The 55,321-nt window shown below is 61.6% G+C and carries 59 protein-coding genes and 1 tRNA gene (2 of these 60 running past the window's edge); 21 read left to right on the top strand and 39 right to left on the bottom strand.

Annotated elements, in window-relative coordinates; all coding sequences use genetic code 11:
• Positions 1–364, top strand: partial view of a PaaI family thioesterase gene (locus tag JQ558_RS04120; protein ID WP_212292969.1) — the end only. Its footprint begins 551 nt before the window's first position; 364 of the gene's 915 nt are visible here — the last part of the coding sequence; its start codon lies beyond the left edge, outside the window; it ends in the stop codon at positions 362–364.
• Between the two features lie 188 nt (positions 365–552).
• On the top strand, positions 553–1,035 hold the full coding sequence (locus tag JQ558_RS04115) for a dCMP deaminase family protein (protein ID WP_283813793.1): 483 nt from the start codon (positions 553–555) through the stop codon (positions 1,033–1,035).
• Positions 1,036–1,086: 51 nt separating this feature from the next.
• On the opposite strand, the gene JQ558_RS04110 is transcribed toward JQ558_RS04115, so the two are convergent.
• Together JQ558_RS04110 and JQ558_RS04105 are read right to left on the bottom strand one after the other, a co-directional pair.
• Positions 1,087–1,863 carry a potassium channel family protein gene (locus JQ558_RS04110; RefSeq protein WP_212209626.1) on the bottom strand — a complete coding sequence of 259 codons (777 nt, stop codon included), beginning with the start codon at positions 1,861–1,863 and terminating at the stop codon, positions 1,087–1,089.
• Between the two features lie 58 nt (positions 1,864–1,921).
• Entirely contained in the window at positions 1,922–3,205 is a 1,284-nt protein-coding gene (locus JQ558_RS04105) for an MFS transporter (protein ID WP_212274997.1), read from the bottom strand.
• A gap of 376 nt (positions 3,206–3,581) precedes the next feature.
• Between JQ558_RS04105 and JQ558_RS04100 the strand changes: the two genes are divergently transcribed.
• Positions 3,582–4,589 carry a tripartite tricarboxylate transporter substrate binding protein gene (locus JQ558_RS04100; protein ID WP_212292968.1) on the top strand — a complete coding sequence of 336 codons (1,008 nt, stop codon included), beginning with the start codon at positions 3,582–3,584 and terminating at the stop codon, positions 4,587–4,589.
• A 209-nt stretch (positions 4,590–4,798) separates the two neighbouring features.
• Here JQ558_RS04100 and JQ558_RS04095 read toward each other — a convergent pair whose 3' ends face one another.
• Positions 4,799–5,794, bottom strand: a complete 996-nt coding sequence (locus JQ558_RS04095; RefSeq protein WP_212292967.1) for an MBL fold metallo-hydrolase — start codon at positions 5,792–5,794, stop codon at positions 4,799–4,801.
• Positions 5,795–6,057: 263 nt separating this feature from the next.
• Between JQ558_RS04095 and JQ558_RS04090 the strand changes: the two genes are divergently transcribed.
• A complete protein-coding gene (locus JQ558_RS04090; protein ID WP_212292966.1) occupies positions 6,058–6,213 on the top strand; it encodes a hypothetical protein in 156 nt (51 codons plus the stop codon).
• 91 nt (positions 6,214–6,304) lie between these two features.
• Here JQ558_RS04090 and JQ558_RS04085 read toward each other — a convergent pair whose 3' ends face one another.
• Positions 6,305–7,381: a tartrate dehydrogenase gene (locus tag JQ558_RS04085; protein ID WP_212292965.1), complete on the bottom strand. Its 1,077-nt coding sequence runs from the start codon at positions 7,379–7,381 to the stop codon at positions 6,305–6,307.
• Between the two features lie 28 nt (positions 7,382–7,409).
• Complete coding sequence (locus tag JQ558_RS04080; protein ID WP_212292964.1) at positions 7,410–8,399, bottom strand: tripartite tricarboxylate transporter substrate-binding protein; 990 nt, start codon at positions 8,397–8,399, stop codon at positions 7,410–7,412.
• Positions 8,400–8,532: 133 nt separating this feature from the next.
• Between JQ558_RS04080 and JQ558_RS04075 the strand changes: the two genes are divergently transcribed.
• The gene (locus tag JQ558_RS04075) at positions 8,533–9,438 is read left to right on the top strand and encodes a LysR family transcriptional regulator (protein ID WP_212292963.1); all 906 of its coding nucleotides are present in this window, start codon (positions 8,533–8,535) and stop codon (positions 9,436–9,438) included.
• A 111-nt stretch (positions 9,439–9,549) separates the two neighbouring features.
• Positions 9,550–9,726 (top strand): hypothetical protein, encoded by a 177-nt coding sequence (locus tag JQ558_RS04070; protein ID WP_212209618.1) that lies wholly within the window; start codon positions 9,550–9,552, stop codon positions 9,724–9,726.
• 30 nt (positions 9,727–9,756) lie between these two features.
• Here JQ558_RS04070 and JQ558_RS04065 read toward each other — a convergent pair whose 3' ends face one another.
• The 9 genes from JQ558_RS04065 to JQ558_RS04025 form a co-directional block, all read right to left on the bottom strand.
• The gene (locus JQ558_RS04065; protein WP_212209617.1) at positions 9,757–10,173 is read right to left on the bottom strand and encodes an META domain-containing protein; all 417 of its coding nucleotides are present in this window, start codon (positions 10,171–10,173) and stop codon (positions 9,757–9,759) included.
• A 200-nt stretch (positions 10,174–10,373) separates the two neighbouring features.
• Positions 10,374–10,739 carry a hypothetical protein gene (locus tag JQ558_RS04060; RefSeq protein ID WP_312014958.1) on the bottom strand — a complete coding sequence of 122 codons (366 nt, stop codon included), beginning with the start codon at positions 10,737–10,739 and terminating at the stop codon, positions 10,374–10,376.
• 22 nt (positions 10,740–10,761) lie between these two features.
• The gene (locus JQ558_RS04055) at positions 10,762–13,896 is read right to left on the bottom strand and encodes an efflux RND transporter permease subunit (RefSeq protein WP_212292962.1); all 3,135 of its coding nucleotides are present in this window, start codon (positions 13,894–13,896) and stop codon (positions 10,762–10,764) included.
• Positions 13,897–13,908: 12 nt separating this feature from the next.
• Entirely contained in the window at positions 13,909–15,594 is a 1,686-nt protein-coding gene (locus JQ558_RS04050) for an efflux RND transporter periplasmic adaptor subunit (protein WP_212292961.1), read from the bottom strand.
• Positions 15,595–15,668: 74 nt separating this feature from the next.
• The gene (locus tag JQ558_RS04045; RefSeq protein WP_212292960.1) at positions 15,669–16,172 is read right to left on the bottom strand and encodes a hypothetical protein; all 504 of its coding nucleotides are present in this window, start codon (positions 16,170–16,172) and stop codon (positions 15,669–15,671) included.
• A 210-nt stretch (positions 16,173–16,382) separates the two neighbouring features.
• On the bottom strand, positions 16,383–16,745 hold the full coding sequence (locus JQ558_RS04040; protein WP_312014957.1) for a hypothetical protein: 363 nt from the start codon (positions 16,743–16,745) through the stop codon (positions 16,383–16,385).
• Positions 16,746–16,747: 2 nt separating this feature from the next.
• Positions 16,748–16,984, bottom strand: a complete 237-nt coding sequence (locus tag JQ558_RS04035) for a hypothetical protein (RefSeq protein WP_212292958.1) — start codon at positions 16,982–16,984, stop codon at positions 16,748–16,750.
• 1,148 nt (positions 16,985–18,132) lie between these two features.
• On the bottom strand, positions 18,133–18,339 hold the full coding sequence (locus JQ558_RS04030; protein ID WP_212292957.1) for a hypothetical protein: 207 nt from the start codon (positions 18,337–18,339) through the stop codon (positions 18,133–18,135).
• Complete coding sequence (locus JQ558_RS04025) at positions 18,329–18,709, bottom strand: hypothetical protein (RefSeq protein WP_212292956.1); 381 nt, start codon at positions 18,707–18,709, stop codon at positions 18,329–18,331. The genes JQ558_RS04030 and JQ558_RS04025 overlap by 11 nt, the downstream gene beginning before the upstream one ends.
• Before the next feature lie 158 nt (positions 18,710–18,867).
• On the opposite strand from JQ558_RS04025, the gene JQ558_RS04020 reads away from it, so the two are divergent.
• Both JQ558_RS04020 and JQ558_RS04015 read left to right on the top strand, forming a co-directional pair.
• A complete protein-coding gene (locus JQ558_RS04020) occupies positions 18,868–19,254 on the top strand; it encodes a hypothetical protein (protein ID WP_249142338.1) in 387 nt (128 codons plus the stop codon).
• 53 nt (positions 19,255–19,307) lie between these two features.
• Entirely contained in the window at positions 19,308–20,066 is a 759-nt protein-coding gene (locus JQ558_RS04015; RefSeq protein ID WP_212292954.1) for a DUF5131 family protein, read from the top strand.
• Here JQ558_RS04015 and tcmP read toward each other — a convergent pair.
• From tcmP to JQ558_RS04000, 3 genes are all read right to left on the bottom strand, one after another.
• A complete protein-coding gene (gene tcmP, locus JQ558_RS04010; protein WP_212292953.1) occupies positions 20,017–20,955 on the bottom strand; it encodes a three-Cys-motif partner protein TcmP in 939 nt (312 codons plus the stop codon). The genes JQ558_RS04015 and tcmP overlap by 50 nt on opposite strands.
• 228 nt (positions 20,956–21,183) lie before the next feature.
• Positions 21,184–21,260 (bottom strand) — tRNA-His (locus JQ558_RS04005).
• Between the two features lie 905 nt (positions 21,261–22,165).
• Positions 22,166–23,830 carry an L-lactate permease gene (locus JQ558_RS04000; protein WP_212292952.1) on the bottom strand — a complete coding sequence of 555 codons (1,665 nt, stop codon included), beginning with the start codon at positions 23,828–23,830 and terminating at the stop codon, positions 22,166–22,168.
• A 297-nt stretch (positions 23,831–24,127) separates the two neighbouring features.
• Between JQ558_RS04000 and JQ558_RS03995 the strand changes: the two genes are divergently transcribed.
• Positions 24,128–25,873, top strand: coding sequence for an ABC transporter ATP-binding protein/permease (locus JQ558_RS03995; protein ID WP_212292951.1), 1,746 nt, complete (start codon positions 24,128–24,130; stop codon positions 25,871–25,873).
• A 99-nt stretch (positions 25,874–25,972) separates the two neighbouring features.
• On the opposite strand, the gene JQ558_RS03990 is transcribed toward JQ558_RS03995, so the two are convergent.
• The gene (locus JQ558_RS03990; RefSeq protein ID WP_212209609.1) at positions 25,973–26,986 is read right to left on the bottom strand and encodes a TorF family putative porin; all 1,014 of its coding nucleotides are present in this window, start codon (positions 26,984–26,986) and stop codon (positions 25,973–25,975) included.
• A 424-nt stretch (positions 26,987–27,410) separates the two neighbouring features.
• On the opposite strand from JQ558_RS03990, the gene JQ558_RS03985 reads away from it, so the two are divergent.
• Positions 27,411–27,857, top strand: coding sequence for a hypothetical protein (locus JQ558_RS03985; protein WP_212209608.1), 447 nt, complete (start codon positions 27,411–27,413; stop codon positions 27,855–27,857).
• Here JQ558_RS03985 and glcF read toward each other — a convergent pair.
• Genes glcF through JQ558_RS03970 form a run of 3 tightly spaced genes read right to left on the bottom strand, consistent with a single transcriptional unit; the run spans position 27,854 to position 31,940 of the window.
• Complete coding sequence (gene glcF, locus JQ558_RS03980) at positions 27,854–29,200, bottom strand: glycolate oxidase subunit GlcF (RefSeq protein WP_212292950.1); 1,347 nt, start codon at positions 29,198–29,200, stop codon at positions 27,854–27,856. The two genes, JQ558_RS03985 and glcF, sit on opposite strands and share 4 nt — an antisense overlap.
• Positions 29,197–30,435, bottom strand: a complete 1,239-nt coding sequence (locus JQ558_RS03975; RefSeq protein ID WP_212292949.1) for an FAD-binding protein — start codon at positions 30,433–30,435, stop codon at positions 29,197–29,199. Before JQ558_RS03975 ends, glcF begins: the two co-directional genes overlap by 4 nt.
• An 11-nt stretch (positions 30,436–30,446) precedes the next feature.
• Entirely contained in the window at positions 30,447–31,940 is a 1,494-nt protein-coding gene (locus JQ558_RS03970) for an FAD-linked oxidase C-terminal domain-containing protein (RefSeq protein ID WP_212209605.1), read from the bottom strand.
• A gap of 231 nt (positions 31,941–32,171) precedes the next feature.
• On the opposite strand from JQ558_RS03970, the gene JQ558_RS03965 reads away from it, so the two are divergent.
• Positions 32,172–32,564 (top strand): cytochrome c family protein, encoded by a 393-nt coding sequence (locus JQ558_RS03965; RefSeq protein WP_212209604.1) that lies wholly within the window; start codon positions 32,172–32,174, stop codon positions 32,562–32,564.
• Positions 32,565–32,706: 142 nt separating this feature from the next.
• On the opposite strand, the gene JQ558_RS03960 is transcribed toward JQ558_RS03965, so the two are convergent.
• Positions 32,707–33,669 carry an alpha/beta fold hydrolase gene (locus tag JQ558_RS03960; RefSeq protein ID WP_212292948.1) on the bottom strand — a complete coding sequence of 321 codons (963 nt, stop codon included), beginning with the start codon at positions 33,667–33,669 and terminating at the stop codon, positions 32,707–32,709.
• A gap of 265 nt (positions 33,670–33,934) precedes the next feature.
• Between JQ558_RS03960 and JQ558_RS03955 the strand changes: the two genes are divergently transcribed.
• The gene (locus JQ558_RS03955; RefSeq protein ID WP_211993733.1) at positions 33,935–34,114 is read left to right on the top strand and encodes a hypothetical protein; all 180 of its coding nucleotides are present in this window, start codon (positions 33,935–33,937) and stop codon (positions 34,112–34,114) included.
• Positions 34,115–34,167: 53 nt separating this feature from the next.
• Here the strand turns inward: JQ558_RS03955 and JQ558_RS03950 are convergent, their stop codons facing one another.
• The 3 genes from JQ558_RS03950 to ykgO form a co-directional block, all read right to left on the bottom strand.
• The gene (locus JQ558_RS03950) at positions 34,168–34,443 is read right to left on the bottom strand and encodes a hypothetical protein (protein ID WP_212209602.1); all 276 of its coding nucleotides are present in this window, start codon (positions 34,441–34,443) and stop codon (positions 34,168–34,170) included.
• Positions 34,444–34,552: 109 nt separating this feature from the next.
• Complete coding sequence (locus tag JQ558_RS03945) at positions 34,553–35,212, bottom strand: tetratricopeptide repeat protein (RefSeq protein ID WP_192738964.1); 660 nt, start codon at positions 35,210–35,212, stop codon at positions 34,553–34,555.
• Between the two features lie 93 nt (positions 35,213–35,305).
• Positions 35,306–35,431 (bottom strand): type B 50S ribosomal protein L36, encoded by a 126-nt coding sequence (gene ykgO, locus JQ558_RS03940; protein WP_002718645.1) that lies wholly within the window; start codon positions 35,429–35,431, stop codon positions 35,306–35,308.
• Between the two features lie 333 nt (positions 35,432–35,764).
• On the opposite strand from ykgO, the gene JQ558_RS03935 reads away from it, so the two are divergent.
• Positions 35,765–36,790, top strand: a complete 1,026-nt coding sequence (locus JQ558_RS03935; protein WP_212292947.1) for an acyl-CoA desaturase — start codon at positions 35,765–35,767, stop codon at positions 36,788–36,790.
• 192 nt (positions 36,791–36,982) lie between these two features.
• Here JQ558_RS03935 and JQ558_RS03930 read toward each other — a convergent pair whose 3' ends face one another.
• A complete protein-coding gene (locus JQ558_RS03930) occupies positions 36,983–37,180 on the bottom strand; it encodes a hypothetical protein (protein ID WP_212209599.1) in 198 nt (65 codons plus the stop codon).
• A 669-nt stretch (positions 37,181–37,849) separates the two neighbouring features.
• On the opposite strand from JQ558_RS03930, the gene JQ558_RS03925 reads away from it, so the two are divergent.
• A complete protein-coding gene (locus JQ558_RS03925; RefSeq protein ID WP_212292946.1) occupies positions 37,850–39,970 on the top strand; it encodes an MASE1 domain-containing protein in 2,121 nt (706 codons plus the stop codon).
• Here JQ558_RS03925 and JQ558_RS03920 read toward each other — a convergent pair.
• Positions 39,965–40,627 (bottom strand): response regulator transcription factor, encoded by a 663-nt coding sequence (locus tag JQ558_RS03920; protein WP_212209597.1) that lies wholly within the window; start codon positions 40,625–40,627, stop codon positions 39,965–39,967. The genes JQ558_RS03925 and JQ558_RS03920 overlap by 6 nt on opposite strands.
• 452 nt (positions 40,628–41,079) lie before the next feature.
• Between JQ558_RS03920 and opgC the strand changes: the two genes are divergently transcribed.
• Complete coding sequence (gene opgC / locus JQ558_RS03915) at positions 41,080–42,432, top strand: OpgC domain-containing protein (RefSeq protein ID WP_249142336.1); 1,353 nt, start codon at positions 41,080–41,082, stop codon at positions 42,430–42,432.
• 53 nt (positions 42,433–42,485) lie between these two features.
• The gene (locus tag JQ558_RS03910; protein ID WP_212292945.1) at positions 42,486–42,704 is read left to right on the top strand and encodes a hypothetical protein; all 219 of its coding nucleotides are present in this window, start codon (positions 42,486–42,488) and stop codon (positions 42,702–42,704) included.
• Between the two features lie 295 nt (positions 42,705–42,999).
• Here the strand turns inward: JQ558_RS03910 and JQ558_RS03905 are convergent, their stop codons facing one another.
• From JQ558_RS03905 to JQ558_RS03880, 7 genes are all read right to left on the bottom strand, one after another.
• Entirely contained in the window at positions 43,000–43,221 is a 222-nt protein-coding gene (locus tag JQ558_RS03905) for a MaoC family dehydratase (RefSeq protein WP_249142335.1), read from the bottom strand.
• Between the two features lie 498 nt (positions 43,222–43,719).
• Positions 43,720–45,129 carry an alginate export family protein gene (locus tag JQ558_RS03900; protein WP_212292944.1) on the bottom strand — a complete coding sequence of 470 codons (1,410 nt, stop codon included), beginning with the start codon at positions 45,127–45,129 and terminating at the stop codon, positions 43,720–43,722.
• A 151-nt stretch (positions 45,130–45,280) separates the two neighbouring features.
• Positions 45,281–45,577: a putative quinol monooxygenase gene (locus JQ558_RS03895; protein WP_212209592.1), complete on the bottom strand. Its 297-nt coding sequence runs from the start codon at positions 45,575–45,577 to the stop codon at positions 45,281–45,283.
• An 84-nt stretch (positions 45,578–45,661) separates the two neighbouring features.
• Positions 45,662–46,303: a hydrolase gene (locus tag JQ558_RS03890; RefSeq protein ID WP_212209591.1), complete on the bottom strand. Its 642-nt coding sequence runs from the start codon at positions 46,301–46,303 to the stop codon at positions 45,662–45,664.
• Positions 46,304–46,436: 133 nt separating this feature from the next.
• Entirely contained in the window at positions 46,437–46,646 is a 210-nt protein-coding gene (locus tag JQ558_RS37090; protein ID WP_249142334.1) for a hypothetical protein, read from the bottom strand.
• On the bottom strand, positions 46,646–47,128 hold the full coding sequence (locus tag JQ558_RS03885) for an isochorismatase family protein (RefSeq protein WP_249142333.1): 483 nt from the start codon (positions 47,126–47,128) through the stop codon (positions 46,646–46,648). The genes JQ558_RS37090 and JQ558_RS03885 overlap by 1 nt, the downstream gene beginning before the upstream one ends.
• Before the next feature lie 102 nt (positions 47,129–47,230).
• Positions 47,231–48,103, bottom strand: coding sequence for a pirin family protein (locus JQ558_RS03880; protein WP_212292943.1), 873 nt, complete (start codon positions 48,101–48,103; stop codon positions 47,231–47,233).
• 124 nt (positions 48,104–48,227) lie between these two features.
• Between JQ558_RS03880 and JQ558_RS03875 the strand changes: the two genes are divergently transcribed.
• Complete coding sequence (locus JQ558_RS03875; protein WP_212209589.1) at positions 48,228–49,163, top strand: LysR family transcriptional regulator; 936 nt, start codon at positions 48,228–48,230, stop codon at positions 49,161–49,163.
• 288 nt (positions 49,164–49,451) lie between these two features.
• Here the strand turns inward: JQ558_RS03875 and JQ558_RS03870 are convergent, their stop codons facing one another.
• Together JQ558_RS03870 and JQ558_RS03865 are read right to left on the bottom strand one after the other, a co-directional pair.
• Positions 49,452–49,886 carry a MaoC family dehydratase gene (locus JQ558_RS03870; RefSeq protein WP_212292942.1) on the bottom strand — a complete coding sequence of 145 codons (435 nt, stop codon included), beginning with the start codon at positions 49,884–49,886 and terminating at the stop codon, positions 49,452–49,454.
• A gap of 12 nt (positions 49,887–49,898) precedes the next feature.
• A complete protein-coding gene (locus JQ558_RS03865; protein WP_212292941.1) occupies positions 49,899–50,375 on the bottom strand; it encodes a MaoC family dehydratase in 477 nt (158 codons plus the stop codon).
• 107 nt (positions 50,376–50,482) lie between these two features.
• Between JQ558_RS03865 and JQ558_RS03860 the strand changes: the two genes are divergently transcribed.
• From JQ558_RS03860 to JQ558_RS03845, 4 genes are read left to right on the top strand one after another with little or no spacing between them, the layout of a single operon-like run.
• A complete protein-coding gene (locus JQ558_RS03860) occupies positions 50,483–51,367 on the top strand; it encodes an amidohydrolase family protein (protein ID WP_212036908.1) in 885 nt (294 codons plus the stop codon).
• 46 nt (positions 51,368–51,413) lie between these two features.
• On the top strand, positions 51,414–52,238 hold the full coding sequence (locus JQ558_RS03855) for a dienelactone hydrolase family protein (RefSeq protein ID WP_212292940.1): 825 nt from the start codon (positions 51,414–51,416) through the stop codon (positions 52,236–52,238).
• Positions 52,239–52,243: 5 nt separating this feature from the next.
• Complete coding sequence (locus tag JQ558_RS03850) at positions 52,244–52,990, top strand: haloacid dehalogenase type II (RefSeq protein WP_212292939.1); 747 nt, start codon at positions 52,244–52,246, stop codon at positions 52,988–52,990.
• 1 nt (position 52,991) lies between these two features.
• A complete protein-coding gene (locus tag JQ558_RS03845) occupies positions 52,992–53,477 on the top strand; it encodes a YbaK/EbsC family protein (protein WP_212209584.1) in 486 nt (161 codons plus the stop codon).
• On the opposite strand, the gene JQ558_RS03840 is transcribed toward JQ558_RS03845, so the two are convergent.
• The 3 genes from JQ558_RS03840 to JQ558_RS03830 all read right to left on the bottom strand — a co-directional run.
• The gene (locus JQ558_RS03840; protein WP_212292938.1) at positions 53,474–53,863 is read right to left on the bottom strand and encodes a hypothetical protein; all 390 of its coding nucleotides are present in this window, start codon (positions 53,861–53,863) and stop codon (positions 53,474–53,476) included. The genes JQ558_RS03845 and JQ558_RS03840 overlap by 4 nt on opposite strands.
• Before the next feature lie 121 nt (positions 53,864–53,984).
• Complete coding sequence (locus JQ558_RS03835) at positions 53,985–54,974, bottom strand: tripartite tricarboxylate transporter substrate binding protein (protein ID WP_212292937.1); 990 nt, start codon at positions 54,972–54,974, stop codon at positions 53,985–53,987.
• Between the two features lie 92 nt (positions 54,975–55,066).
• Positions 55,067–55,321, bottom strand: the final stretch of a protein-coding gene (locus JQ558_RS03830) for a LysR family transcriptional regulator (protein WP_212209581.1). It continues 660 nt past the right edge of the window; the window shows 255 of its 915 coding nt (coding positions 661–915); the start codon falls outside the window, past its right edge; its stop codon occupies positions 55,067–55,069.

Raw genomic sequence — 55,321 nt, 5'->3', positions numbered from 1 at the left:
CGCCCTCGGCATCCGCGTCAGTGAGGACGGCACGCTGGTGATGCCGTTCTCACCAACGATCATCGGCAACCCGATCCTGCCCGCGATCCATGGCGGCATGACCGGCGCCTTTCTCGAAACCACCGCGATCGTCGGCGTGACGCGCGAACTCGGCGTGTCGCTGCCGAAGCCGATCGGGCTGACGATCAACTATTTGCGGTCCGGCCGCGCATTGGACAGCTACGCCAACGTCTCGATCGTCAAGCAGGGCCGGCGCGTCGTCGCCTTCGAGGCGCAGGCCTGGCAGGACGACCGGACCAAACCGATCGCCTCGGCGTTCGGGCATTTCATGCTGAGGCAGGCGCCGGGCGCGGACGAGGAATAGGCGTATCCTAACCGTTAAGCTTACGATCCGAGCGGTCATCGACAAGCGGCTACCGCCGGGCTTAAATCTGTCAGGCTGACCGCGGCCACACGGGCATTAACGGGATGTTGATGCTCTCGCTGTTGTCTCGCCATGGCTGATGGTGGAACATCGGCGCATAGAGCGCACTGATTTTTGAGGGAACGGTATTGCTGGATCCAAAATGGGATGAGCGATTTATGCTCCTGGCGCATCATCTGGCGAGCTGGAGTATCGAGAAAGGGCGGCGCGTCGGCGCCGTGATCGTGGGACCCGATCATGAAATCCGCTCGACCGGCTTCAACGGGCTGCCGCGCGGCGTTCGCGATGACCTCGAGGAGCGCCATTCCCGCATCACCGGCGCCAAATATATCTGGAGCTGCCATGCCGAACAGAATGCGATCTTCAATGCGGCCCGCATTGGCGTCGCGCTCAAGGGCTGCACCATCTACGTTCCCTGGTTTCCCTGCGTGGAGTGTACCAAGGCCATCATCCAGTGCGGCATCACAGCGCTCGTCGCCTACGCACCCGACCGGCCGAACTCGAACTGGGCCGAGGATTTCTCCATCTCCGGTCAGATGCTGAACGAAGCCAATATCGAGGTTCGGCTGATTCCCCGGCTCGCCGAACTACCCGACGCCACCGAAGAGTGAGGCGTAAGAGGCTACACCAAAGCAAAACCATCGCGGTTCCGAGCGGCTCGGCTACGTCGCCCCTTCGTCAGGAATATTCAGCACCACACCACACGCCTTGCAGTGCACGGCATCGCTGTCATGGCGCTGCAGGCCGCAGGACGGACAGGGAAAACGCACTTTACTCGGGGACAGCAGCGCGCGGGCAAGATTGAAGAACAGCGTCACGCCAAAGATCATGATCACGACCGTGATCATGCGGCCGGCCGTTCCGCGCAGGGTGATGTCGCCAAAGCCGGTCGTCGTCAGCGCCGTGACGGTGAAATACAGCGCGTCGGCGTAATTCGTGATCTGCTCGTTACGAAATTTCTGGGTCTCGTAGACGATGGCGGTCATCACGAAAATGAAGACCGCAAGGTTGGTGACGGCAAAGATCACTTCCTCGTTGCGCCGGAAAAACGTGCTGTCGCCGCGCAGCCGGGTCAGCATCTGAACCTCGCGGAGCAGCCGCAGGGTGCGCAGGATGCGCAAGAAGCCGCCCGCCTCTCCCGCCAGCGGGGCCAGGAACGAGGCGATCGCGATCAGGTCGGTCCAGGTCGAAAGGCGGGTAAACGCCCGCAAGCGGCGCCGGTTGATGAACAGCCGCGCGGCGAAATCGGCCAGGATCACCGCGCCGAACAGAACGTCGAGCGTTTCGACGAGTTCGGTTGGGGGCAGGAACGACGTCACGACGATGAACAGCACCGTGACGATGTCGAACGCCAGCAGCGCGTAGCGAAAACGGACGCCGGCTGACGTGGCGCCTTCGTAAAGCTGCCGGATATTGCTTTTCAAGGCGTCGAGCGTCATGGCGGCATGTTCACAGGTTTACCCGCATCATGGCAAGCCATGACGCCGCGCCGAGGCGTCACGCGGTGGCCGCCCGGGCGCGCATCTCCTCGCTGGGCTTGACGTCCCGCGAGCGGCTGTAGATCGCAACGGCCAGGATCAGCACCACGGTGAGCACGCCGAACAAGGCGCGGTAGGCGGTCTCGGAGCGGGCGCCATCGGCGAGAGGCTCGAACCCGCCGACGATGATGCCCGACAAGGTCTGCATGCAGGCGACGCCCAGCATCACGGCGGTGTTGATGGTCGCAATGCCGCGGCCGATCAGCCGGTCCGGGAAAATGCCGCGGCCATGCGTCATCACCATGGTGCTGGAGGCGCTGAAGAAACCGATGGCGACGATGGCGCCGACGGGCACCCAGACGGGCGGGCGAGAAGCGAGCGCCAGCGTCGCAAGCATGGATATGGTCACCATGGTGCCGCCGATGGCGATCCATTTGCGCGTGTCGAGCACGCGGTCCAGGGGGCCGAAGGCGACGATCCCAAGCTGGTAGGTGATCACGGCTGATAGCAGCACGTTGCCGGCCTCGATCGGGCTCATGCCATACACCTCGCGCAGGAACGAGCCGCCCCACAGGCCCTGAACGGTGAAGGTGCAGGCATAGTTGCAGAAATTCATCGCCAGGATCGGCCTCAGGCGCGGGTTGCCCAGCACCTCGATCAGGCCTTGCAGCATCTGGCGTGGCGGCTCCGGGGTGCGGTCGAGAAACGGATGGCCGGGCGGCGCGTCGCGCACCACCAGCCACACGGCGATGGTGGCAAGTGCGATGAAGACGACGACGGCGCCGAACACCGCGCGCCAGCCGACGGCCTCCGAGGCCCATGCCAGCGGCGTGGTGGCGAACAGATTGCCGAGCAGTCCGATCGACAGCACCATGGCGGTGAGCGTGGAAAAACGATCCGGTGGAAACCAGCGCGAGATCACCACCATGCTGCCGATCAGCATGACGCCGAAGCCGGCGCCCATCAGCACGCGGCCGGTGAGCAGAACCGGCCACGTCGGCGCCAGCGTGAAGATCGCAGCGCCTGTCGTGGCGAGGATCAGCATGCAGGCCACGGTGCGCCGCGGTCCGAAATGGTCGAACAGAAGGCCACAGGGGATCTGCATCGCGGCGAAGCCGAAGAAGAACGCGCCGGTCAGCGCGCCCAACGCTTCCGGTCCGATGGCGAGGTCGCGCATCAGGTCGAGGCCGATGGTGACGTTGGCGGCGCGGAAAAAATGACTGGCGACATAGGCCGTGGCCAAGGTCGCGACGATGATCAGGCCCCGGCGGTGGGCAAAAGGGCGCCGCAACGCGGAGCTCATCGACTGGGGGGTATCCCTCTTGTTGTTTGATGCCTGGCAGGCGTTTCCAATCACCGAGCCTATGCGGCCTTGGCAGGCAGTTCAAGGTTCGGGCTATGATTGGCTGTTATCTCTGCTGCAGTGCATGATTCCAAGTCGTTGTCATTCCCCGATGCGCGATTGCGCATCTGAGGGCGATGCGCAGCATCGAACCCGGAATCCATCGGGCAACGGTGCACGCGGTTGAATGGATTCCGGGCTCGCGCTTCGCGCGCCCTCAGATGCGCAATCGCGCATCGGGGAATGACGGGGGAGAGTGTTTGCGCGCGCCGGGCTTGCGGTGAAATGAGGCCACCCATAAGAACGTGGATCGACATCGCTGGAGGGAGGCAATCTGGTGCTTAGGCTCTCACATCGTCGCAACATCATGAATGCCGTGATCAACTTTGCATCAACCATCGCCTTCGCATGCCCGCTGGTGGCAAGCGCGGCCGTGCATGCCGCCGAGTTTCCAGCGCGCAGCATCACGCTGGTCGTCCCCTACCCGGCCGGCGGCGGCGTCGACGCCATGGCGCGTGTGGTCGCGCAAAAACTGTCGGACGCATTCCGCCAGACCGTGACCGTCGATAACCGCGGCGGCGGCGGAGGAACCATCGGCACCCGCGCCGTGGCGCGCGCCGCGCCTGATGGCTACACGCTGCTGCTGGGCCACACCGGCACCCTCTCCATCAACCCCAGCCTCTACACCAAGCTCGGCATGGACCCGCGCAAGGATTTTGCGCCGATCGGTCTCGTCGCGTCGATGCCGGTGGCCCTGCTCGCGCACCCGTCGTTCTCAGCCAAGACGGTCGCTGAGGTGATCGCGTTCGCCAAAAAGGAGCCGGGCAAACTCAATATCGGCACGTCGCCGGTCGGCACCGGCGGGTACATGTGCGCGGAACTGTTCAAGGCCGAATCCGGTATCGATGCCGCTATTATTCCCTACAAGGGTACGGCGCCTGTCATGAACGACCTGCTCGGCGGCCATGTGCCTGTCGCGTTCGGCGTGCTGCCGCCGGCGCTCGGCAATATCGCGGCCGGCCAGTTGCGCGCCATCGCCGTCACCAGCAAGCAGCGCTTCTCGCTACTGCCTGACGTGCCGACATTCGACGAATCAGGGATGCCCGGCTTCGAAGCCGTGCTGCATTACGGGCTGCTGGCGCCGTCAGGCACGCCGCCTGACATCGTCGAACTCCTCAGCGCCGAGCTGCGCAAACTTGTCAGCGATCCGGAGGTGCAGAAACGCATCCGTCTCGAAGGCGGCGATCCCCTGGCCTCGACGCCGGCCGAATACGCAGACGATATCGACAAGGAAGAGAAGAAGTGGAGCAAGCTCGTTCATCAGCTCGGGCTGAAGGTGGAGTAGCGGCGGGACTCTTCTCCCTCTCCCCGCCCTTCGCGGGGTCGAGACGAGCGGAGCTCGCTCTTAGAGGGTCGGGGTGAGGGGCTCTCTCCGCCATTGCAGTCTATCGATAGACCTGTACCCCCTCACCCGAAATTCGCTATTGCGAATTTCGACCTCTCCCCGCAAGCGGCCGCAAGCGGGGAGAGGTGACCAGACCGCCGTCCCGCACATCAAATATTCGGCTTCCACATCACCGGGATCTCCCGGTAGCCGCTGCCGTGTTTCTCGACATGCGCGAGCGAAGGGAACGGGTAATGGAAACCCTGCACCCGCATCCGGTCGGCCACCAGCATGTCGTAGACCTTGCGGCGGGTCGCTTCCGCCATGGCGCCGTCCTGATCGTAAAAGGCGTGCCAGTCGGGATGGCGGACGAACAGGAACGGCACGTGGGTGACGTCGGATTGCACGTAGACGGAGTCCGGGCCGGAAGCGATCACGAACGAGCTGTGGCCGGGCGTGTGCCCGGGCGTGCCCTGCGCAGTGACCCCGGGAATCAGCTCCTTGCCCCATTCATAGGTTTTTACGCGCTTCAAAACCTCCGGCGTGAAGACGCGCCGCACATTCTTGAAGTTGCCTTCCATCCGGCCCTTGGGCGCGCGGCTCATCTCGCCGTCATCCATCCAGAACTGGTGCTCTTTCGCCGGCACGGCGATCTCGGCGTTCGGATAGGTCAGTGAGTTGTCGTCCATCAGGAGGCCGTTCATGTGGTCGCCGTGATAGTGCGAGATGATCACGACGTCGACGGCGTTGCGGTCGATTCCCGCGGCCGCGAGGTTGGTCACGAACTGGCGGGCGGTGCCGTTGCTCTTCTTGTAATTGCTCTCGCCGGTGCCGGTATCGATGATCGCCAGCTTCGATCCGGTATTGATGGCGATCGGGTTGTACGGCGTGGTCATCATGTCCTTTTCCATGAAGACCTCGGCGAGCGCGGCGTTCACCACATCCTTCTTGATGTTGGTGACGTGATCCTCCGCCATCTTGAACCGGTTGACGCCATCGGTGGCCACCGTCACCTCGATGCTGCCGATCTTGTAGCGGTACCAGCCGGCGGTCTGCTTGCCCGCCGGCGGCGTCGCGGCGTGGACGGGCTGATTGAACGGCAGGCTCGCGGCCGCTGCCGCGCCTGCGGCAGCCGACAACAGATCGCGGCGCGTGAAAGCCGTCATAGGCATCTCCCCTCACCCATTTATCCCGGGATTTGGCTCCCGAATTGACGTGAATACTCTCGATTCTTGGGACCTTCCGCAAGCCGGAAGCGAAGGCGACACCTTCCGAGCCTTTGGTTGGGCGCGTCGCGCGGCGACCGCCTAATTGCCACCTCCCCAGCCTGTCACCTCGGGAACAGCGCGCCGGTTCAGTCTCTGGCATTCTCCTAATCACAGGAAACGGACGCGGTGGTCGCGGTCCAACTGCCAAAAGGAGAACTGCCATGAATACCCAGAACGCTCAGAATGCTCAGATCGATGTCCTCTCCGACGAACAGCTCAATGCCGTGTCGGGTGGCAAGGACCGGGTTCAGGTCACCAAGGAGCAGTACGAACAGATCCTCGAAGTCAAGTTCATGTTCGCCAGCCTCAAGAAGTAAGCGGATTAGGAGATCCTCCGCGTTCCAATACGAGTACGGCGGACCAGGCCTATTGGCCGGTCCGCCGCACTTGTTTCTGCCGCCGCGCGCGTCAGTCGTTGGCGCCGTGGATGGAGGCGACGACCGCGGCCGTGACCTCATTCGTCCTGGCCTTGCCGCCGAGGTCCGGCGTGTGAAAGCGGGGGTCGGCGGTGACACGTTCGACCGCCTGCATCAGCCGCGTCGCGGCCGCCGGCTCGCCGAGGTGCTCCAGCATCATCACCGATGACCAGAACGTCCCGACGGGATTGGCGATGCCTTTGCCGATGATGTCGAAGGCCGAGCCGTGTATCGGCTCGAACATCGAGGGATAGGTCCGCTCCGGATTGAGGTTGGCGGTCGGCGCGATGCCGAGCGAGCCGGCGAGCGCGGCCGCGAGATCCGACAGCACGTCGGCATGCAAATTGGTCGCCACCACGGTATCGATGGTCTCCGGCTTCATGACCATGCGCATGGTCATCGCATCGACCAGCATCTTGTCCCAGGTCACGTCCTTGAACTCGGCCGCGATCTCGACTGCGATCTCGTCCCACATCACCATGGCATGGCGCTGCGCGTTGGATTTGGTCACGACGGTAAGCAGCTTGCGCGGCCGCGACTGTGCGAGCTTGAAGGCAAAGCGCATGATGCGCTCGACCCCGGGACGGGTCAGGATCGAGACGTCGGTTGCGACTTCGAGCGGCAAGCCCTTGTGGACGCGGCCACCGACGCCGGCATATTCGCCTTCCGAGTTTTCGCGGACGATCACCCAGTCGAGCTCCTTGCCGTGCACGTTGCGCAGCGGGCTGGTGATGCCGGGCAGGATCCGCGTCGGACGGACGTTGGCGTACTGATCGAACGGCTGGCAGATGGCGAGCCGCAGCCCCCACAGCGTGATGTGATCAGGCACATCAGGCGCGCCGGCCGAGCCGAACAGGATCGCGTCGTGATTCCTGATCTGGTCGCGGCCATCCTCCGGCATCATGATGCCGTGCTTCTTGTAGTATTCAGATCCCCAGTCAAAATGATCGACCTTGAACTTGAAATTGCCGTCGCGCTGGGCCAGCGCGTGCAGCACCTCGACACCTGCAGCAATGACTTCGGTGCCGATCCCGTCGCCCGGGATGGCGGCTATGGCGTACGTCTTCATCGATTGGTCTCCGGATGGCGAATGATTATTAGTTTCCCTTGGCACCCGCTGCCTTGATCACGGCGCCCCAGCGCGGCACTTCGGCCGTCAGATGCGCCTTGAGCGCCGCTGGCGTCGCCTGCTCGGCCTGGACCGGCTCGGTGCCGAGATTGGCAAACCGCTCGATCACCTTGGGGTCCTTCAGCGCGGCCTGAAGAGCTGTGACCAGCTTGTCGGTGGCCTCTTTGGGCAGTCCCTTTGGCGCCCACATCGCATGCCAGGCCGAGACCTCAAATCCCTTGACGGCGCCGCCGTCGAGCGTCGGCAGGTCGGGCAATGACGAGACTTTGGCTTTGGTCGTGACCGCAAAGCCCTTGATCTTGCCTTCCTTGATCTGGTTGGTGGTGTTGGTGGTCTGGTCGCACATCACGTCGAACTGGCCGCTGAGCAGGTCGTTCATGGCCGGCCCGGTGCCGCGATAGGGAATCCCGTTCATCTGCACGCCGAGCTCCTTCATCAGCATCAGCATGCACAGATGCGAGGCGGAGCCGATGCCGGCATGCCCGTAGACGGCCTTTTCGCCGCTGGCGCGAATCCACGCCACGTACTCGGTCACATTGTTGGCAGCAAGCGTCGGCTTCGACACCAGGGTCATCGGCACGTCGGTGATGCGGCCGAGGTGGTCGAAATCGTCGACGACATCATATTTGAGAGAGTCGTAGAGCGCGGGCGCGGTCGCGTGCGCGATGTGCCAGATCGCGAGCGTGTAGCCGTCGGCGGCCGACTTCGACACGCGCGCCATGCCGAGCGTGCCACCGGCGCCGCCGACATTTTCGACCAGGATGGTCTGGCCGAGGCTTCGGCCCATCGATTCCGCGATGAGGCGGGCCACGGTGTCGGTCGGCCCTCCGGCCGCCGCCGGAACGATGATGGTGATCGGTTTTGTCGGAAAAGCGGTCTGCGCGAAGGCGGTGTGTGACGCCCATAGCGACGCGGCCGCGATGGCGCCGGATAGGATCGTGCGACGATTGAACCGCATGGGTCGCTCCCTGAAGAATTCGTTGATTGGCTGATTTCAGCGCTTGCCGACAAGGTAAGGCCAAAGGTCACGCGCCTTCAATCGGCATACGATTATACAAATATTTGATATAATCTGCCGGGGAGGACGAAATATGGAACTGCACCAGCTTCGCTGCTTCGTGGCGGCGGCCGAGGAATTGCATTTCGGGCGTGCGGCGCAGCGGCTGGAAATGCTGCCCTCCGCGCTCGGCCGTTACATCCGGCTGCTCGAAGACGATCTCGGCACAAGGCTGATGACGCGAACGACGCGCAGCGTGACGCTGACCGATGATGGCGTCGTCCTGCTCAAGGAGGCCCGCATTTTGCTGGCGCAGGCGGACAATCTGGCGGTCAAATTCCAGGCGCGGGGCCGCAAGCAGGGCGCGATCATCCGCGTCGGCGCGATCGACAGCGCAGCGGCGGGACTGCTGCCGATGCTGCTTTCCGACTTTCGCGAACAGAGACCTGACGTCACGGTGAAACTGACGGAAGACAAAACGATCCGGCTGTTGCCGGCGCTGATCTCCGGCCGGCTCGACATCGCCCTGGTACGCCCGCCAGAAAAGCCCGACAAGCGGCTGGAATTTCTGTTTCTCCTACACGAGACCGCGGTCGTCGCCGTACCGGATCGTCATCCCCTCGCGTCGAGAAAACGGGTGACCGTCGCCGATCTTGCCGAACAGCCGCTGATCGTCCCCGAGCGTCGCTCGCGCCCGCATAGCCACGATCTGACCATGAAACTGTTTGCACAGGCCGGACTGCAGGCACGCATCATCCAGATTGCCAATGAAAAGCAGACCATCGTGAATCTCGTCGCGGCCGAAATTGGCGTTGCCATCGTGCCACGATGGACATCGCGAATGGCGGCGCGCGGCGTTCGGTTTGTTCCGCTCGCGGGATCAGACACGAACCGCTTGCCGCTCGCAGCCGCCTGGACCCGCGGCGCGCGCGATCTCATCAGGGACGAAATGCTTGGTATCCTCAAAGCGTCCCTCAAACGCTATGCACGGGAGGCCTGACGAGGCGGGCCACCGGCTGACGGTGATCTGGGTCACAAACAGCCGGGGCGGAGCAAGGCAAAATCCCGTTCGTCGCAGCATCGTGCGGCGCCTAACCAAGGGAAAACAGCCATGACCGATTTCACTCCCGTCAAACCCGAAGCATTGACATCAGATGAACTCGACCGCGTTGCCGGTGGCATCATCGTCGTCGGCGGATTGCTGCGCCAGTTTACCTCCAGGCTGGACTGGGTCGCGCTCAATCCGCAGCCGCTGCCGCCAAAGGTCTTCTTTTCATTCCGCTGGTAGCGGCCGCAGCCTCCGGCTCGACTCGCGCGCCTAGTTCGTGTTGAGCCGGAACCGCAGCGTTCTGGTGCCGATGAACGAGATCGCATCGCCCTGCCGCTTCCAGGTCGCGGCATCGGTCAGTGCGGCAATCAGTTCGTCGTCGGCCTGGGCGCGATTGGGCGGACAATTACGGTTCTCCATCGCGCCGGCGACGAAGATCACGGTGTTGCCCGCCACCGAAAACTGGCCCTTGCCGCCTTTGCACCAGAGTTCGAGCACCACTTCGCCGCGGTCGCCGATTTCCAGATTCGGTATTCGCTTGGAGCCGGGCTGGGGCGGGACATCCATGGTCATTTCCATCCCGAACGGAAAGCCGTTGTCGGCCTGGGCATGACCGGCATTGGGAGCGGAAACCAGCAGCACCGAAGCAACGCCTGCGAGCTTCACCATGCGCGCGAATGAAATCATGCAACCTCTCTCGAAAAACCCTCAACCGCGATATCGCGCCGTTCTATTGAACAAGTATGTCATTGGCTAGAGCCGTCCGGTTCAGACCGGTTTCCTGTCTGCCTCAGCCAATGCGCAAAATGCCGCACCGACAAAAAAATCCCCGCGGGCTGCGCCGCGGGGGTTTGGTTGATCGACTTGGCTCTTGCTTCGCAATCCGCTCAGTCGAATTTTGCCTGCGCCGTCTTTCCATCAGGGCCGGTCAGTTGCACGACACCTTTTGGCTGAACCGGCAATGCGACGCTGGCGGTGCCGGAAAGCAGCGCGCTGCCGGCAGGCTGGAGCAGGATCCGTTGCGACTTGCCATCGACAACGAGGATGGCAACCGCCTTGAACCCTGTGGCCGGGATCGATTTCTGGTTCTCGTCGCTGACGAAGAGTTCGAGCTTGTCGGATTTCGAAACCAGTTCGACGTGATACGAACCGGCATGCGCGACCCAGCCGCCATTCGTTCCTCTCTCGTCGTGCGCCGAGGCGCAAGTCGACCAGGCCAGCATGGCCGCAACCATCAAAAATTTCCCATTCACCGTCATTCTCCGGATGTTGATGTCAAAAAGCTTCGGCGGCTGAATTTGCCGCGGCCGTCTCCGCACTGCCGCCAGCGCCTCTTCGCAGCCGCTCCAGCGGCGCTTCGCCATAGCGAAGGAACAGAACGGGCGTCAGCAGCGTGTCGAGCAGGGTCGCGCTGAGGAGACCGCCAAAAATCGTCACGGCCACCGGATGGAGAATTTCCTTGCCGGGCGTTGCCGCATCGATCAGCAGCGGCACCAGCGCGACACCGGCCGACATCGCCGTCATCAGGACCGGCGTCAGCCGCTCGACGCTGCCGCGAACCACGAGATCGTGCCCGAACGGCATTCCCTCCTTCAGCGCCAGGTTGATGTAGTGGCTGATTTTCAGGATGCCGTTGCGAACCGCAATGCCGGTCAGCGTGACAAATCCGACCATCGACGCAACCGAGAGCGGTTGGCCCGCCAGCCAGAGCGCCGCGACCGAGCCGATCAGCGCCAGCGGGACGTTGCCCATGATGATGAAGGCAAGCACGGCCGAGCGGTAGCGGCTGTAGAGAATGGCAAACACCAGCAACAGTGACAGCAGCGAGAGCACGCCGATGGTCCGGCTTGCTTCCTCCTGGGCCTGGAACGTTCCCTCCAGCCGAACGTAGAAGCCTTCGGGAAGCCTGGTCGACGCGGTCACCTTGCGGATCGCCGCGATGATGTCGGTCATGTCGGCCGTCCCGTCGGCGTTCGCCAGCACCACCACACGGCGGCGGCCGTTCTCGCGCAGGATCTGGTTGGGGCCTTCGGTCTCCTTGACGTCGGCGATCTGCCGCGCCGGGATCCATCCGGCCGGCGTTTCGATCAAGAGGTCGCCCAGGGTTTGCGTGGTGCGAAGCCGGTCCGGCAGCCGCATCGTGACGTCGAACCGGCGATAGCCGTCCACCACCCGTGAAATGACGCGGCCGTTCGAGAGCCGGCTGAGCTGCTGGATCACGGCGGCCGGCTGCACGCCATAGAGCGCGGCACGACCATAATCGACGCGGATTTCCAGCTGCGGAATCAGCACCTGCTTTTCGACCTGCAGGTCGGTGAGACCCGGAATCTCCGAAAGCTTGCCGCGCAACATGTCAGCGGTCGCGCGCAGGCTGTTCAGATCGTCGCCGAACACTTTCAGCGCAATTTCGGCCCGAACGCCCGAAAGCAGATGGTCGAGCCGGTGCGAAATCGGCTGGCCGACGTTGATCGCAGCGGGAAGCACGGCGAGCCGCGCCCTTATATCCGCGACGATTTCGGTCTTTGGCCGTTTCGTTGGCTTGAGATTGACCTCGAGGTCCGACGAATGGACGCCTTCGGCATGCTCGTCGAGCTCCGCCCGGCCGGTTCGCCGGCCAACGGTCTTGACCTCGGGCACTTCAAGGATGAGGCGCTCGGCAATCAACCCGACGCGATGGGACTCGGCGAGCGAGATTCCCGGATTGAACAGCATGTTGATGGTGAAGGTGCCCTCGTTGAAGGGCGGCAGGAATGCGCGGGGAAGATAGAATGCGGAAGCCGCCGCCATCACGACCGCCGCGAGCGCGGCAACCATCAGGGCGCGCTGATGGTGGAAAACCCGTTCGAGCAAGGCCGCATTGGCGCGTTTGAGCATCGCGACCAGCGCGCTGTCGCCATGATCGAGGCGCTTGAGATGCGGAAGCATGTGATACGCCATCACCGGGGTCAGGGTGATGGAGACCGCAAGGCTGGCGAGAATGGAGATGATGTAGGCCTGACCAAGCGGCGCAAACAGCCGGCCTTCGATGCCCGACAGTGCAAACAGCGGCACGAACACCAGAACGATGATGGCGGTCGCATAGACGATGCCGGAGCGCACTTCCTGGGATGCCGAGACGACCACATCGAACGCGGAGCGCGGATGCTCCAGGGCGCGATTTTCGCGCAACCGCCGGAAGATGTTTTCGACGTCGACGACGGCGTCATCGACCAGCTCGCCGATGGCGATGGCGATGCCGCCAAGGGTCATCGTGTTGATCGACAGGCCGGCAAAATAGAACACGACCGCGGTGGTCAGGATCGATACCGGGATCGCAGCCAGCGAGATCGCCGTGGTCCGCCAGTTCATCAGGAACAGGAACAGCACGATGGCGACGACCGCGCCGGCCTCGAGCAGGACACGCTCGACATTGCCGATCGAGGTCTCGATGAAATTGGCCTGACGGAAGATGATCTGGTCGGCCTTCATGCCCGTCGGCAGCGACGCCGTGATTTCCTTCAGGGCCTGCTCGATCTCGCGGGTCAGCCGGATGGTATCGACGTTGGGCTGCTTCTCGACCGAGACGACGACGGCCGGCTTGCCCATATAGCCGGCGTCGCCGCGCTTGACCTTGGGCGCAAACTCGACGGTGGCCACCTGCTTCAGATAGACCGGCCCGCCATTGACCTGCGCCACCACCACGTTGCGGAGGTCGTCCAGATTGGTGGTCCGCCCGATATTCCGGATCAGATATTCGCGGGCATGCTGATCGGTAAATCCGCCGCCGGTATTGACGCCGAACTGATTGAGGGCGAGTTCGACCTGCTCGTAGGTGACGCCGAGGCTGCGCAGCGCCGGCGGATTGGGCGCGATCCGGTATTGCCGGACTTCGCCCCCCATCGGAATCACCTGTGCGACGCCGGGGATGGTGAGCAGCCGCGGCCGCACCACGAAGTCGGTTGTCTCGCGAACCTCCATCGCCGAAGCGCGGTCGCTGGTCACCGCGACCAGCAGCACCTGCCCCATGATGGAGTTGATCGGTCCCAGTTGCGGAACGGTATTTGGCGGCAACTGGGTCCGGATCAGATTGAGGCGCTCACCGATCTGCTGCCGGTTACGATAGATATCGGTACCCCAGTCGAATTCGACATAGACGATCGAAAGGCCGATGCCGGAAACCGAGCGGACCCGCGTCACGCCGGGAACACCGTTCATCTGGGTTTCGATCGGAAAGCTGACGAGCTGTTCGACCTCTGGGGGCGCGAGCCCGTCCGACTCGGTCATGATCGTGACCGTCGGCTTGTTCAGGTCGGGAAACACGTCCACCGGCAGCCGGGTAGCGCTGAAGATGCCGAGCAACACCAGGACCAGTGAAGCCGCTATGACCAAGAGGCTGTTGCGCAGCGACTGTGTGACGAGAAAGCGAAACATCTGCCCGGCTCCTCAGCGCACTTGGTTGAGCAGTTCGGCGCCCTGCACGACCAGGCGCTTGCCTCCGGCGAGGCCGGTGGCGATGAGCACGCGGTCGCCGTCGAGCGGCTCCACCCGTACCGGCCGCTGTTCGAAACGCTCCGGCGTGACGTGTTCGTAAACCACCTCCTGGCCGTTGGCGTTGCGCACCAGACTGGCCCGCGGCACCGCAAGGCCGACCTTTTCCTCATTGGTGGTGGCCAGCACCGTGACGAACTGCCCGGCGCGAAGGCCGGAATGGTCGCCCTGAATGGCGAACTGGACCGGGATTGATTGATTGCGGTCCGCAAAGCCGGAGCCCTGATAGACCAGTGTGAAAGTACGATCGGTCCCGAGATTCGCAGTCGCGCTGCGAACGCCGGCCAGCGGATCGAAACTGCGGGCTTCGACCCACAGGCGGGTCGGATCGACGATGTGGAAAATCACCGCATTGGACTGGGCGATCTGTCCGGCCACCGGTGTGCCTTCGGCGACGACGCCGTCGACTGGCGCCAGCAGCGCTTCGGGCTCACGGCGCGCCCGGTCGAGCGATCCGCGGCGGTCTTTCAAGCCCTGCAGCTCCGACCTCGTGTCTTCGAGCTGGGAGCGGGCAATGGCGCCGCTCGGCACCAGCGTTTCATAGCGGGCGAGCCGGCGCTCCACGATGGAAATTTGCTGGTCGAGTTCGCCCTGGCGCTGGCGCATATCCGACACGTCGATGGCCTGCAGCGGCGGGTCGACATAAGCGAGCACATCGCCTTTCTTGACCGGCGTCCCCAGTCTCGGAAAACCGCCGGGCGGGGCTGAGAGGCGGCCGCCCACCGAAGCCTGCACGAAGCCGCTGGCGTTCGGATCGGGAATGATCCGGCCCGGCAGCTCGATGGCGCGCGGGTGCGCACGGGATTCGGTCATCACGGTACGAAGGGCGAGAATGCGTTGCGTGCTCTTGGGCACGAACACGCCGCCATCTGGCAGGCGCTGTGCGAGGTCGCGAACCGACTGCATCGCGGCTGCCGGAGCGGCGCGATCATGGCCGTCATGGGAGCGCGATGAATTGTTGGACAGGACGAACGCGCCGGCGACGACGAGAACCATTGCCGCCGCTCTGCGACGCCGCCGGATCAGCGCCATGACGCCGATCCCGGCAGCAAGCCCGGCCAGGATGGCGATGAACAGCGCCGGGCCGTCGTGATTGAAGTGATAGCCGACCTCTCCCGCAATGGCGGAGGTCGAGAGCCACGATGTCGGTCCGGCCTTCGCCCCTGGAAGATCCGGAATCACCAGCCGGGCGGGCAACACATCGACATTGCCGTCTTTCGCGACCGTGAAGATCAGGTCGTAAGCGCCCGGCTTGCTGGACCAGGGCGCGTCGAGGCGATAGGGCTCGCCCGGCCTGGCTGCGGCCTTCTGCGGCCCGGCGGGCGTTTCGATTTCGATTTCGGCGCCATCCACCGGCTCGTTGGTTGCGAACCGGTCGAGATAGATGACGAGCACGCCTTCGCGCGCAATCGCAACCAGTTCGTGCACATCCGAGTCGGTCTCGGCACGCGGCGCGAGACTGGCGCTCGGCGCCGGAGCGGGCGCGCCATGATCGTGGCCTTCGTGCGCCAGCACCGGGCCTGCCATGAGCAGGAATGACATAGCCGCCACGCACCGCGCGGCACGGAACAAAAAAGACATCTGAATGACTCACCTGAGAAGAAGCGTGTTCTCGCTCGCGCGGCCGGCACATCGTGCCGCCGCGATATCTTTGCTCAGGTGAACGCTCGGGGGGGTTTACGCAGGCTTGCGGGTTCTATGCCCGAAGCAAGCACGGCACCGGTGACATCAAGTCGGTGCGAATGAACTGCAGGAGGCAAACATTGCGAGGCTGCAACCAAAGCGGCGCCGCCGCAGCACCCCATGCCCGCCCCGCAACAACCGTCCACGCATCCGTCCGCGTCGATCGGCGCTGCGCCCGGCGGTCGACCTGCGGTCAGGATAAGCTCGTGCGGGATAGATCCGTTGGCTTTGGTGAAGGCAGCCTCGTTGGTGAAGGCAGCCTCGGCAAAGACGTCCTTGGTGAACGCAGCCTTGGTGAGGTGATGCGCCACCGGCGCATGGGCGCCGTGAGGTACCGCATGAGGATGAACGTGGACATGTCCCTGCAGGCGGTGGGCCTGGTCGGCATGGGCGCGGGCCAAGGCAGGCGCGAATTGAACGGCGATCAGGACGATCACCGTACAAATAAACTGCCAAAGCTTTGGGTTCGCGTTCATCAAGCTCACAATATCACAGGGCTCTCGGCCCTGCATAGGTCAGGTTAAAGATGGCTAACGCGTACTGCGAGCCATTCATATTTCTGTCGCCTTCAGGCCAGCACCGGTTCACGAGACTTTGATGAACGGGGCCGCTGGTCCGGAGAGGGTGTATATTCGCTCGAAACTGAATACTATTACGGTCCGCATCCGTTCAGGACCCCATCAACTTCAGTTGAATTTGGCTTGCACGGTTTTGCCATCGGGTGAGGTCAGTTGCACCACCCCCTTCGGCTGCGCCGTCAGCGCATCGCTGGCGGTTCCGGAAAGCCGCGCGCTTCCGGCAGGTTCCATTGCAACGCGTTGGGCCTTGCCATTCACAACAAAGATGCCGATGGCCTTGAAGCCGGTTGCGGCGATCGGCTTCTGGTTCGCATCGCTGATGTAGAGATCGACCTTTTCGGATTTCGAAACCAGCTCGACATGATAGGAGCCGGCATCCTCGACCCTGCCGCCATTCGTGCCCTGGTGATCGTGCGCCCAGGCGCAAGCGGACGAAGACACGAGCGCAGCAACCATCAGAAACTTCTTCATTGTCATTCTCCAGATGCTCGGCTGCCGACAGGCGTCAGAGGTACGTGAGCAGCGTGGATCAACGGCGATCCAGCCGAGCTGGTAAGCCGGCCGACGGCGTCGGCCGGCTTTTTGTCGTTAGTGGTGGTGGTGACCGTGGTGGTGGTGATGGCCGTGGTGATGATGGTGATGGCCATGATGATGATGATGGCCATGGTGCCAGCGCCAATGCCAGTGATGGCCATGATGGTGATGACCATGATGGTGATGGCCGTGGTGATGATGGCCGTGATGGTGACGCCAATGCCCCGCGCTGCTTGCGGAGACGCCGGCGACCAGGATGACGGTTGCAGCGACCGCGGAGAGGATTGCTTTACGAAACGACATGGTAGCTCCTTGGGTTGTGGTAGCAGGGGATCTGCTCCGTAGTTCGAACCCTATGATCGTCGCCGGCGGCTGAACGTGAGCTGAAACACGCAGGTGCACTCGCCTCTTCTTGAAGCGTGGACCTGCAAGCGAATTCGCAACGCAAATCAGGCACGAACTGCACATTCATCTCGGCATGCGCCACAATGACGCGCGCCGAAATCGCTTCGTCGTCGATCGTGTCAATGTGTCTAGTCGTGTGCATGGCTGTTTGACGCGCACGTCATTCACATTGTTCATGGAAAATTTCTGAACAGTTGTTCAGGTGTCCGCGCGGTGATGAAGGGAAAGACGATCGCCAGAACAAAATGAAGGCCGCAACTAGACAGCACCCCGGTGCAATTCCCTGCTGCTCACTTGCGCCGTCGGCAGCGAGCGAGGTTGAGGTCCCTTCGTGCTGCGACGGCCAGATGCTGACCCCCGCGCCGTGCTCGGGATCACGATCACCCGCGAGAAAGCTGCACCGGCAAAGCCAGCTTCGAACAGTGAGCGTGTGCGAGCCGATGCGCCGGCCGGCGAAAGGCCGATGACGCAGAAGGAGTTGATCGAACATTTTGGCTCGAATGTCCTGCCGGGAGCGGAGGCCGGCAAAAGCTATTGATCCAGCGATCCTCCCGCGTCCGAGCACCAACCAACGGGAGGGGGTGATCCCGGATCAATGCCGTCAACAGCGATCCGGGGGGCGCGCAGTGCGCAGGTCGTGCCCTACGAAATAACAGTGCACCCGGGTATTCATACCGGCGCGATAGGCCAGAGCCTGCCATCGCTGACCTTCCCGGCCGATGGCAGGCCGAGTTTCAGATGCGCGTGGGTGGTCCGGCATCTGGGGAGCCTGCTCCGTCGCTTTATCCTCAGCGGCGGGGCAGGTGCTCCCCTTATCTGGCCGCATTAGCAAGTCGTCAGCGCGCCAATCGCGATGCCGGCCAATCTTGGAGCACCCGGACGAGACATCGAGCTGGACGAGCTTTCTATCCGCCGGAGATTAGAAGGTCTTTTCTCCTTGGTCGGCATGGACAGGACATAATGCGACCCATTTGCCCCGCAATTTTTCAAATTGCCAACCATCCTCTTCGGCTGTGACAAAGGCTAGCCGAGATAGGTCCCAATTTTGAGCTATCTCTTCACTGCGCCGATGATCGCACACGTCGCATGAAAAAATATGATGACCGCCGCGTCTTTCAATTCCCATCGGCTTTCTCCTCCCGCGGAGCGCCGACTAATTCCACTCTTCGGAGCTCAGAAAAGAATTTTATGAGTTCGGGCAACTCGGCATCGCCGTGTGTCAGATAAAAAAGTCTAGCGATCTCTTCTCGGCTCAATTCGAGCTGCACCAAATATGACCCATTCAAATTCAGCTCAGCGTGGCTCGAAATTCGCGCGGTAAAGTGCACACGCCGACGGCCTCGGAAGAGCTGCTGGACGTGGCGGAAGATTTGGAAATAGGTCTCCCCCTTTTCGAAGCTCTCGATTTCTTCGTTAACTTCCTGAGCGGTCAAGTTCGCGAACAGGACCGGCTTTGGTCCATGATCTCGGGACCACCCGCGCGTCGTAACTTGCATAAGAACCTCTCCTCCTTAGTTAACCTAAGACAAAGACATGTATTCTAAGCCAATAGATGTCAAGTTGTCGTTAAATAAGTTTGTTCGGCGACCTTGACTGATCTGTTCTTGATATGTTCTCATTCCGGATGGGCAATCGACGCATGGCGGAATGGCGGATGTTCTCAAGGAAGCAAATCGAGAAGGCGGCCGATCTCGCAGAGCAGCGCCGGCAGGCCGTCCGGCCCGATGCGACACCTGGCCCGGCTCCAGCCGATCCGATCCCGGACGAGCTATGGACGAGTTTGCTGACCGATTCGCGCGCGGCCGGAAAGCCGAGGGCCGCGATCCAGCATTGCCGGCTCGCCGACATTGGCCAGCATGTCCTGCGCGTCGAGTGCCAGCGCTGCGTTCGGATCGTCGAAATCCAGACGGCAGATGCGATCCGGCTCTTTGGGCAGCAAGCGCTCTGGAAAGATGTCGGGCAGCGATTGCTCGACCAGACCTGCACCAACCGCACCGGCCGGCACGAAGAGGATGGCTGCTGGCCTGATTGGAACCGATGAGGCCTTGATTAACCTCCGGGTGTCATGGTTTCTCTGGCGAAAAAGGAGCCTCCATGGCGGAAACATCAATTGAATGGACAGACGCCACTTGGAACCCCGTGGCGGGGTGCACGGTGCTGACTGCGGGCTGCACAAATTGCTATGCCATGCGGATGGCCGCTCGGCTCGATGCAATGGGCCAGCCCAAATACAAAGGGCTCACGCGAAAGAGCGGCGGCAGGTCAGTTTGGACGGGCAAGGTACGGCTCGACCACAAATCGCTCGACGTGCCGAAGTCTTGGTCAAAGCCCCGCAAGGTCTTCGTCAATTCAATGTCCGATTTGTTTCACACGGACGTGCCGCCCGACTTTATCGCGAAGGTTTGGGCGACCATGAAAGCGACCCCGAGGCACACTTATCAAATCCTGACCAAGCGGCCGGATAGAATGGCCTCGATCCTGGCTCAGCCAGAGTTTGAGATCTTGCCAAACGTCTGGCTGGGAACCAGCGTCGAGGATGGACGTGTGCTATCGCGCCTCGATGATATTCGGAAAGTGCCAGCCGCAATCCGGTTTGTTTCCTTAGAGCCTTTAATTGGCTCGGTCGCGGCCGGAGACCTCACAGATATCGATTGGGCAATTGTCGGCGGCGAAAGCGGTCCACGAGCAAGACCGATGAACCCCGAATGGGTCAGCGAGATCGAAGCAATGTGCCGGCGATCAGGCACCGCGTTCTTTTTCAAGCAGTGGGGCGGCAAGAACAAGAAGGCCGCCGGCCGGATGCTCAATGGGCAGACATACGACGAGATGCCTTCGGTCCATAGTTTTTCATGACGTACCGGTGGAATTTCTTGGCGAGATCAATGGCCGGTGCACTCGGATTGGCCACCGCCAAGAACAACGAGAATTTCTGCTGATTGATGTTGGTAAAGAGCGGTAGCGGCTCGGAAACGTATGGGAAGAGAGTTTCCATGCGACCTTTGAACCAAGTTTCGATTTGCGCCTTGGTTGCGTTGCGTCGTTCGTCAGCAGCGAATTCCGGGATCATCGTGTCGAACAATGTCTTCGCGAATAGATCGCTGGTTGGCGGCGGAAGCTCGTAAAGGTCGCGCCATGCTGGACTTAGCACTTGATCCAGTTTTTTCTGCTTTGGGCCGACACCGCTGAGCTTATTCGCAAGCTGGCTTGTGACGTCCTGGAGTGGAAATAGATACCATACATCCACACACTGCGTCTTTGCCAAGAGTTCTAGGGTCGCCCAATCGACCTGCAGTGCATAGGGATCAAGGAACACCGCCGCACGAGCACCACCAGAGGCGCCGCGTCGCCAGACCTGCCGAGAAAAAATTTCCCCAATGGCGGCGTTAGCATCGCGGTCAATGATCTCGATGTCGAGCGACCGGTTAGCGGCCTTAAGAGCGTGCAGAGCCTTGTTGTGCTGATCGTCGCTCTCATTGAAAATGAAGTGCTTGAAAGCTGGCCGAATATTCATCGCTCGTTTGGCGGAACCCGGCAGCGTTTCCGTCACCCATTGCACCGGTTGGCGCTCAAGCAGTCCGCCGGTGAGTTTTTCGTTGGTGCGATCACCGGTGCCCGCGAATACGTCAACGTACCAGAGATCAAAATTCTTCTGGCTCAGAGCCTTGGTGTAGCATTCCAAATAATAGCAGATCGCGTCGAGCTTAAGCTCGGTCCAAGCGCCGCCGAATTGATGCTCTGTCATGGTGGTGTCTCACGGGTCGCGGAAAGCGACTCGCCAACAACATTCAACTGCAGACCGGTAACAAGCACAAGCACAAAGCGAGAACTTTACACCCTTGGCGTCCATCCGGATAAGACGCGCTCGGTGCATTCAACGGCCGGCGCACATTTGCTAGAACATTTGCTAAATCGATTTTTTTGCCCTCGAATTTGAGAGCTTCGCTTCGACAAAATCTTCTTAGATTTCAAGTGGTACAGTTGGGTGGGTTCGAACCACCGACCTCCTGTTCCACAGACAGGCGCTCTAACCAACTGAGCTACAACTGCATCCTTCGCGAAGCTCCTGGAAGGATTGCTTCGACCATCTGTTACTACAGCAGGCACCATCGACTGAATGTGAGCTGGCGCACACAGTGGATCGGCTGACGAAAATGACAATCCAGCTTCGTCATTGCGAGCGAAGCGAAGCAATCCATGGCACCACTTGCGGAGGCATGGATTGCTTCGTCGCTGTCGCTCCCTTGCGCAAACGCTTCGCGTTTGTCGCAGGCAATGACGACGTAGCGAGAGTGGCTGCGACAAATTAACCCGACGGGCAAAATTCCGCTTCCCTCGTCGGGCAAATCAGCGGTTTGAATCGTCGCGTCCCGCCCGACAAGAGGGGCGTGCGCACGTCACGAACGCGCGGCGGGTTGCGGTGGACGCTGGTTCACGTCTGACGACGGCGTGGATTAAGCGTACGGCAAAACCGTGTGGTCCTGGCGCCCGTTGCAGGCGTCAAGCTGTCGGAGAAGCGCAAGCGGAAACGGCGGCGACGGAGTCAACCAGAACTCGTCTCCGGGGAGAGCGCGGCATAAGCCGTAAAGCCATTGCGCAGGGAAGGCCGGGTGTTCTCCGCTGCCCTGTATGCTCGTGTGCAGCCTACTTAGTGCAAACCGCACACGGGACCGCGGGTGCAGCGCGCACCCGGTCTTCCCTGCGCCCTCTCATTGGAGGGCGGGAAGTTTCTGGCAAAGCTCGGGCGCAATGCGTCGCGAGAATGCGAGAGTGCGTTTTGGATAATGGTGCAACAACAAAACACCGCCGTCGTCCCGGCCTTGAGCCGGGACCCATACTCCGCGGCAGAGATTGTTGTGCACGATGGTCGAGGGCTTTTCTCAACAGCAGATGACCGGGGTTATGGGTCCCGGCGTTCGCCGGGACGACATCTTCTCCATATGTTCAGTTGCGCCCTACTGCAGGACCATCAACGTGAACGGATAGACGTAGGCCTGCAATGTCACCAGTCCGCCGACCAGACAGGCCAGCACGATCGAATGCAGGAATACATAGCGAAGGATCGAGCCTTCGTGGCCGTACCAGTTGGTTGCCGTCGAGGCGACAACGATCGATTGCGCGTCGATCATCTTGCCCATCACGCCGCCGGAGGAATTGGCGGCGGCCATCAGGATCGGCGACAGGCCGAGCTGCTCGGACGTGATCTTTTGCAGATTGCCGAACAGCACGTTGGAGGCGGTGTCCGATCCCGTCAGCGCCACGCCAAGCCAGCCGAGCAAGGTGCCGAAGAAGGGATAGAGCACGCCGGTTGCGGCGAAGGCCAGGCCGAGCGTGGCGTCGACGCCCGACAGCCGCGTCAGCGTGCCGATCGCCAGCATCGCCGAGATCGTGATCAGCGAAATCGCGCACAATCTGATGGTGCGGCCGTATTCCGCAATCATCTTCACCGGCGAGAAGCTCATCAGGAATCCGGAAATGATCGCGGCGATCAGCATGCCGGTGCCGGTGAACGACAGATAGGTGAAGTCGAACAGCGCGGCTTCCGGTGTCGGCCTGGCGGCGACCGGGGGCACCTTGTTGATCAGGTTGTGCAGTTCGGGGACCTGATATTTCCAGACGAAGCTGGCGTTCGCCCAGCTCTTGAACCCGCCATTGCCCCAGATCAGCATCACCACGCAGACGATGATCCACGGCAGCAATGCGCTCCACAATTCGCCTTGCGTGAGCGGCGTCCTGTCCATCGGCTTCGGCGTCGCCATGGTCGCGGCCGATTCATCCTTGCCGCGCAAGGCGGGCGACAACCAGAGCTCCCTGGGCTGCCACACTTTCAGGAACAGGATCAGGCATCCCATCGAAATCAGCGAAGCGCCGATGTCGACGATCCAGGGGTTGATGTAGTTCGAGATCACGAATTGCGGGATCGCGAACGAGACGCCGGTGACCAGGATAGCCGGCCACACTTCCTTCATGCCCTTCCAGCCGGCAAAGGCCCACACCACCCAGAACGGCACGATCAGCGAGAACAGCGGCAATTGCCGACCGACCATCGCGCCGAGGACATAGGGATCGAGGCCGGTGACCTGGGCCAGGCCCTGGATCGGCGTGCCCAGCGCGCCATAGGCAACCGGTGCGGTGTTGGCGATCAGCGACAGGCCGGAGGCGGCCAGCGGCGAGAAGCCGAGCCCGATCAGAACCGCGCCTGTGATCGCGACCGGCGTGCCGAAACCGGATGCGCCCTCGAAAAATGCGCCGAAGGCGAACGCGATCAGGAGCAATTGCAGGCGACGGTCGTTGGTGACGCCGCCGATGGCGCGCTTCAACAATTCGAAGCGGCCGGTCTCGACCGTAATGCGGTAGAGGAAAATGACATTGAGGACGATCCAGCCAATCGGGAAGAAGCCGACCACCACACCGAGCAGCGATGCCCGGACCGACATGCCCGCGGGCATATGGTAGATGGCAATGGTGACGATGTTGGCGACGATCAACGCAATGATGGCCGCGATGTGCGCCTTGACCTTGCCGCTGGCGATCAGCACCAGGAGCGTGACCACCGGCACGGCGGCGGCGAGCGTCGACAAGGTCGCGTTGCCGAGCGGATTGTAGACTTGATCCCACATGTTCGGATTCTCCCCGGATTATTATTGGGCACCCGGCCGTGTGGACGGTCTGGTGTGCCTGGCGCCTGCGGAAACGTTGCTCTCATCCGCAAGATCGACTGCTGGTTCGGCAGTTCGCCGAAACCCGCTCACAACCTCGCGAAGTCCAGAGGTCCCCTGCCCCTCGCCGTGACAGCCATGCTAGGGTCTGACCAGCTGCCGCGACAAGTCGCCGCAGGCTGAGAAATCTACGACTTTAGTCCAACGTCAAATTCTTCCATTCTTTCAGGCCTTTAAGGCCCGCTCCCGGAGACCACCGTGAAGAATATCCGCTCGACGCTCGCGACCGTATGGCGGATCGCCGCTCCCTATTTCCGTTCCGAGGACAAATGGGCCGGCCGCGCGCTGCTCGCTGCCGTGATCACGATCCAACTGGCGCTGGTCGCGATCGACGTTCTGGTGAACCAGTGGCAGAATCGCTTCTTCAACGCGCTGCAGGAATACAATTGGGACGTCTTCGTCAGGGAGATCGGCGTCTTTTGCGTGCTGGCGAGTTGCGCCGTCGTGCTTGCCGTCTACCAGCTCTACCTCAATCAATGGCTGCAGATTCGCTGGCGGCGCTGGCTGACCCGGCACTATCTCGGCGAATGGATGCACGGCGCCAATCACTACCGCATGCAATTGCAGGGTGACGCCGCCGACAATCCGGACCAGCGCATTGCCGACGACGTCAGGCTGTTCGTCGAGCGGACGCTGGATATCGGGCTGAGCCTTTTGAATTCGGTGGTGACGCTGCTTTCCTTCGTCGTCATCCTGTGGGGGCTGTCGGCAGCCGCCCCCTTGCACCTGTTCGGCAAGGAGTACGCCATCCCGGGCTACCTGGTCTGGGGCGCGCTGATCTACGCCGTCCTCGGCACGGCGCTGACGCAATGGATCGGCTCGCCTTTGGTGCGGCTTGATTTCAAGCAGCAGCAATTCGAGGCCGATTTCCGCTTCAACCTGGTTCGGGCACGGGAGAACTCCGAGCAGATCGCGCTGTTGCAGGGCGAGCGCGCGGAGCGCCTCGGGCTTTGGGCGCGCTTCCACCATGTGATCGAAAACTGGTACGGCATCATGAGCCGGACCAAGCGGCTGACCACGTTCACCGCGAGCTATTCGCAGGCCGCGGTGATCTTTCCCTATATCCTGGTGGCACCGGCCTTCTTCGAAAAGAAGGTCCAGCTTGGCGGTTTGACCCAGACAGCGTCCGCGTTCGGCAGCGTGCAGTCGGCGCTGTCGATCTTCGTCACGATCTACCGCACGCTGGCCGACTGGCGCGCCATCATGGCACGCCTCGACGGCTTTGAAGCAGCCATCGCGAGCGCCACGGCGCTGGAGAAATCGAGCGAATCGATCGACGTCGTCGCATCTCAGGGCGGCACGGCGATCGACCTGCGCGAGCTCACGCTGCGCCTACCCAATGGCACGCCGCTGGTCTCGGCCGATGCTTTAAGCCTTCGCGGCGGCGAACGTACGCTGCTCACTGGCCCGTCGGGCTCCGGCAAGTCGACCCTGTTCCGGGCCATCGCCGGCATCTGGCCGTTCGGCAGCGGCTCGATCGCCATCCCCGCCGGCGCGTCCGTCATGATGCTGCCGCAGCGGCCCTACTTTCCGATCGGATCGCTGCATGGGGCCATCGCCTATCCCGGCGCAACCGAAACCTTCAGCGCCGATCGGGTCAGGGAAGCGCTCACCCAGGTCGGCCTGCCCAAGCTTGCCGGGCGGCTGGAGGAGCAATCGCACTGGAACCGGATGCTCTCGCTTGGCGAGCAGCAGCGCCTCGGGGTGGCGCGCGCGCTGTTGCACGCGCCGCAGTATCTGTTCCTCGACGAGGCGACCGCCTCGCTCGACGAACCCTCGGAAGCCGCGCTCTACAATTTGCTTGGCTCGAAACTGCCGCAAACCACCATCGTCTCGATCGGCCACCGTTCGACGCTCGAGGCCTTCCACCAGCGCCACGTCGCCATGGTCCGCGACGGCGACCAGTTCACGCTGCGGGAAACGGTCAGCGCCCAGCCGGCGTAAGCCTGAGAGAAGCTGTTGCAGCCCCTACAACCAGCGCCGTCCCAAAAGCAAAGGGGCGGCAGATTGCTCTGCCGCCCCCAGATCTTCGCGAAGAAGATATTACTTCAGGTTGGTCAGCGCGGTCAGGTCAGCCGAGAGCTTGACGATGCCGGCTGCGCCGCACCAGTTCGAACCCACGCCGGACGGATTGATCGCAGTGACGTTGGTTCCGGTAAAGGCATTGATTTCGCCGCGAGCGGTGAAGTCGCTGGTGAAAGCGTTGCAATCGCCCTTCGACAGGTTGGTGTCGGAGTAACGGAAGTCCAGCGTGAACACCTTGTAGGTGAAGCCGACGCCGATATTCCAGGTGTTGTAGTCGGCGTAGTTGATGCCGTTCGGGAATACCGCGGTCCCGTAGAACGAGTCCGAGGTGCCCAGCCACTGGCGGCCGAACTCACCCGACACGTACATGCCAAGGCCGCTGGCGCCGAACCAGGCGCTCGGCGCGATCGCCTTGCCGACGATCGAAGCATAGGTGCCTTCGGCGCCGCTGTTGAGGAAGCTCGGCGTATAATAGGCGGTGCCGCCCAGCGAGAAGTTGTCGTTGAAGGTGTAGTTCACCTTGCCGTAGATCTCGAAGAAGCTGACGTCCTTCTTGAGCACGTTGAGATTGAGCAGGGTGTTCGCCTGGCATTCGGCGCTGAGCGGAACGCCGGCGAAATCGGTGACAGCGCCGCCGCCATATTGGCAGGTTCCACCCGGATAGAGGTAGCCCCAGGCGCCGACATCGAAGGCAAATGCGCCAACCGTCAGGCGGGCACCGCCGTAGGCGTCGACTTCAGCGGCTGCACGGTTGGGGAACGAGATGCTCGCAGCGGCCAGGCCGACGTACAGCTGGAAGTCCTTGGTGACGTTGTAGCGCGGCTCGAAATAGGCGTTGACCGACGGCTTGTGGTTGGACTGGGTGATACCGCGGAAGATGTAATCGTTGGTGATGCCGGCGCCGAAGGCGATATCCCAGGGATCGAACGCGACAGGCGGCGGGGCCTTCACCGCCTTGACCCGCAAGTCCGCCGCGAGGGCCGAACCCGATACCATTGCCAGCGCCGTTGCTAACAAAGCCAGTTTCTTCATGACGATCCCCATCACCTTCTAGAACAGTCCCGTTCCGGTGGCCCCCCAGGGCAAGCGATAACCGACTGCAACCAAACTCAACGGCAATCTGGGACGTGCTGTCATGGGCGTGAAGCAAAAAAGACAATCATCTGCCGCCTTTTTAGGCGTTCTGCCTGTTTCGGAAAATGTTGTCTGCGGGTGTTGCATTCCCACAACAAGTTTGGCGGCCTTCGTGCCGGTCAGACGACATCTGGAACCGGCAAAACAAGGGGATCAGCTCCCGCTTGCCTGAACAGCGGCCGAATCAACAGCCTCCGTAGAAATCCGTGGTGAAATCGATCCGCCGGCCGGCCTCAAGAAAAAAGCCGCAGCGGTGGACGCTGCGGCTTTCCGATTAATCGACCTTGACGGGCCGCGGACGACCTAGTGCTGATCGCCGCCATTGGACGAGCCGGAGCCCCATGACGGGGTCGATGCCTCCGAACTCGGTGTTGCCCAGCTCGGAGCGGGCGCAGCTTCGGGCTCTGGCGCCGGAGCCGCCACCGGGGCTGCCGCCTTCGGCGCGGCAGGCTTGGCGGCGGCTTTCTTTTTCTTCGCCGGGCTCTTCGCCACAGCTTTCTTGGCGGATTTCTTGGCGGCCTTCTTCGGCGCTGCCTTCTTGGCGGATTTCTTTGCGCTCTTCTTCGAAGCCTTCTTGGCCGATTTCTTTGCCGACTTCTTGGCGGCCTTCTTCGACGACTTCTTCGCAGATTTCTTCTTCGCCGCTACCGCCTTCTTGGCCTTTTTAGCCTTCTTGCTTTTCTTGCTCTTCTTCGCTTTAGCCATCGTGGTCCTCCTGTTGCCGCTGGTCGTGTCAGTCGAGCGCTCGAATAGTCGGCCGATCGATTAGTTCAATGCTGGCCTTGTCAGTCCAGACCCCTTCAATTCGGGTTTTCGACCTCCTGTCGCCCAATCGAGAAGCTCAATCGTGTGCACCACAGGAACTGACGTACCGCCGGCAATCTGCACCATGCACCCAATATTGCCCGCAGCGATCATGTCCGGTTTGACTGTCGCAATATTGGCGATCTTGCGATCGCGCAATCTGCTCGCAATGTCAGGCTGGAGAATGTTGTAGGTCCCCGCCGAACCGCAACACAAATGGCTCTCGGGTACATCTTTCACCACGAATCCATTCTTGGAAAGCAATTCTTTCGGCGCGTGCGTGATTTTCTGTCCGTGCTGCAGCGAACAAGCCGAGTGATAGGCGATGGTGACGTCGCCTTGCTGGCTCGATGGATGCAGATCGATGCCGGCGAGATACTCGGTGATATCCTTTGTCAGCGCGGATATTCGTGCAGCGGGGCCGGCGAACTCACGGTCCTCGCGCAGCATGAAACCATAGTCCTTGATGACCGTGCCGCAGCCCGACGCCGTCACCAGGATGGCGTCGAGGCCACCTTGTTCCGCTTCGCGCTGCCAGACCGTGATGTTGGCGCGGGCGCGCGCCAGTGCGTCGCCGTCCTGCCCGAGGTGATGGGTGAGCGCGCCGCAGCATTGTTCGTCCCTGACCAGCACCACCTCGATGCCGTGGCGCGTCAGGAGATTGATGGCGGCCTGGTTGATGCGCGGCGCCAGCACCTGCTGGGCACAGCCCTGCAGCAGCGCCACCCGCCCCCGCTTGTCGCCAACGGCCGGGAAAACACTGCCGGCGGCAGGCCCCGGCGCCGGGAGGCTGCCGGGCGCGAGCGCCAGCATCGCCTTGATCCGCCGCAGCAGGGTGGGCGTCGCCGATGCGGTCTTCGGTGTCGGCAACAGGCCAGCGAACGGCCGGCCCAGCCGCGCCATGATCATGCTGGCGCGGAACAGACCCGGCCGCGGCAGCACAAAGGCCAGCACCGCGCGCAAGACCCGCTCGCCCAGCGGTCTGGAATAATCCCGCTCGATCCTGACCCGCGCCTGATCGACCAGGTGCATGTAGTTCACGCCCGATGGGCAGGTCGTCATGCAGGCGAGGCAGGACAGGCAGCGGTCGATATGCTTGACCACCTCCTTGGTCGGCGGGCGGTCCTTCTCCAGCATCTCCTTGATGAGATAGATCCGGCCACGCGGGCTATCGAGTTCGTCGCCGAGCAGCACGTAAGTCGGACAAGTCGCCGTGCAGAACCCGCAATGCACGCAGGCGCGCAGGATCTTGTCGGCTTCAGCGATGTCAGGATCGGCCAGTTGGGCGAGAGAGAATTCGGTTTTCATGTCGCGACCGCCCGCAGCAAGCGGCCCCGGTTGAGGATGTTCTTGGGATCGAAGCTCGCCCGGACGCGCTCGCTCAAGGCGGCCACGCCGCCGGATTGCGGATGGAACACGTCGACATTGCGCCGCACCAGTTCGGACGCCCGGACCAGCATCGCATGACCGCCGGCGGCATCGACGCGCGCCCGCAGCAGCGCCGCGTGCGCGTCCGGCCTGGGCGGCAACGCCGCCCAGATCAGCCCGCCGCCCCAATCGTAGATCACGTCGCCGCCGGTGTCGCGCGAAAGCTGCTGCCCGAGCGCGCCGCCGGACGCCGGCGGACACACGATCCGCCACACCGGCCACGCCCCCAGCGCGCCTTGGGCGGCAAACGGCAGGACATCGCGGATCGAACTCCAGATCGCGGCCGAAACAGCGTCTTGCAGGACCTCCACGGTGCCGAACGGCGCCAGCGTCTTGCCGAGCGAGCCGGCGCGGTCGGCGGCGGAAGCCGCGATGCCTTCGAGCCGCAGCAGCGTCGTCGCCTGCCCCGGCGCTCCGAGCCCGGCCAAGCCGCCGGCCGCGGACCGGAACGCCTGATGCGGCAGATGCGCCGCACCCGACACGTCGTAGGGCGAGCCTAGCGCCGCTGTCATCGCCCGGTTGGCGGTGACATCGTCGAGCCCGCGCAGCACCAGCGTGCGTTCGCTTTCGGGTTTCGGCATCACCTTCAACGTCACTTCCGTCATGACCGCCAGCGTCCCCCACGACCCCGCCAGCAATTTGCAGAGATCGTAACCGGTGACGTTCTTCACCACCTTACCCCCGGTTTTGAAACTGTCGCCGAAGCCGGACACCGCATGCGCCCCCAACAGATGATCGCGGGCGCCGCCGGCCCTGATGCGGCGCGGGCCGGCAAGGCCTGCGCCGATCATGCCGCCGATGGTGCCGGCGCCGGAGACGCCGAGCAGCGCCGACGTGTCCATCGGCTCGAACGCGAATTGCTGGTTCTTAGAGTCGATCAGCGACAGCACATCGGCAAGCGGCGCGCCCGCCTGCACCGTGATGATCAGCTCGTTCGGCTCATACGCCGTGACTGCATTCAGCGCCGACAGTTCGAGCACGGCGTTGGTCGCCATCGGCTGGCCGACCAGGCGCCGGGAGCCATGGCCGATGATCTCCAGCGGCTGCTCGCTGGCGATCGCCGCCCGCACCACCTGCTCGACGTCCTTGGCGTCTCGTACTCTTGGGGTGTCCACTTGCGCCTGCTTCAAAATCGGGGAAGTTCGGGGAATGCCAGCCGGCCGCCGTGCACGTGCACGCGGCCGAGTTCGGCGCAGCGGTGCAGGGTCGGAAACACCTTGCCGGGATTGAGCAGGCCTTGGGCATCGAACGCGCATTTCAGCCGCTGCTGCTGGTTGAGGTCGATCTCGCTGAACATTTCCGGCATCAGGTCGCGTTTCTCGATGCCGACGCCGTGCTCGCCGGTGAGCACGCCGCCGAGTTCGACGCAGCAGCGCAGGATGTCGGCGCCGAACGCCTCGGCCCGCTCCATCTCGCCGGGCTGGTTGGCATCATAGAGGATCAAGGGATGCAGATTGCCGTCGCCGGCATGAAACACGTTGGCGACGCGCAGGTCGTATTTGGCCGAGAGGTCGCGGATGCGGGCCAGGGCCTTCGGCAGCGCGCCGCGTGGAATGGTACCGTCCATGCAGAGGTAATCAGGGGAAATCCGGCCCACCGCCGGAAACGCCGCCTTGCGGCCGGCCCAGAACAGGTTGCGCTCGGCTTCCGACGTGGAAATCTGCAGCGTGGTGGAGCCGCAGCCTTTGGCGATGGTCTCGACGCGGCCGATCAGTTCATCGACTTCGACGCCGGGACCATCGAGTTCGATGATCAGGAGCGCCTCGACATCGAGCGGGTAGCCGGCATGGACGAAGGCTTCGGCGGCGTGGATCGCCGGTTTATCCATCATCTCCATGCCGCCCGGGATGATGCCGGCACCGATGATGCGGGCCACGCATTCACCGGCGGCCTCGACCTCGGCGAAGCCGACCATCAGCGCGCGGGCGGTTTCCGGCTTCTGCAGGATCCGCACCGTGATCTCGGTGATGACGCCAAGCAGGCCCTCGGAGCCGGTGATGATCCCCATCAGGTCGTAGCCTGCGTTCTCGGCCGACTTGCCGCCGATACGCAGGATTTCCCCTGACATCAGCACGATTTCGCAGCCCAGCACATTGTTGGTGGTCATGCCGTATTTCAGGCAATGCACGCCGCCGGAATTTTCCGCGACATTGCCGCCGATCGAGCAGGCAATCTGCGACGAGGGATCGGGCGCGTAATAGAACCCGGCATGCGCCACCGCCTGGCTGATGGCGAGATTGGTCACGCCGGGTTCGGTCACCACCACACGGTTGTCGAAATCGATCTCGCGGATCCGCTTGAATTTGCCAAGACCGAGCAGCACGCCATCGGCCAGCGGCAGCGCGCCGCCGGACAGCGAGGTGCCCGAGCCGCGCGGCACCACCTTGATGCCCTGCTCGCAGCAATATTTCAGGACCTTGGAGACCTGCTCTGTCGTGTCGGGCAACACCACGACCATCGGCGGCTGCCGATAGGCCATCAGGCCGTCGGACTCGTAAGGCAGCATCTCGGCTGCGCTGTCGATCACGCCCTCACCCGGCACGATCCCCCGCAAGGCGGCCACAATGGCGTCGCGGCGATCCAGAACGGCCTGATCGGAAGCCGGCATCATAATGGCCATGCGTTTCCTCCAGGGCCTAGCGCGTTATCGATTTGTCGCGGTAAATCAAGCACGTCTGGGCGCATTTGGGTAGGCCACCACACCAATGTCGGATTGCCTTCCCCCCAAATCGTGAGTTCGCTCTCGGGCAAGCCTGCGAGGCCGGAACCTGTCAAAGTTTCGTGGCTTGTCCAATCGGAACGAGCCTGCCAAAAGCAATCGACCCCTAGGGAAAGAGACGAAGAGCACCACATGAAAACACCGATCTTGGGTACGCTGGTTGTTGTCACCTCATTGATGGCCGTGTCGGGCGCGCTGGCGCAGGACGTCACTGCCGGCAAATCCTCGTTCAACAAATGCATGGCCTGCCATGCGATCGGCGAAGGCGCCAAGAACAAGGTCGGGCCGGAGCTGAACGGGCTCGAGGGCCGCAAGTCCGGCACCACGGCAGGCTACTCCTATTCGGAGGCCAACAAGAATTCCGGCATCACCTGGAGCAAGGATGTGTTCCTCGAATACATCAAGGAGCCGAAGGCGAAGATTCCCGGCACCAAGATGGTGTTCGCCGGCATCAAGAACGAGAAAGAGGCGGGCGACCTCTGGGCGTTCCTCGCGCAATACGATAAGGACGGCAAGACCAAGTAGCGGCTGTCGAATATCGCGATTCCAGAGCTTCGGTTCTGACTAAAGCAGAGCCGAAGCTCCGGCTTCTGGTTTGACGCGTTCTTGACGCAACCGCTATCCGCCCCCGGATCAGCTCCCAGGGGCATGCTCGCTCACAAACGCTTTAATTCGCTGCGGCCGCGGTGTTCTGGGCCATTTTGCCTATCATGGCTTCGATCTCGGAGATCACGAGGTCAGGCACCGCGTTCTGCACCATGTGACCGAGGCCGGGCAGCACGATCAATTTGACGTTCGGGGCGGTCGCCGCCAGCGGCCGCGAATGGATGTTGGTCGACACCGTCTTGTCGATATCGCCGGTGACGATCGTGATCGGCGCCTTGATACTGGCATAGCGCGGCGCCTGCTCGGCGACGGCCGCCTTCAGCGTCACCAGATCGCGCGCATTGGCGAGAAACTCGCGCGGACGCAGCAATAGCGAGCTTGCGGTGTTTTCGACATATCCATCCGGGACCGGTTGCGGCAAAAACACACCGCGGACGCCAGAACTGATGAGGAGTTTGCCCAGCGGCAGCGTAATCGTATAGGCCAGCAACGGGCCGATCACGGGCGTCGCGACGATCTTGTTGTAGCGTCCGACGCCGCCCGGCCACGGATAGGCCACCGGCGCCAGCATCACCATGCCGGCGACGCGCTCCGGATAATCCAGCGCCATGCGCGCGCCGAGCGCGCCCGCCCAGGAATGCACCACCAAGATCGCACGCCCGATGCCGAGCTTGGCCAGCGCCTCGTCAATCATCCGTCCCTGAATGTCGGGCGTTGAATCCTCAAGATTGGCGCGCGTGCTCCAGCCGTGGCCGGGACGATCGATCAGGATGACGCGATGGCTCTTCGCAAGCCGCTCACCCACCGGCTGGCGCATCACCTCGAGGTTTGAACTGGCGCCATGCAGCATCACGATCGGAAGGCTGGCCGAATCGCGCGGGCCGATATCGACAATGTGAAGAGTCGCGCCGGCAACCTCGACCATCCTGCCCTGGGCGGGATGGGCCCGCTGCGTCAGCCACACCCCGCCCTGCGTGACAAACGCCAGGATCACCAGCGCCGCCACAACGATCGCTATCACCATCGAAAATGTCCGAATGATCTTTGGCACCAACGAGATACGACCGGAATGGGTGCGGGTTTCGGGAGTTCTCCACAGTCCGCCCAACCCTGTGGATAGCGGGGTCATACTGCCGTCACTGGGCTTTTTATACAGTCACGCTAACACTTTCGCCATGTGTCGACGTGTTTGATCGAGGTGTGGCCGAAACCTGAAACTTGTACCCAAAATTCACAGGAACGCAGGCGAAGACCACACATTGTTCCACGGTACAATCGGAGGACCACCCATGATTTCCGACGCAAGCGAAGCGGCCATCGACCAGATCGTAGCGACCTGCAACGGCGACATGCGCGGCGCGCTGAAGGCGCTTCTGCTGGTCAATGAACAGCTGGAAGCGGAACTGGCGCAGTTCTACGCGGCGGCAGGCCTCGACGGCATGGCGCGCGGCAGCAACGTGCTGCACTAGGACGTTACGCGAACCGGTATTGCCCCCCCGGATCCTGATCTGGTCCGACTTGTTTAGTCCGACTTGTCCTCATCCCCCGCTTCGGAGGAAGGCTGTTCTACCTTCGGACAAGCGCTGAGGGTGGTGCGTGCGAGTTTGGCATCGTCGAGCGATCGATAGGGCCCGCTGCCGAACCAGATATTTCCGCCGACCTGCGCGTTGATCACGGGATTGCTGGTGACGATCTCGCATTTGTTGGCCGCGCGGTCGCCGACCACCCAATAGTCTGCGCCGAAAGCGCTCGTGCCGGCAGTGACAATCACCGCGCCGGCCAGCAGCAATGATTTCATGGCTTCGCTCCTGACAAGCTGACGGCCGATAATAATGCGTTGGCGGGAAACGTTCCGGCCTGTCCGGAAACAGGGTTAACCGCGACGGAGCACAGCGCTTCTGATTGAATCAGATATCGCGGCCCTCGACCTTTTCGGTCAGCGTCTTGACCAGTTCCGGCACCTTTTCGAGGTATGGGTTGACCGCGAGGGCCTTGCGGAACGCTTCCAGCGCGCGCTTTTCCTCGCCGATGTCCTGCATGATCATGCCGAGGCCGGCCAGCGCCCCGAAATGGCGCGGTTCGCGGACCAGCACCTGCCTTATGTCCTCGAGCGAATGGGCGTAATCGTTCTTCAGGTAATACAGCGTCGCGCGCCGATTCCAGGCTTCGACATAATCGGGTCGCAGCTTGACCACGGCATCCAGCAGCTTGAGCGCGACATCGGCCTTCTGCGCGTCCATGGCCGCCTTGGCGCGCACCATCAACAGCGCCGCGGTATCGCTCGGGGTCTGCATCCACAGCGCCCAGATCCGCGCCTCGACATGCTTGGCGCTGGCCTCATCGGGCGCAGCCTTCAGCGCGCCGAACAGGAAATCTAGACCGCGCGTCCGATCGGCGCCGACCTTCGGCAGTTTGCTCGGCGCTTCCGGCAGCTTCTTTTGCTGCTTGGGCGGCGGGATGATTCGGGGATCGTTCTGGGCAAACGCCATCACCGGCACGGCTGTCATGACAGCGGCGACAAGGATCGCGATCCGGCAGTTAGGAGCTTGCAGGAATCTCAAAGCCATGGGGCAAGTCTAGACGCACAAAAACGAGCTGCAAAGCAGCACGTCGTCAAAGACCTGTGAAGCGGGACGGAATCTAAGGGCGAAAAGCCGACCTCAGCCCTGACGGGCCTTGAAGCGGCGCTGCACCTTGTTGATCACGTAGACCCGGCCCTTGCGGCGGACCAGACGGTTGTTGCGATGGCGACCGCGCAACGATTTCAGCGAGTTACGGACCTTCATGGGACAATCCTGATGCGTTGAAAGGCCGTGATGGAGGCCGAACCTGCGCTACCCGAAAGTGGCAAAATGAGATTTTTCCCGCCAGCGGCCATACCGCCCGGGACGGGGCGGTTTCTAAGCCATCGCGGGGGAGAATGTCAATCAACCCTGCGAAATCCCGCCCACCTGCTTCGGGGGGCCGCTAGCCAGCTGATTCTCCAGCGATTTTTCTCGAGAATCCAGCGTCAATTAGCCCCAGAATTTGGACCCCGGTGCCAGCGCGAACCGTATAAGAGGAATCGCTCCCTTGCGTCGCCGACGACGCCTCCCCCGCAGAATGGAACCGACCTCCTTATGACGACCGCTCCCCGGCCGACCGTCAAGACTGCGGTACTGCCCCCTGACGCCGCGATTAACCTGCCCCCAAGCGCCAGGCTGCTGCTGCCTGCCGGCGTGCTGCCGTATCAGCTCAACTGGCCCTACATTCTGGGGATCGGCGCCTACCACGCCCTGGCACTGCTGGCCTTGCTGCCAGGCTATTTCAGCTGGAGCGGCCTGATCGTCGCGATCGTGGGCACGCATCTGTGCGGGCTGTTCGGCATCAACCTTTGTTACCACCGGCTGCTCACCCATCGCGGCCTGAAATGCCCGAAATGGCTGGAGCACAGCATGGTGGTGATCGCGATGTCCTGCCTGCAGGAAACGCCGGCGCGCTGGGTCGCGATCCACCGCCGCCACCATCAATTCGCCGACCAGCAGCCGGACCCGCACAGCCCGCTGGCAAGCTTCTTCTGGGCCCATATCGGCTGGATCCTGGTGCATCAGCCGGAGCTGTCGCGGCTCGGGATCTATGAGCGCTACGCCAAGGACATTTTGCGCGATCGCTTCTATGTCGCGCTGGAACGCCATAACTGGCTGATCTGGATCAATCTCATTCAAATGCCGCTGTTCTTCGCCGCCGGATTCGCCGTGGCCTGGCTGTTTGGCGCAACGCCGGCCGAAGCAACGCAGACCGGCCTCAGCATTCTCCTGTTCGGCGTCTTCGTCCGCACCGTGCTGGTCTGGCACATCACCTGGGCTGTCAATTCGGTGACGCATGTCTGGGGCTACCGGAACTACGAGACCGACGAGGACAGCCGCAACAACATGATCGTCGGCCTGATCTCGAACGGCGAAGGCTGGCACAACAACCACCACGCCGATCCACGCTCAGCGCGCCATGGTCATCGCTGGTGGGAGATGGACAACACCTGGCTGACCATTCGCTTTCTGGCGTGGCTCGGATTGGCGACCGACGTGGTGCCGCCGAGCAAGCACCTTGCCAGGCAACCGGCCGGGAGCAAGCTGACAACGCGGGGATCGACGGGCGTGCCTGAATAAGAGCCCGGACTCAAAATCGCGAAAACAACCCATGCAAAGAAAGGAACCCCTTGAAAAGAAAGGGGCCTCCAGCATGGATACTTTGCCCGCGAAAAACATTTGACGCGTCGGGCAAATCACCGGCAGGACGATATCATTGCGCAACTTTTGAGCCATTCGGCGCGTGCTGGCCAAAAAATTCCGACAATTGGATTAGGCGGTAATGTCGAGATTGTCGCCGACGCCGGGGCCAGGATCGGCGGGCGAGGCCTGCTCGGCCGCACGCGTCTCGGCCGCGATTTTCTCCGCATCTGCTTTGGCGCTGGATCTCAGGACGGTGGTCGCGATTTGCAGCTGCTTACTCTCGTCCTGAGTGGCGAGAATGCCGCTGACCATGGTCGTGATATCCATACGCGACGCTCCAACGCGGGCAGACTACCGGGCGGACGTTGCAGCCTACCGGGCGGAGGTTAATGTCTCGTGTCCTCATCGTCGCCGACGACAAACGCGCGCCCGCCAGCGCGTGGTGAAACAGAGACCCCGGTCATGTCCGCTCATCGCGAGCCTAGCGGACCTCGCAGAGTGAACGGAAGGCTAAACTGATCATTGTCCAAAAGGCTTACTACCAGCTGCTGCTAACTCGAAATGGGTAGTTTCCTCATCGAAACCGAATTGCGATTATGCAGGGCAATTGCGGTGGCCGCCAAGGACGGAGCAATCGCAAATGTCCATTCAATTCTGTCAATGTCCTCAGTTGCTACCGTTCTCATGGCTGGCAATGTCCAGGCCAAGAGCATTCCTCCGGAAGGCCCCGTCTCCGCTACATTCACCGCCACGCATTCTAGCCCCCAAGCCGATGTCGATCGGCATCGGCAGAGAGTGAACCAGGTACGCGCCATCTCTTCGTCCGTCAGCGGACTGCGGTGATCAATCGATCCGAGCGCATCTTGCCGAGTCTTGCGTTGTCGCACCGCTCGGACCCAGGGGTGTCTATCACTCGGTAAACGAGAAACAGCGATCTTTGATCCTTGATCAAAAGGTCATGGTGGACGATCCAACTGCCTAGTCCAGGCGCCGACGATGTCCGATCCACGATCACCAACGCCGGAGACACATTTCCGCCGAGGCATCAGGTATGCCGGCGGTCTGGTTGCAATTGGAGGGATCTATTTCGCGCTGGCAAAAGGCGGCCTCGCTCTCGCCTCCATTCATCCCAGTGCCACGCCAATTTGGCCACCAACGGGTTTCGCGCTGGCGGCGGTGCTGTTGTGGGGATATCGAACCTGGCCCGCAATTTTTGCGGCTGCGGTGATCGCCAATGCGACGACCGCCGGCTCGGTTGCCACCGCAATTGCGATTGCGACCGGTAACTCTCTTGAAGCGGTCGTTGGCGCTTACCTGATCAATCGATGGTCAAGCGGATGTGATACGTTTTCGAGGCCAGATTCTGTCGCGAAGTTTGCTCTGATTTGCTTCGTGATCGCGACACCGATCAGCGCGAGCATTGGACTGACCAGCCTGGCAACCGCCGGGTACATCGAACGAGCGAATTTCGCGAACGCCTGGGTCACATGGTGGCTGGGAGATGTGACCGGCGCGCTGGTCATTGCGCCCGTTATCGTGCTTTGGGCGTCAAGCCACTCCTATGCCTTCAACCGCAATGAATTTCTGGAGACGGCCGGCGTCCTCGTAACAGCGGCGGCTGTTGGACTCATTGCTTTCAGCCCCCTGATCGAGCAAACGCCGAGCCGGGATCCGCTGGGTTTTCTGGCGATCCTGCCAATGTTGTGGGCGGCGCTGCGCCGCGGTCCACGTGACACCGCAACGGTTGCGCTGGTGCTTGCGGGCATCACGATTTGGGGGACGTTCACGGGCGGCGGCCCCTTCACGACCGCGGATCTCAACGTTTCATTCCTGCTGGTGTTGATGTTCTTGATCAGTATTACCGTTCCAAGCTTGTTATTGAGCGCCGACGTCGAGGTGCGCAAGAAAGCCGAGGAACGTCTGCGCCGCGCGCAGATCAATCTCGAACAGAAGGTTGCAGAGCGCACGCAACAGCTGGAGCTCGCCAATGCAGCACAATCGCGCTTTTTTGCAATGGCAAGCCATGATTTGCGGCAACCGCTCCATGCGCTGGGGCTGTTCGTTGCGCAGTTGCGCATGCCGCTCAAATCGGGAGAAAGGACAAGGACGATCGAGCAGATCGATGCAACGCGAAAAGAAATGGATGAAATGTTCAATTCGCTGCTGGATATTTCCAGGCTCGATGCCGGGATCCTTACATCCAAAATAACCGAATTCCCGATCGGGCGCCTGTTGCAAAAAATCGAGATGGCGTTTGATCAGGCAACGCGAGAAAAAGGCTTGCGTCTACGCGTCAGGCGAAATGACGCCTGGGTGCGGAGCGACGCCATGCTGCTCGAACGCATACTGCTCAATCTGGCATCCAATGCTGTGCGATATACATTGCGGGGCGGGATCATCGTCGGATGCCGTCGGCGCGGTGCAATGTTGCGTATTGAGGTATGGGATACCGGCCCCGGCATTCCTGAGGATCAGAAGCAGAATATATTCGGCGAGTTTGTTCAACTTCCCGCCCCAGAACGAAACCGGTATGGCGGCCTGGGACTCGGCTTGGCTATTGTCGACAGGCTTTGCGTACTTCTCAACCATCAAGTCGACTTGGCTTCGACTGTGGGCCGAGGTTCGCGATTCGCAATCCTGGTTCCGATGGCCGAGGAATGCGTCACGTCCGAGGAGCCAGTCGAACAACCTCATCCTGCGGCCTTTGCGGTCGAAGGAAAGGTAATTCTTGTTATTGCCGATGCTCCAGTTGTGCTGGAGGTAACGGGCGGATTGCTTGGCAATTGGGGATACTCCGTCCTTACCGCCGGATCGGACGAGGCTGCACTTACCCGACTTGCAGAGCGCCAACAACGCCCCGATCTTATCGTCTCGGATTACCACCTTGCGAGCGGAAAGACGGGGATCCAAGTTATTGAACAAATCAATGCGGCGTTTGGCTCATCGATTCCAGCCATCCTCGTCAGCGGCGATACGGCACCTGAACCGTTACGTGACGCCAAGGATCGAGGATACATTTTGCTGCACAAGCCTGTCGACCCAATGCAGCTCCGCGCTGTCATGCACGAGTTTTTCAGGGATCATGACGACAGGAGAGACACCGGGGCGGCGTCATGACTGGGATTTCGGCGACAATTCCCAGCCCATTTTTCCTACCTTTATTACTGCCTCGGTGCGGCTCGTTACGCTGAGCGCCTTGAGAACGACAGTGATGTGGTTCTTCACTGTCGGCACTGCCATATTGAGGGTCCTGGCAATGGTCTTGTTGCTTTTTCCCTTCATCAGGAGCGCAAGCACTTCAATCTGCCGATCGGTCAAACCCAGACCCTTAGGAGAGTCGCGCGTCGCTGGCTTGCTTGTAGGCCGCGGAGACGTTGTTCCCTCAAGAATCTCCGAGGGAATGTAAATACCGCCGGAGAACACTAACTCGATAGCGTTGAGCATGACCTCACGTTCGGTAGTTTTCGTGATGAAACCCAGAGCGCCAAGTTTGAAAGCGCGCTTGACTGTATCTTGATCATCCGAGGACGAGAGCATGATGATAGCAATGGTCGCATAGCGGTCACGGAGTTCGCGGAGGACAGAGAATCCATCTCGATCAGGTAAATTGATATCAAGCAAAATGAGGTTGATGTCGGGATTTTCCTCGACGATGTGCATTGCCTGATCGCCGTTCGAAGCTTCAAATATGGCGGCTTCTCGCTTCAGTTGCTTCAGGACAGCGTGCAACGCGTCGCGAATTAATGCATGATCGTCGACAATAAGAACTTTCATGAAAAGCTCTCCGTTTCCCATTGCACGGAGATCCATTGAAAAAATCATACACCCGCCTTCGGGTCTCTGGCGAGGAAGAAGACTGGCTCCGAAACCGTCCTCCGTCCCAGGCCGTTAGGCACTCAAGGTAGAAGCCGAATGCCGCTGTGTGCTGAAATAGAAAGCACCGGTAGGCGCACGGTACTTTGATCCTAGGACCTAGGAAGCTCTCTGTGTGGGCCTCTGGCTGATTGACGCGCTGTGCCGGTGAATGATGATCGTCAAAGACGGCGCCAGGAGGTTCTACCAAGCGCCGCCATATGATCGTTATCGCGATAGCTTTCGTCGCTAGGTTCAGCGTCGTTACGATCCGGCCGTGCGGCGGCGTTTGTTGTCAGATCGGATCCTCTTGAAGCGTGCTCGCATGCAGGACGGGCAATCAGATGCATGATCGAACTGCCACCCTGAAGCCATTGGCAGGCGCGCTGCCGGAGCTGGAAGACTACGGCCGCGATCTGCGCATTGATGCCTGCCGCGGCATCGCGCTCTGGTGGATCTTTCTAGACCATGTCCCCAACAACATCGGGAGCTGGGTGACGTTGCGCAACTACGGCTTCAGCGATGCCGCGGAAGTGTTCATGTTCATATCGGGTCTGACCTGCGCACTGGCCTACGGCAAGGCCCGGTCGAGCGGGGGCTGGACCGGCTTGATCGGCCGGACGCTGTGGCGAAGCTGGGATATCTATGTCGCATTTCTGCTGCTCACGCTCGCCTGCGCCATCATGGTTCACCTCGCAGGCAGTGGCCGTCTTGCCGACGAGAGCAATACGCGTATTCTGTTGGAACAGCCCGGCGTGACGCTCGCACACGCGGCGATCCTGCAATACCGCCCCGTCAACACCGACGTCTTGCCACTCTTCGTGCTTTATCACCTGTTGTTCGCGCCACTGCTGTGGCTGCTGCTGCGGGCGCCGAACGCAACGCTCGGCACGTCGCTGTTGCTTTACGCACTGGTGCACGTCTTCGGCTGGTCCATTCCGGCATGGCCGAGCAGCCACTGGTACTTCAATCCGCTGGCCTGGCAGCTGCCTTTTGTGCTTGGCGCGTGGTGGATCATCGAGGGCAAGAGATTCCGGCCGGGGGTGACCTCACGCGCCGCGCTTGTGGCTGCCGTTCTCTATCTGGTGTTCAGCCTCATCATCGCATTGAGCTGGAGCATCAAACCGCTGGAAGCGCTGATCCCGCAGGCGCTGGTGGCGCTGCTCTACCCGATGGACAAGTCGAATCTCGATCCATTGCGACTGCTGCATTTTTTTGCCCTTGCGGTTCTGGTGGTATGGTTCGTGCCTCGCAATTGGCGAGGGCTGACGACGGCGGTGATGCGCGGCGCCACACGCTGTGGCCAGAATTCGCTGCCAATCTACTGCCTCGGCGTTCTGCTGACGCTCGCCAGCCACCTGGCGCTGCTCCACATCTCGGAGGGGTTGCCGATGCAGATCGCGCTCAGTGTTGGTGGCGTCCTGGTGATGATCGTGGCCGCGACGCTGCTGAACTTGATCAAGATCAAACCGAGCCAGCAGCCGCACGCGAAGCCCGCCGACATGCCCGTCGAGCAGCCAGCCAAGTTTGCGCTGGTCATCAATCTCAAGACAGCCAAGGCGCTCGGCGTTGACATTCCGCCCACTGTTCGCCCGGGCCGACGGGGTGATCGAATAAAGATGCTGTTTGCTCCGGTGCGCGAGTCCGACTGCGGCGCTGATTCAGTGCCAGCAATCGCGCACGCTTTCGGATCACCAGCGAAAAACGTGGGTCAGGATGTGAATTAGAGACTGTGGAGCCTGCCCCTTATTCTTCCGGCCATCGTACAGGAGCCTAGGCCATGACTTCCCACCCAAGGACCCACAAGGGAGCGGTGCTGATCGCGGCGTACGTGATGTTTTTCTGCGTAGCAGCATTACTGTCGGTCAACCTGACATCACCCACCAGCGCCGCGCTCGGCGCTGACTGGCAGTGCAGCCGGTTTGCGCTCGTATTGACGACCTGCAACCCGGTCCGTGCACACGAGACGGTTTCCACTGACGTGCGAAAACGGACCTAGTAGCGAGCGCTATAAACCTTCGTATTGTTCCGCGACACCTTGAGATACCCGACGTTTACCTACGTCCAATTGAGCCGCCGATCGCGATCAGTTAGCTAGGGGGTGCGGTAGCGCTCCTCGCGCTATCGCTGCCCTCCTTGGGCGTTTCCTCCCTAGACTCGGGCCGCTTGCGCCAACGCAGGCGGCCTTTCTTTTTGTGCATGCCGTTACATCCGCAACAATTCCCCGCCAGCACAGATTCCAATCCACAACCCGGCCGTGGTGCTACGAGCGTCCTGATTCAGGAGTGCACACCCTAATTCGGAAACTCGATCATCGCCTCGCCGGTCGCGACCCTTTCGCCCGCCTGGTTGCGCACCATGACGTCGATCAGCACCCAGCGCGAGTTCTTGGTCACCTGCTTCGACTTGATGATGCCGGTCGGCTGGATGGTGTCGCCGGGCTTCACCGGCTTGACCCATCTTGTTTCGAGGCGACGGTGGATGGCGCCGGCCGGATAGGCCCAGTCGGTCAGCATTCGCGAGATCACCCGAAATTGTTCATGCCGTGCATGATGATGCCGCCGGGGCGCGAGGACAAAATGGTCCGTCGTCACGGTCCAACATAGCGCCGTTAATGCTGTGACTTTACCTCCGCTTTCAGCGGCATAGCAGACATGGTCAGACCTGCCGCTGGTTCACCCCTTTAGCGATGAACCAAGGCAGACATCGGCCTCCTCAGTTTTCATCAGGGGATGAGTGCCAATTCTCACAGCTGCTGGCCGCAAAGTGGTAGGCCTAACCTTGGTCTAGGCTGTTCTCCGGGGGAGACGCGTGAGTTCATCACCGTTCTTGGACGCGGAGGGGGAGAGGGACTATAATCGAACCTTCCAACTGCGGCGCAACTTAGCCGAGCAAACCGCCTCTGGAAATGGCTCAGGCAAGATTGTTCGACCTTTCGTCCCAAGACCTGAAGGTCACAACCAGTGAGAATGACGCCATCGCTGTGCCAGCATCACAAGAGTCGAAGGGGTCGATCAAAACCTATACGTGGCGTAAAGGTAGGTGAAGTCTACATCTCGGCCCCCCGCCATTTGCATGACCCTGGCGGGATCGAAGTGGACGTAGCCGAGACCGGTCTCGACATGACGATCCACCTGCCAGGCGAGATCGATAGAAAATTGACTGCCGGTGAATCTGCCGGGTTGGCCTGCCGTTCCGGCCACGGGGACGCCGGCCCCGGTATAAATCGCGTCGACGGTGGTGGCGCGCCACAGAAAGCCATAGCCCAGCGTCAGCTGGAGCTTCTCCATCGGAGTGAAAGACAAGCTCGGCTGCAGGTTCATGACATTCGAGGGCCCAAGGATTGCAGCTTGGTTGAAATATGCCAGCTTTGGGAAGAGTGCGTTCAAGGTCCCCAGCGTGGCGTCGTGCAAATTCTGGTCTCCGCTCCCGATATCGGCTTTCAACCCAAGCCGGACTTTCCAGCCTGCAGGGTCAAACGTGTACCCCGTGTCGGTCGAGACACCCCAAGCTCGGATATTTTGATCCGCGAAAGTCCCGAACTGGCCAAGTACCTCCCAATCCCAGTCCCACCCCCCAGCCGAGCCGAAGAAGCGTGAGCCGATGGTTTGTCGTCGTTCCTCCCCCCGCCCCGCTGCGAAGAGCGCCTGTTTATTTTCGAACCCCAGATAGTAGAGGTCGTGCTTCCCACCAGAAACGAAGCTCGCCGGTGTCGTGGCGTAGACGCCCCAGAAAGCCTGCCTCTGATCCGAGGGATCGTCGAAGATGCCGGCCTGATGCTGAACGGGGCGCGTGACGAAGGCGTCGACGCTGACGCCCTCAATGGCGCCACTCAGACGCGCTCCATCAAAGCTGCGGCGTACGTTCGGGGCATCCCGGATCGCAACCAGGCGCTGTGAGCCGTACGCCATCTCCTGGCGCCCTAGACGGAGAATCGGGTCCCGGTCGGCACTGAACGGCAGTCGAAAATCGACAAACGCCTGCTGAAAATCGAGCCGGTCGAGATAAGGAGGCGCTGCGGCGTCCTTCCAGGGGGCAAGATGATTGCCGACCTGAACGAACGCGCGAAAGTAGTCGCTCGCGTGCAAGTCGGCGTGCAAGAGAAGTCGGTGTAAGAGATAGCTGTTCGGCCCTTGACCCTGTAACCCAAGATTCGGGTGCGAGTAGAATTCGAAGCGCTCGCGGAGTTCGCCGCCGAGGCTGAGATACCAAGCAGGATCCGAACCCATGGGGATATATTTGATCGGGTCCCAGATGTCCGTGCGCTTGGTCGGATCCTGGAGATATCTGTAATCTTCCTCGAAGCGGAAAAGCTTGTAGGGGGGTGGCATATCCTGTTTCGGCGGTTGCTGCGCATAAGCGATCGAGGCAGAGCCCAGAACGAGCAAGCAGCAGGGTAGTTGTAGTGCTTGACGACCGTCCATGTCAGTCTCCTTGGCACTCGATTTTCCCCGATCTGTCGTGCGCAGAGATCCTAACCGCCGATGATCTCCAGCACAGCCTCAGCGCTAAAAACTTTCGCCTGCGTCTCGCTGAAGCCAGTCCGCAGGCTTGCGACCATCGGCCCTCCTAGTTCTATGCAAGGCGGGCCAGCATGTGCGCAAATTCGATCTGCTCCACATTCCTCGCGCCGTTCGCATTGAATTCCTGAATGTGAGCTCCCTCAGTGTGATGCTTGTGCTGAGCCTCGGGTGACGCCCAATGCTCTACGAACACGAAGCGGCGGGGATCGCTTTGGTCAACGAAGAGTTCGTAGCGGAGATTGCCCTCCTCACTCCGTGAAGGCTCGACGACGGCGATCAGATCACGCCGCAATTCATCTTCCTTTCCCGCTTTCGCGTGCAGCGCAACCACCATGAACAATTCGCTCATGTTTGAGGTCCCTCTTTCTGCTGGACAGCACATTGGCCGAAATGGCATCCCGGCTTTCACTGCCGGGATGCCATAACCGGTTTGTCATGCCGCACGGTCATACGAGAACTGGATGCCTGCGGTGCCCCCGGTTTCGATAAACAGGTTCATGAAGGCGGGGACCGTCTCCTTACGCGACCAGTCACGCTGCAACTCGCAGAAGAGTTGCGGTACGCTGATCATCTTGCCACCCGCCTGCTCGATCCGCCGCAGCGCCGCCTCGTGAGCCATGACGGATGTGCCCCCGACCGCGTCAGCGACGACATAGACCTCATAGTTTTCAGCCAGCGCGTCGATTGCGGGAAAAGTCAGGCAGGCTTCCGTCCAGAGAGCCGTCATGATCAGTTTTTTCCGTCCCGTTGCCTGCACCGCCTGACGAAATTCGACGTCTTCCCACGAGTTGATCGTGGTCCGGTCGATGGTCGGGATCCCCTTCAGCGCCTGTTGAACCTGCGAGATAGGCGGCTTGTTGAGCCCGGTCTTTACGTTCACCGTCGAATGAACGATCGGCAATTTGTAAGCGACGGCCGCCTTACACGCACCAACGACGTTATTGATGAGGAGCTGCCGGTCCATCGATGCAATCGAGTTCACCTGAACCGGCTGATAGTCGATGATGATGAAGGCAGAGTTCTGTGGCGTTAACAACCGATCCTTGGCGGGATCGCGAATGGTTTCACTGGTCATCTTGTCCTCCTTCAATGCTCGCGTCTACGGCCAGACGTCTGTCCGAATGTTGGGCGGTTGCGAGCCCAATCCGCCCGGTGAAAGTGCTCCAATCAACGCGCCCTGACGGCGGCTCGCCAGGGCGCCAGTTCATTTAGGCTGCGCGCTGCGAATCCAGCTGTTCGTGGTCCACGGCGACCTGTTGAGCCTTTGTGTAGCTTTCGATCAGCAGCTGATAGGGCGGGAAGATCTTCGTGTAGACCTCGGCCCATTCTTTGGCGTCGTCGCGGTGCCATGTCTTCTGCAACTCCGAAGCGACCGCAGCGGTGTCCATCGGCACGACGCCGGCCTGGACAACACGCATCAGCGTGATCTCTTCCGCCACTTCGAATAGGTCCCCGAGGCATCGACCACAGCGAACACTCTGTAGCCCTCGTGCACCGCGGCGATCGACGGGAACGCCATGCAAACACTGGTGATGGTGCCGGCGATGATCAGTGTCTTGCGGCCGGTGGCCTTGACCGCTGCGACGAAGTCCGGATTATCCCAGGCGTTGATTTCGCCTTTGCGCGCCACGTATTTGGCGTGCGGCGCATTCTCATGAATTTCAGGGATCAGCGGCCCATTCGGCCCCTGCGGCACCGAAGCCGTGGTGATCACCGGCATCTTGCACAATGTCGCCATTTTTGCGAGCGCCGCAGCACGCAAGCGCAATTCCGGAAACGGCATGTCGCCAACAGTTTGAAAGAGGCCACTCTGGTGGTCGATCAGCAACATAGCGGAATCATCCGGATCTATGACCGGTCGTTTGCCTTCGAAGTTGGCAGGACTTGCAATCGTGCTCATGACTTTCCTCCTTGGTTACAGGTCATTTTGCCCATGAGAGTCTCACGCTGCTGCGCGAGCCGAGCCGAAGGGCCGGCAGGCAGGGTCGGACTTCGGAATGGCTTAGACGTCGGCGCGGATCGCGCCAAACCTCCCGCTCTGAAAGTCGGCTATCGCACGCCTGATTTCGTCCTCGGTGTTCATGACGAAGGGGCCATACATGACGACCGGCTCGTCAATCGGCTCGCCGCTCAGGATCAAGACCGTCGCATCACTGGTGGCTTCCAGAGTCACATCGCCACCCCTTTGGTCAAGCAGCACGAAATGCGCCTCACTCGCGCTCTCGCTTCCATTGACGAGAACCGTGCCACGCAACACCGCCATGCCGACGGTGTGCCCCTCCGGCAAGGCAAGAGCTGTCCTGCCGCCCTGGCCCAGCCGCAAATCCCAGACGTTGATCGGCGTGAAAGTCCGCGCCGGTCCCCGGCTGCCCTGATACTCGCCTGCGATCACCCTAAGCCGACCCGCACTATTTGGCAAAGCCAAAGCAGGAATGTCTCGGTCGAAGAGCGTCTGGTAGCCCGGCTCAGCGTCTTTATCCTTGGCGGGCAGATTTACCCAGAGTTGGACCATCTCCAACGTCCCACCCTTGCGCGTAAACTCTTGCGAATGGAACTCCTCATGCAGGATGCCGGACGCCGCCGTCATCCACTGCACGTCACCCGGCCCGATCACGCCGCCTTTGCCCGTCGAATCGCGGTGCTCAACCTCGCCCTGATAGACGATGGTGACCGTCTCGAATCCGCGATGCGGGTGCTCCCCTACGCCGCGCGGCTTTTGCGCAGGCAAAAACTCCGCCGGGCCGGCATAGTCCAACAGAAGGAATGGGTTCACATGCTGGCCGTGGCTCGCGTTCGAGAACATCGATCGCACTGGAAAGCCGTCGCCCACCCAGTGCGGATTGGGACTTGCATAAACTCCGAGAATTTTTCGCATAGGAACCCTCCGTCCAAGGTTTCGAGCGCTCGTTTCCTTGCGATAGAGGATAGGAGCGCGACAAACCCTCGAATAGCCGGCATAATCGAGTCGCTATGTCCTATTGGGGGGACAATGGGCAACGATGCAGGACCTCAACGATCTCTATTTCTTCGCTCAGGTGGTTGAGCATAACGGCTTCGCAGCGGCGGCGCGGGCGCTCGGCATGCCGCGCTCAAGGCTCAGCCGGCGCATCGGCCTGCTCGAGGACCGTCTCGGCGTCCGTCTGCTGCAGCGATCGACGCGTCGTTTCACTGTCACGGAGATAGGCCTGGAATATTACCGCCATTGTGTCGCCATGCTGGTTGAAGCCGAGGCGGCGCAGGACGCGATCGAAAGAGCGCGCGCCGAGCCGAGGGGAATCGTTCGGTTAAGCTGTCCGTCATCGGTGCTTTATTTTCAGGTCGGTGACATGGTGGCGCGGTTTATGGCGTCGTGCCCGAACGTCGAAGTCCATCTTGAAGCCATCAATCGACCGGTCGATGTGATCCGCGAAGGATTCGACATCGCGATCCGGGTACGCTTCCCGCCACTGGAGGAAAGCGACCTTGTCATGAAGGTGCTTGCAGAGAGCACGCAACGCCTGCTGGCCAGCCCCGCGGTGATGAAGGACCTTTCCAGGCCGCTTGTGCCAGCCGATCTCAGCAAGCTTCCGACTCTTGCCTGGGGTCCGCCGCAACAACAAAAAGACTACGACTGGGTACTGGATGGGCCGAACGGAGCCACGGCCCGGATTCCTCACCAACCTCGCTTGATAACGGAGGACATGGTTACCCTGCGCCTAGCGGCCCTGCACGGCGTGGGCGTGGTACAATTACCGACCATGATGGTGACAAAAGACCTTTCCGACGGAACATTGATCGACGTGTTGCCGGGATGGTCCCCTCAGGCGGGCATCATCCATGCCATCTTCCCGTCGCGCCGGGGTCTGCTTCCCTCAGTTCGTGCGCTCCTGGATTTTGTGGCAGCTGAATATGCGATCCTGAGCCGAGCGGAGAGACAGCAGCAGCAGCAATGGTGAGGATCTTCTCTACCGATTCGTCGCCACCGCCTCTCGTTGCTGAGATCGGCGACTGGAAGGCGCGTTGGGACGCGGCGTGGCTGCTTGGATTGGGTTGGGGCCGAAGCAACACACCACCCGGCGGCAAGGACAACAGCACCACCAAGGGCGATCGATATTTGCGATGGCTGCTTGTGGCACAAAGCGGACATGGTGAACGCCAGCGCGGATGTCCGCTTCCAGAACATGGTGGACCTCGGAAGCCGCCCGCCCAGCAGTTGATGGGTTCACGTCCTGATCTCATCCCGCCTAATTCGGAAACTCGATCATCGCCTCGCCGGTCGCGACCTTTTCGCCCGCCTGGTTGCGCACCATGACGTCGATCAGCACCCAGCGCGAGTTCTTGGTCACCTGCTTGGATTTGACGATTCCGGTCGGCTGGATGGTGTCGCCGGGCTTCACCGGCTTGACCCACCGGGTTTCCAGCCGGCGGTGGATGGCGCCGGCGGGATAGGCCCAGTCGGTCAGCATCCGGGAAATCAGCCCGAAATTGTTCATGCCGTGCATGATGATGCCGCCGAAATTGGTCTTGCCGAAATTGCCCTTCATGTAGTCGTCGTCGAGATGCAGCGGGTTGTAGTCGAGCGAGGCATCGCAAAACAGCCGGATCGATTCGCGTGACACCGCGAATTTCGGGCCATCGATGCTGTCGCCGGCGTTCAGGTTTTCGAAGCTGGTGGTCATGACGCTCTCCGCTCATTCGGGCCGGATGGTCCAGCCGCGGCCGGAACAGATCACGTCGCCATGCTGGTTGAAGAAGACGTTGTCGTGCACCACGAACAGCCGCTCGCGCTTGATGAACTTGTCGAGCGCGCGGGCCTGCAATGTGATGACGTCGTTCGGCCGCGCCGGAATGTTGTAGCTCCAGGATTGCCCGGCATTGACGGTGCCAGGTGAGCGCATCCAGTCGTCCGCCGGCGTACAGGAAAACATCAGCAGGATGTGGATCGAGGGCGGCGCGATCAGTCCACCATAGCGAGTGGTCTTGGCGTAGGCCTCGTCAAAATAGATCGGGTGATCCTCGCCGACCGATCTGCAGTACAGCTCGATTGCCTCCCTGGTCAGCGTGTAGGGGATGGTCTTGCGCGGCTCGCCGGGCACGATGTCGTCCCAGGCCTTGCGCAGATTGGCGTCTTTCCAGAAATCGGTCTCGAAGGCTTGCCCCGGCGCCATGCCATCCTCCCTGTTTTTCCGCGATCTCGGTTCTGCCGCCTTGCGGAATTTGTTATATAGTATAATCAATTTTCCGGACCGAAAAATCAAGCCGCCGGGAACCCCAAATGGCCAAGCTCACATTGCCCAATATCGACGACGTCGTGGCGATCGACATCCACACCCACGCCGAAGAGCCCTGCGGCATGCATGGCGACGACGGCTATGACGATTTCCAGGCGCAGATGGCCGACTATTTCAAGTCGCCGCACAAGCACCCGCCCACGGTTCCGGAAACCGCGGCCTATTACCGCTCCAAGAAGATCGCCGCCGTGATCTTCCCGGTCGACGCCGAGCGCGAAACCGGTTTCCGCCGCTACAACAATTACGAGATGCTGGAGGTCGCCTCCGACCATCTCGACGTCCTGATCCCCTTCGTGTCCATCGATCCCCACAAGGGCAAGCTCGGCGTGCGCGAAGCGCGCAAGCTGATCGAGGAATACGGCGTCCGCGGCTTCAAATTCCACCCGACCATGCAGGGCTTCTATGCCAACGACCGCATGGCCTATCCGCTCTATGAGGCGATCAACGAGGGCGGCGCGATCGCGCTGTTCCACACCGGCCAGACCGGCGTCGGCTCTGGCATGCCCGGCGGCATGGGGATGCGGCTGAAATATTCCAACCCGATGTACATGGACGACGTCGCGGCGGATTTTCCCGACCTGAAGATCATCCTCGCCCACCCGTCATTCCCCTGGCAGGAAGAGGCGCTGTCGGTGGCGACCCACAAGCCGAACGTCTATATCGACCTCTCCGGCTGGTCGCCGAAGTATTTCCCGCCGATCCTGGTGCGCTACATCAACTCGATCCTGCAGGACAAGATGCTGTTCGGCTCCGATTGGCCTGTGATCACGCCGGACCGCTGGCTGGCGGATTTTGCCAAGCTCGACATCCGCGACGAGATCCGGCCCAAGGTCCTGAAGGCCAACGCACGGAAGATTTTGGGTATATAACGAGGCGTTCGCTTCGCAGGCGGACGGTTGAACAAGATGGTGGCCAGTGACCCAACTTGCCAAAATCGCCGTCCTCGTCACCGCGATCTCGACGGCAGGCATCGTTCAATGCTTCGCGGCTGAATCGCCGCCGATTGCCGTCGAGATCGAGAGCCCGCTCGCCAGCTCCCATCCGCTGCAGGGTTACCTGCGGCAAACAAGCAGCGCGGGCCCGTCGCCTGCCGTCGTCTTGCTGCATAGCTGCAATGGAAATTGGGGACGGCTGGACCAGCGCTGGGGTAAGCGGATCGCCTCCTGGGGCTATGTGACGCTCACCGTCGACAGCCTCGGCCCGCGCGGCCTGAAGCACTGCGGCGAACATCCCCCGCAGGATCTGATCCTGGATGGCTACCGGGCCCTGAAGTTTCTGGCGCGCCATCCATTGGTCGATCCTGCGCGGATTGCGGTGCTGGGTTTTGCGAACGGCGGCCGGGTGGCTCTCACGTCCGTCGAGCATGGCTTCCTGGAACAGGCTTCGCCAAACAAGTTTCATGCTGCCATCGCGTTCTATCCGCCCTGCCGTCATTTCAAGGGCGGCATGACGGTGCCGACGCTGATCCTGATCGGCGAGCGCGATGACGTGACCCCTGCCGAAGAGTGCCGCAAAATGGTAGACGGCCGTGACGCCTGGGGCATATCAAGGCAGAAGGATCAGGGCGCGCCGATCAAACTCATCATCTATCCCGACGCCTATCACGGCTTCGACGTACCCAGCGTCGCGATACCGGCCGAGCTTTCGGGGCGCCATCTCGAATTCAACCAGATTGCAACAGACCAATCGATCGTCGCGCTCCGCGAATTTCTCGACGCAACGATTGGCAGAAGAGAGTAAGTCACGTGACTATCAAAGCCGTCGTGTTCGATGCCTATGGTACGCTCTATGATGTCCAGTCGGTGGCGTCAGTTACCGAACAGGCGTTTCCCGGTTACGGCGAAATCATCACCCAAGTCTGGCGGATCAAGCAGCTGGAATATACCTGGCTGCGCTCGCTGATGCGGCGCTATGAGGATTTCTCTGATGTGACGCGGGAATCCCTGGCCTACACGCTGCGCTGCCTCGGCCTGAAATACGACAAGGCTGATTTCGCCGGGATCATGGACAAGTACCTGCATCTCGATCTCTATCCCGATGCGCTTGCCTCGCTCGCTGCGATGAGGGACAAGAAGCTTGCCATTCTCTCCAACGGCAGCCCGGACATGCTGGGCGCGCTGGTGAAGAACAGTGGCCTCGACCGCGTGCTCGATGCCACCATCAGCATCGACGCCAATAAGATATTCAAACCTAGCCCGGACGCCTACGCCTTGATCGAAAGCACCCTTCATATCCCGCCGCACGAGGTCCTGTTCATCTCCTCGAACCCGTGGGACGCCTGCGGCGCCAAGGCGTTCGGGCTCAACGTCGCCTGGATCGAGCGGGTGACGCCGGAAGCGATGGCGCTGGCCTGTCTTGAAAGCGAGACGATGCCGCCCTTGACGATGTTCAAGATATTGCGCACCCAGATGGACGAGTTCGGCGTTGCGCCCGATCATCGCATCCATGGTCTCGCCGAGCTTCCCGCCTTGGTGTCTGCCCAAAGGTCCTGAAATGAGTCTTGCCTCCGTTCGCGCCTTCTTCGCCGAGAAGGCGCCCGACATTGCGGTGATCGAATCATCGATGAGTTCAGCGACCGTGGCGCTGGCGGCCGAGGCCTATGGTGTCGAGCCGGCGCGGATCGCCAAAACGCTTTCCTTGCGGATCGGCGAACGCGTGGTGCTGATCGTGGCGGCCGGCACCTCGCGGATGGACAACAAGAAGGTGAAGGCGCTGTTCGGGGGCAAGCCGAAGATGCTGGGGCTCGACGAGGTCGCGGAGATCACCGGCCATGAAGTCGGCGGCGTCTGTCCGTTCGGACTGAAGACGCCGCTGCCGGTCTATTGCGATGTGTCGCTAAAGGCGTTCGATATCGTGGTTCCGGCGGCGGGCTCGACGCACAGCGCGGTGCGCATCACACCCGCGCGCATGGCCGAACTGACCTCGGCCGAATGGGTCGATGTCTGTGAGGTCAGAACCGAAAGCGAAGCGACGGCCTAATCGTCGTCGTCTTGATAGTAGGGTCTCTCTTGATAGGGCCTCGGCGGCAGCGGCTGGGGCTGTACCAGTGGTACTGCACGGCCGCGCGGCGCCATTTGCGGTTGCGGCCCCCGTCCGCCTGGTTGCGCATTCGCCTGCGATTCGAATACGGCGCGGCAGTTGTTCGAGAGCTGCGGCGTATTCTGCCGCAAACACGCCACGATCCGGCTGACATCCGGAACCTGATCGCTGCAGAGACGCCAGACGTCTGGCGTGCAGGCCATCTGTTGTTCCCAAGTTCCCCTGTATTCCTGGGCGAATGCGGTTGATTGCAGGGCGCCAACGCTTCCGATCGCGAGGGCAAGGCTGAGCACGATGCGTGGCGCGGCCGGGTCCGCTCGTTTCATGTCCGGTCCTTTCATTCGAGTGGTGTGGCGATGCGGGTTCCAACTCGCACCGCTCCCAAAACTCTCCAATGAATGCGGCCACCCAACGTTCGCTCAGACAAAAAAATGTGAATGGAGTTCCCTACTCCACCTTGCCGATCTTCTTCACCGCGGCGACCAGCCGCGCGCTGTCGTCGGCGACGAATTTTGCAAATTCCGGCGCGTCCATGTAGGCGACCGGACTGCCCGCGGTTTCGAAAGTCTTGATCACCTCGGGCGCCTTGACCGCCTGCGCCATCGCGCCGCGCAGCTGCGTCATGATCGGCGCCGGCAACGCGCTCTGCGCGAACAGACCCGCCCAGATGTAGAACTCGACGTCCTTGTAGCCGAGCTCCTGGAAGGTCGGCAGATCGGGAAAGCTTGCAATGCGCGCGGCGCCCCAATTCGCCAGCACGCGCATCTTGCCGTCATCGACCTGCTGCTTCAGCGTACCCGGCGCCGAGGCCACCGCCTGCACCGTGCCGCTGAGCAGCGCGGTCAACGCGGGCGCGGCGCCGCGAAACGGCACGTGCAGCAGTTTGATGCCGGCGCTCGCCGCGAACATTTCCATCGCGATATGGAGCGTGCCATAGGGGCCCGACGAGCCGTAAGGGATCTGGCCGGGGCGCCTTTTGGCGTCATCGACGAAATCCTGCAGCGTCTTCCATGGCGCGGAGGCCGGCACCGCCAGCAGCGTGGGGTCGGCCAGCACGCGCGCGACCGGCGCGAATTGCGATACTTCGTAGGCCACGGGGCGGTCGAATAGCCGGTCGGCTTCCGGCAGCACCGCCAGCGACGACAGCGTCATCAACAATGTGTAGCCGTCGGGTTCGGCGCGCGCCGCCGCCGCATTGCCGACCGAACCACCGCCGCCACCGGCGCGGTTGTCGACCAGCACAGGCTTGCCGAGGATTCTTTCAAGCGCCTGCGCCACCGGCCGCGCCGCCAGATCAGCCTGCCCGCCCGGCGGAAACGGCACGATCATGGTGATGTTGCGTGACGGATAGGCAGCTTGCGCAAACGCCGCATGCGAGAGCGCGGTTTGCGCCAGCGGCAGCAGCGCGGCGGCTTTGAGGAGTTCGCGTCGGTTCATAGGCATTTCCCCCGGAGTTTTTGTTTTGGTTGTTGGAGGTAGCCTAGCCTAAACTCGATCCCATGGGCAAAGGCCCCGTTCGTCGCGCCGCCTCAGGACGCTTTCCTCTTCCCCTTGGCGAAATGCTTCATCAGAAACTCTGCCAGCACCTCGACGCGGGCGGGGCGCGGGCCGCCGGGGGGCGTCACCAGATGCACCGCGCCTTCCGGCTGCTTCCAGCCCTTGAGGATCACCTCGACTTCGCCGGAGGCGATGGCGTCGCCGACGATGAAGTCGGGCAGATCGGCGATACCGAGCCCGGCAATCACCGACGGCAGCACCGCCTCGCCATTGTTGACGCGCAGCTG

The organism is Bradyrhizobium sp. AUGA SZCCT0160 (genome assembly GCF_018130105.1).
Taxonomy (GTDB): Bacteria; Pseudomonadota; Alphaproteobacteria; order Rhizobiales; family Xanthobacteraceae; genus Bradyrhizobium.
The sequence above is the reverse complement of the archived record's forward strand: the minus strand, read 5'-3'. Positions and strand labels throughout refer to the sequence as shown.

Excerpts from the sequence above, each read along its gene's own strand:
- JQ558_RS04110 (WP_212209626.1), bottom strand. The coding sequence starts at position 1,863 with ATGACGCTCGACGCCTTGAAAAGCAATATCCGGCAGCTTTACGAAGGC.
- JQ558_RS04105 (WP_212274997.1), bottom strand. The coding sequence starts at position 3,205 with ATGAGCTCCGCGTTGCGGCGCCCTTTTGCCCACCGCCGGGGCCTGATC.
- JQ558_RS04095 (WP_212292967.1), bottom strand. The coding sequence starts at position 5,794 with ATGACGGCTTTCACGCGCCGCGATCTGTTGTCGGCTGCCGCAGGCGCG.
- JQ558_RS04090 (WP_212292966.1), top strand. The coding sequence starts at position 6,058 with ATGAATACCCAGAACGCTCAGAATGCTCAGATCGATGTCCTCTCCGAC.
- JQ558_RS04085 (WP_212292965.1), bottom strand. The coding sequence starts at position 7,381 with ATGAAGACGTACGCCATAGCCGCCATCCCGGGCGACGGGATCGGCACC.
- JQ558_RS04080 (WP_212292964.1), bottom strand. The coding sequence starts at position 8,399 with ATGCGGTTCAATCGTCGCACGATCCTATCCGGCGCCATCGCGGCCGCG.
- JQ558_RS04075 (WP_212292963.1), top strand. The coding sequence starts at position 8,533 with ATGGAACTGCACCAGCTTCGCTGCTTCGTGGCGGCGGCCGAGGAATTG.
- JQ558_RS04070 (WP_212209618.1), top strand. The coding sequence starts at position 9,550 with ATGACCGATTTCACTCCCGTCAAACCCGAAGCATTGACATCAGATGAA.
- JQ558_RS04065 (WP_212209617.1), bottom strand. The coding sequence starts at position 10,173 with ATGATTTCATTCGCGCGCATGGTGAAGCTCGCAGGCGTTGCTTCGGTG.
- JQ558_RS04055 (WP_212292962.1), bottom strand. The coding sequence starts at position 13,896 with ATGTTTCGCTTTCTCGTCACACAGTCGCTGCGCAACAGCCTCTTGGTC.
- JQ558_RS04050 (WP_212292961.1), bottom strand. The coding sequence starts at position 15,594 with ATGTCTTTTTTGTTCCGTGCCGCGCGGTGCGTGGCGGCTATGTCATTC.
- JQ558_RS04045 (WP_212292960.1), bottom strand. The coding sequence starts at position 16,172 with ATGAACGCGAACCCAAAGCTTTGGCAGTTTATTTGTACGGTGATCGTC.
- JQ558_RS04040 (WP_312014957.1), bottom strand. The coding sequence starts at position 16,745 with ATGAAGAAGTTTCTGATGGTTGCTGCGCTCGTGTCTTCGTCCGCTTGC.
- JQ558_RS04035 (WP_212292958.1), bottom strand. The coding sequence starts at position 16,984 with ATGGTCATCACCATCATGGCCATCACTGGCATTGGCGCTGGCACCATG.
- JQ558_RS04030 (WP_212292957.1), bottom strand. The coding sequence starts at position 18,339 with ATGGGAATTGAAAGACGCGGCGGTCATCATATTTTTTCATGCGACGTG.
- JQ558_RS04025 (WP_212292956.1), bottom strand. The coding sequence starts at position 18,709 with ATGCAAGTTACGACGCGCGGGTGGTCCCGAGATCATGGACCAAAGCCG.
- JQ558_RS04020 (WP_249142338.1), top strand. The coding sequence starts at position 18,868 with ATGTTCTCAAGGAAGCAAATCGAGAAGGCGGCCGATCTCGCAGAGCAG.
- JQ558_RS04015 (WP_212292954.1), top strand. The coding sequence starts at position 19,308 with ATGGCGGAAACATCAATTGAATGGACAGACGCCACTTGGAACCCCGTG.
- tcmP (WP_212292953.1), bottom strand. The coding sequence starts at position 20,955 with ATGACAGAGCATCAATTCGGCGGCGCTTGGACCGAGCTTAAGCTCGAC.
- JQ558_RS04000 (WP_212292952.1), bottom strand. The coding sequence starts at position 23,830 with ATGTGGGATCAAGTCTACAATCCGCTCGGCAACGCGACCTTGTCGACG.
- JQ558_RS03990 (WP_212209609.1), bottom strand. The coding sequence starts at position 26,986 with ATGAAGAAACTGGCTTTGTTAGCAACGGCGCTGGCAATGGTATCGGGT.
- glcF (WP_212292950.1), bottom strand. The coding sequence starts at position 29,200 with ATGAAAACCGAATTCTCTCTCGCCCAACTGGCCGATCCTGACATCGCT.
- JQ558_RS03970 (WP_212209605.1), bottom strand. The coding sequence starts at position 31,940 with ATGGCCATTATGATGCCGGCTTCCGATCAGGCCGTTCTGGATCGCCGC.
- JQ558_RS03965 (WP_212209604.1), top strand. The coding sequence starts at position 32,172 with ATGAAAACACCGATCTTGGGTACGCTGGTTGTTGTCACCTCATTGATG.
- JQ558_RS03960 (WP_212292948.1), bottom strand. The coding sequence starts at position 33,669 with ATGGTGATAGCGATCGTTGTGGCGGCGCTGGTGATCCTGGCGTTTGTC.
- JQ558_RS03955 (WP_211993733.1), top strand. The coding sequence starts at position 33,935 with ATGATTTCCGACGCAAGCGAAGCGGCCATCGACCAGATCGTAGCGACC.
- JQ558_RS03950 (WP_212209602.1), bottom strand. The coding sequence starts at position 34,443 with ATGAAATCATTGCTGCTGGCCGGCGCGGTGATTGTCACTGCCGGCACG.
- JQ558_RS03945 (WP_192738964.1), bottom strand. The coding sequence starts at position 35,212 with ATGGCTTTGAGATTCCTGCAAGCTCCTAACTGCCGGATCGCGATCCTT.
- ykgO (WP_002718645.1), bottom strand. The coding sequence starts at position 35,431 with ATGAAGGTCCGTAACTCGCTGAAATCGTTGCGCGGTCGCCATCGCAAC.
- JQ558_RS03935 (WP_212292947.1), top strand. The coding sequence starts at position 35,765 with ATGACGACCGCTCCCCGGCCGACCGTCAAGACTGCGGTACTGCCCCCT.
- JQ558_RS03930 (WP_212209599.1), bottom strand. The coding sequence starts at position 37,180 with ATGGATATCACGACCATGGTCAGCGGCATTCTCGCCACTCAGGACGAG.
- JQ558_RS03925 (WP_212292946.1), top strand. The coding sequence starts at position 37,850 with ATGTCCGATCCACGATCACCAACGCCGGAGACACATTTCCGCCGAGGC.
- JQ558_RS03920 (WP_212209597.1), bottom strand. The coding sequence starts at position 40,627 with ATGAAAGTTCTTATTGTCGACGATCATGCATTAATTCGCGACGCGTTG.
- JQ558_RS03910 (WP_212292945.1), top strand. The coding sequence starts at position 42,486 with ATGACTTCCCACCCAAGGACCCACAAGGGAGCGGTGCTGATCGCGGCG.
- JQ558_RS03905 (WP_249142335.1), bottom strand. The coding sequence starts at position 43,221 with ATGCTGACCGACTGGGCCTATCCGGCCGGCGCCATCCACCGTCGCCTC.
- JQ558_RS03900 (WP_212292944.1), bottom strand. The coding sequence starts at position 45,129 with ATGGACGGTCGTCAAGCACTACAACTACCCTGCTGCTTGCTCGTTCTG.
- JQ558_RS03895 (WP_212209592.1), bottom strand. The coding sequence starts at position 45,577 with ATGAGCGAATTGTTCATGGTGGTTGCGCTGCACGCGAAAGCGGGAAAG.
- JQ558_RS03890 (WP_212209591.1), bottom strand. The coding sequence starts at position 46,303 with ATGACCAGTGAAACCATTCGCGATCCCGCCAAGGATCGGTTGTTAACG.
- JQ558_RS37090 (WP_249142334.1), bottom strand. The coding sequence starts at position 46,646 with ATGCGTGTTGTCCAGGCCGGCGTCGTGCCGATGGACACCGCTGCGGTC.
- JQ558_RS03885 (WP_249142333.1), bottom strand. The coding sequence starts at position 47,128 with ATGAGCACGATTGCAAGTCCTGCCAACTTCGAAGGCAAACGACCGGTC.
- JQ558_RS03880 (WP_212292943.1), bottom strand. The coding sequence starts at position 48,103 with ATGCGAAAAATTCTCGGAGTTTATGCAAGTCCCAATCCGCACTGGGTG.
- JQ558_RS03875 (WP_212209589.1), top strand. The coding sequence starts at position 48,228 with ATGCAGGACCTCAACGATCTCTATTTCTTCGCTCAGGTGGTTGAGCAT.
- JQ558_RS03870 (WP_212292942.1), bottom strand. The coding sequence starts at position 49,886 with ATGACCACCAGCTTCGAAAACCTGAACGCCGGCGACAGCATCGATGGC.
- JQ558_RS03865 (WP_212292941.1), bottom strand. The coding sequence starts at position 50,375 with ATGGCGCCGGGGCAAGCCTTCGAGACCGATTTCTGGAAAGACGCCAAT.
- JQ558_RS03860 (WP_212036908.1), top strand. The coding sequence starts at position 50,483 with ATGGCCAAGCTCACATTGCCCAATATCGACGACGTCGTGGCGATCGAC.
- JQ558_RS03845 (WP_212209584.1), top strand. The coding sequence starts at position 52,992 with ATGAGTCTTGCCTCCGTTCGCGCCTTCTTCGCCGAGAAGGCGCCCGAC.
- JQ558_RS03840 (WP_212292938.1), bottom strand. The coding sequence starts at position 53,863 with ATGAAACGAGCGGACCCGGCCGCGCCACGCATCGTGCTCAGCCTTGCC.
- JQ558_RS03835 (WP_212292937.1), bottom strand. The coding sequence starts at position 54,974 with ATGAACCGACGCGAACTCCTCAAAGCCGCCGCGCTGCTGCCGCTGGCG.